This is a genomic window from Allosphingosinicella sp., assembly GCF_036403745.1.
Taxonomy (GTDB): domain Bacteria; phylum Pseudomonadota; class Alphaproteobacteria; order Sphingomonadales; family Sphingomonadaceae; genus Allosphingosinicella.
The window spans coordinates 1-43,265 of sequence record NZ_DASWQI010000001.1; the positions used below are offsets into that span (position 1 = coordinate 1).

At 68.6% G+C, this 43,265-nt stretch carries 41 protein-coding genes; 23 read left to right on the top strand and 18 right to left on the bottom strand.

All coding sequences use genetic code 11. The annotated features are described in order from the left end of the window. From carB to carA, 5 genes are all read right to left on the bottom strand, one after another. Positions 1-2,953, bottom strand: a 2,953-nt coding sequence (carB, locus tag VGC56_RS00005) for a carbamoyl-phosphate synthase large subunit (protein WP_464122311.1), incomplete at its 3' end; no start/stop codon positions are given. Then, positions 2,953-3,450 (bottom strand): hypothetical protein, encoded by a 498-nt coding sequence (locus VGC56_RS00010; RefSeq protein ID WP_464122313.1) that lies wholly within the window; start codon positions 3,448-3,450, stop codon positions 2,953-2,955. The genes VGC56_RS00010 and carB, both read right to left, overlap by 1 nt. Beyond that, entirely contained in the window at positions 3,451-3,726 is a 276-nt protein-coding gene (locus tag VGC56_RS00015) for a hypothetical protein (RefSeq protein WP_464122315.1), read from the bottom strand. Beyond that, complete coding sequence (locus tag VGC56_RS00020; RefSeq protein WP_464122317.1) at positions 3,723-4,241, bottom strand: hypothetical protein; 519 nt, start codon at positions 4,239-4,241, stop codon at positions 3,723-3,725. The genes VGC56_RS00015 and VGC56_RS00020 overlap by 4 nt, the downstream gene beginning before the upstream one ends. Next, entirely contained in the window at positions 4,238-5,410 is a 1,173-nt protein-coding gene (gene carA, locus VGC56_RS00025) for a glutamine-hydrolyzing carbamoyl-phosphate synthase small subunit (protein WP_464122319.1), read from the bottom strand. The genes VGC56_RS00020 and carA overlap by 4 nt, the downstream gene beginning before the upstream one ends. A gap of 205 nt (positions 5,411-5,615) precedes the next feature. Between carA and VGC56_RS00030 the strand changes: the two genes are divergently transcribed. After that, entirely contained in the window at positions 5,616-6,068 is a 453-nt protein-coding gene (locus VGC56_RS00030) for a GatB/YqeY domain-containing protein (RefSeq protein ID WP_464122321.1), read from the top strand. A 30-nt stretch (positions 6,069-6,098) separates the two neighbouring features. Here VGC56_RS00030 and VGC56_RS00035 read toward each other — a convergent pair whose 3' ends face one another. Then, positions 6,099-6,611 (bottom strand): septal ring lytic transglycosylase RlpA family protein, encoded by a 513-nt coding sequence (locus tag VGC56_RS00035; RefSeq protein ID WP_464122323.1) that lies wholly within the window; start codon positions 6,609-6,611, stop codon positions 6,099-6,101. A 324-nt stretch (positions 6,612-6,935) separates the two neighbouring features. On the opposite strand from VGC56_RS00035, the gene VGC56_RS00040 reads away from it, so the two are divergent. From VGC56_RS00040 to VGC56_RS00060, 5 genes are all read left to right on the top strand, one after another. Then, complete coding sequence (locus tag VGC56_RS00040) at positions 6,936-9,245, top strand: patatin-like protein (RefSeq protein ID WP_464122325.1); 2,310 nt, start codon at positions 6,936-6,938, stop codon at positions 9,243-9,245. Positions 9,246-9,266: 21 nt separating this feature from the next. After that, a complete protein-coding gene (locus VGC56_RS00045; protein WP_464122327.1) occupies positions 9,267-9,611 on the top strand; it encodes a hypothetical protein in 345 nt (114 codons plus the stop codon). After that, positions 9,608-10,282, top strand: a complete 675-nt coding sequence (gene pyrF / locus VGC56_RS00050; protein WP_464122329.1) for an orotidine-5'-phosphate decarboxylase — start codon at positions 9,608-9,610, stop codon at positions 10,280-10,282. The genes VGC56_RS00045 and pyrF overlap by 4 nt, the downstream gene beginning before the upstream one ends. Positions 10,283-10,474: 192 nt before the next feature. Beyond that, positions 10,475-11,329, top strand: coding sequence for an acetyl-CoA carboxylase, carboxyltransferase subunit beta (gene accD / locus VGC56_RS00055; protein WP_464122332.1), 855 nt, complete (start codon positions 10,475-10,477; stop codon positions 11,327-11,329). A gap of 146 nt (positions 11,330-11,475) precedes the next feature. Further along, on the top strand, positions 11,476-12,804 hold the full coding sequence (locus tag VGC56_RS00060; protein WP_464122334.1) for a bifunctional folylpolyglutamate synthase/dihydrofolate synthase: 1,329 nt from the start codon (positions 11,476-11,478) through the stop codon (positions 12,802-12,804). Here the strand turns inward: VGC56_RS00060 and VGC56_RS00065 are convergent. Both VGC56_RS00065 and VGC56_RS00070 read right to left on the bottom strand, forming a co-directional pair. Next, positions 12,801-13,553, bottom strand: coding sequence for a tetratricopeptide repeat protein (locus VGC56_RS00065; RefSeq protein ID WP_464122336.1), 753 nt, complete (start codon positions 13,551-13,553; stop codon positions 12,801-12,803). The two genes, VGC56_RS00060 and VGC56_RS00065, sit on opposite strands and share 4 nt — an antisense overlap. 3 nt (positions 13,554-13,556) lie before the next feature. Beyond that, positions 13,557-15,284, bottom strand: a complete 1,728-nt coding sequence (locus tag VGC56_RS00070; protein ID WP_464122340.1) for an AmpG family muropeptide MFS transporter — start codon at positions 15,282-15,284, stop codon at positions 13,557-13,559. 226 nt (positions 15,285-15,510) lie between these two features. Here VGC56_RS00070 and VGC56_RS00075 point away from each other — a divergent pair, with 226 nt between their 5' ends. Next, positions 15,511-16,647, top strand: a complete 1,137-nt coding sequence (locus VGC56_RS00075) for an aromatic ring-hydroxylating oxygenase subunit alpha (protein WP_464122342.1) — start codon at positions 15,511-15,513, stop codon at positions 16,645-16,647. 157 nt (positions 16,648-16,804) lie between these two features. Here VGC56_RS00075 and VGC56_RS00080 read toward each other — a convergent pair whose 3' ends face one another. Continuing rightward, a complete protein-coding gene (locus tag VGC56_RS00080) occupies positions 16,805-17,236 on the bottom strand; it encodes a response regulator (RefSeq protein ID WP_464122345.1) in 432 nt (143 codons plus the stop codon). A gap of 296 nt (positions 17,237-17,532) precedes the next feature. Between VGC56_RS00080 and VGC56_RS00085 the strand changes: the two genes are divergently transcribed. Together VGC56_RS00085 and rsmD are read left to right on the top strand one after the other, a co-directional pair. Continuing rightward, on the top strand, positions 17,533-18,708 hold the full coding sequence (locus VGC56_RS00085; RefSeq protein ID WP_464122348.1) for a pseudouridine synthase: 1,176 nt from the start codon (positions 17,533-17,535) through the stop codon (positions 18,706-18,708). After that, entirely contained in the window at positions 18,709-19,233 is a 525-nt protein-coding gene (gene rsmD, locus VGC56_RS00090) for a 16S rRNA (guanine(966)-N(2))-methyltransferase RsmD (protein WP_464122350.1), read from the top strand. A 6-nt stretch (positions 19,234-19,239) separates the two neighbouring features. Here the strand turns inward: rsmD and VGC56_RS00095 are convergent, their stop codons facing one another. Beyond that, positions 19,240-19,632, bottom strand: a complete 393-nt coding sequence (locus VGC56_RS00095; protein ID WP_464122353.1) for a GFA family protein — start codon at positions 19,630-19,632, stop codon at positions 19,240-19,242. Between the two features lie 107 nt (positions 19,633-19,739). Here VGC56_RS00095 and VGC56_RS00100 point away from each other — a divergent pair, with 107 nt between their 5' ends. Beyond that, a complete protein-coding gene (locus VGC56_RS00100) occupies positions 19,740-22,013 on the top strand; it encodes an ATP-dependent helicase (protein ID WP_464122355.1) in 2,274 nt (757 codons plus the stop codon). 131 nt (positions 22,014-22,144) lie between these two features. After that, positions 22,145-22,699, top strand: a complete 555-nt coding sequence (locus VGC56_RS00105; RefSeq protein ID WP_464122357.1) for a hypothetical protein — start codon at positions 22,145-22,147, stop codon at positions 22,697-22,699. A gap of 35 nt (positions 22,700-22,734) precedes the next feature. Here the strand turns inward: VGC56_RS00105 and VGC56_RS00110 are convergent, their stop codons facing one another. Together VGC56_RS00110 and VGC56_RS00115 are read right to left on the bottom strand one after the other, a co-directional pair. Continuing rightward, positions 22,735-23,013 (bottom strand): HigA family addiction module antitoxin, encoded by a 279-nt coding sequence (locus tag VGC56_RS00110; protein WP_464122359.1) that lies wholly within the window; start codon positions 23,011-23,013, stop codon positions 22,735-22,737. Continuing rightward, positions 23,013-23,300 (bottom strand): type II toxin-antitoxin system RelE/ParE family toxin, encoded by a 288-nt coding sequence (locus VGC56_RS00115; RefSeq protein ID WP_464122361.1) that lies wholly within the window; start codon positions 23,298-23,300, stop codon positions 23,013-23,015. The genes VGC56_RS00110 and VGC56_RS00115 overlap by 1 nt, the downstream gene beginning before the upstream one ends. Positions 23,301-23,401: 101 nt before the next feature. Between VGC56_RS00115 and VGC56_RS00120 the strand changes: the two genes are divergently transcribed. From VGC56_RS00120 to VGC56_RS00150, 7 genes are all read left to right on the top strand, one after another. Next, complete coding sequence (locus VGC56_RS00120; protein ID WP_464122363.1) at positions 23,402-23,557, top strand: type II toxin-antitoxin system Phd/YefM family antitoxin; 156 nt, start codon at positions 23,402-23,404, stop codon at positions 23,555-23,557. A gap of 69 nt (positions 23,558-23,626) precedes the next feature. Continuing rightward, the gene (locus tag VGC56_RS00125) at positions 23,627-25,021 is read left to right on the top strand and encodes an MFS transporter (protein WP_464122365.1); all 1,395 of its coding nucleotides are present in this window, start codon (positions 23,627-23,629) and stop codon (positions 25,019-25,021) included. A 417-nt stretch (positions 25,022-25,438) separates the two neighbouring features. Beyond that, a complete protein-coding gene (locus VGC56_RS00130) occupies positions 25,439-26,698 on the top strand; it encodes an MFS transporter (protein WP_464122367.1) in 1,260 nt (419 codons plus the stop codon). A gap of 59 nt (positions 26,699-26,757) precedes the next feature. Continuing rightward, complete coding sequence (gene cysK / locus VGC56_RS00135; protein ID WP_464122369.1) at positions 26,758-27,681, top strand: cysteine synthase A; 924 nt, start codon at positions 26,758-26,760, stop codon at positions 27,679-27,681. A gap of 79 nt (positions 27,682-27,760) precedes the next feature. Beyond that, positions 27,761-27,967, top strand: a complete 207-nt coding sequence (locus VGC56_RS00140) for a hypothetical protein (RefSeq protein WP_464122371.1) — start codon at positions 27,761-27,763, stop codon at positions 27,965-27,967. Positions 27,968-28,092: 125 nt separating this feature from the next. Beyond that, entirely contained in the window at positions 28,093-31,146 is a 3,054-nt protein-coding gene (locus tag VGC56_RS00145) for a PAS domain S-box protein (RefSeq protein WP_464122373.1), read from the top strand. A 2-nt stretch (positions 31,147-31,148) separates the two neighbouring features. Continuing rightward, on the top strand, positions 31,149-31,454 hold the full coding sequence (locus tag VGC56_RS00150) for a hypothetical protein (RefSeq protein WP_464122377.1): 306 nt from the start codon (positions 31,149-31,151) through the stop codon (positions 31,452-31,454). A gap of 327 nt (positions 31,455-31,781) precedes the next feature. Here the strand turns inward: VGC56_RS00150 and VGC56_RS00155 are convergent, their stop codons facing one another. Next, entirely contained in the window at positions 31,782-32,096 is a 315-nt protein-coding gene (locus VGC56_RS00155; protein WP_464122379.1) for a hypothetical protein, read from the bottom strand. A 67-nt stretch (positions 32,097-32,163) separates the two neighbouring features. Beyond that, complete coding sequence (locus VGC56_RS00160; RefSeq protein ID WP_464122383.1) at positions 32,164-33,678, bottom strand: replicative DNA helicase; 1,515 nt, start codon at positions 33,676-33,678, stop codon at positions 32,164-32,166. A gap of 95 nt (positions 33,679-33,773) precedes the next feature. Between VGC56_RS00160 and VGC56_RS00165 the strand changes: the two genes are divergently transcribed. Beyond that, a complete protein-coding gene (locus VGC56_RS00165) occupies positions 33,774-34,238 on the top strand; it encodes a UPF0262 family protein (protein ID WP_464122385.1) in 465 nt (154 codons plus the stop codon). Positions 34,239-34,311: 73 nt separating this feature from the next. Beyond that, positions 34,312-34,866, top strand: a complete 555-nt coding sequence (gene dcd / locus VGC56_RS00170; protein ID WP_464122387.1) for a dCTP deaminase — start codon at positions 34,312-34,314, stop codon at positions 34,864-34,866. A 3-nt stretch (positions 34,867-34,869) separates the two neighbouring features. On the opposite strand, the gene VGC56_RS00175 is transcribed toward dcd, so the two are convergent. Then, a complete protein-coding gene (locus VGC56_RS00175) occupies positions 34,870-35,430 on the bottom strand; it encodes an NADPH-dependent FMN reductase (RefSeq protein WP_464122390.1) in 561 nt (186 codons plus the stop codon). Between the two features lie 213 nt (positions 35,431-35,643). Here VGC56_RS00175 and VGC56_RS00180 point away from each other — a divergent pair, with 213 nt between their 5' ends. Together VGC56_RS00180 and VGC56_RS00185 are read left to right on the top strand one after the other, a co-directional pair. Beyond that, entirely contained in the window at positions 35,644-36,843 is a 1,200-nt protein-coding gene (locus VGC56_RS00180) for a glycosyltransferase family 4 protein (RefSeq protein ID WP_464122394.1), read from the top strand. Beyond that, positions 36,843-37,619 carry a hypothetical protein gene (locus VGC56_RS00185; protein ID WP_464122397.1) on the top strand — a complete coding sequence of 259 codons (777 nt, stop codon included), beginning with the start codon at positions 36,843-36,845 and terminating at the stop codon, positions 37,617-37,619. The genes VGC56_RS00180 and VGC56_RS00185 overlap by 1 nt, the downstream gene beginning before the upstream one ends. On the opposite strand, the gene VGC56_RS00190 is transcribed toward VGC56_RS00185, so the two are convergent. From VGC56_RS00190 to VGC56_RS00200, 3 genes are read right to left on the bottom strand one after another with little or no spacing between them, the layout of a single operon-like run. Then, complete coding sequence (locus VGC56_RS00190) at positions 37,616-39,952, bottom strand: ribonuclease R family protein (RefSeq protein ID WP_464122400.1); 2,337 nt, start codon at positions 39,950-39,952, stop codon at positions 37,616-37,618. The genes VGC56_RS00185 and VGC56_RS00190 overlap by 4 nt on opposite strands. Positions 39,953-39,983: 31 nt before the next feature. After that, positions 39,984-41,429 (bottom strand): M28 family peptidase, encoded by a 1,446-nt coding sequence (locus VGC56_RS00195; protein WP_464122402.1) that lies wholly within the window; start codon positions 41,427-41,429, stop codon positions 39,984-39,986. 37 nt (positions 41,430-41,466) lie between these two features. Next, a complete protein-coding gene (locus tag VGC56_RS00200) occupies positions 41,467-42,471 on the bottom strand; it encodes a fumarylacetoacetate hydrolase family protein (RefSeq protein WP_464122405.1) in 1,005 nt (334 codons plus the stop codon). Positions 42,472-42,560: 89 nt separating this feature from the next. Between VGC56_RS00200 and VGC56_RS00205 the strand changes: the two genes are divergently transcribed. After that, the coding region (locus VGC56_RS00205; protein ID WP_464122407.1) for an aldehyde dehydrogenase family protein at positions 42,561-43,265 on the top strand (705 nt) is incomplete at its 3' end.

The following is a 43,265-nucleotide window of genomic DNA, read 5'->3' on the forward strand; positions in this document are numbered from 1 at the left end:
GCTTGTCGCGGTCGTTGACGGTGATCGCAACGGCCGACTGCCGATCGGCACGCGTCCCCGGCAGCGGCTGGCCGGCGGCGCGGGAGGCCTTGGCGAAGGCCGTGGCGAAGTCGGGGCCGATGCCCATCACCTCGCCCGTCGCCCGCATCTCGGGGCCGAGGAGCGCGTCGGCGCCGGGGAACCGCGCGAACGGCAGCACGGCCTCCTTCACCGAGACCACCGTGGGCGTCGTCTCGCGCAGGCCGAGGTCGGCGATGCGGTCGCCGAGCGCGACGCGGCAGGCGGCCTCGACCAGCGGCATGCCGGTGGCCTTGGCAACGAATGGCACCGTGCGCGATGCCCGCGGGTTCGCCTCGATCACGAACACCTCGCCGTCGCGGACGGCGAACTGCACGTTGACGAGCCCGACCACGCCCAGCGCGCGCGCGAGCTCGCGCGTCTGCCGCCGCACCTCGGCCTCGACGTCGTCGCCGATGGCGAGCGCCGGGATCACGCAGGCCGAGTCGCCGCTGTGGATGCCGGCCTCCTCGACGTGCTCCATGACGGCGCCGATCAGCACGTCGTCGCCGTCGGACACCGCGTCGACGTCGATCTCGATGGCGTCCTCGACGAACGAGTCGACGAGCGTGCTCGAGGCGATCGGCCCCGAGCGCAGCATCTCCTCGTCGTAGCAGATGCGCATCGCCCGGCCACCGAGCACGTAGCTCGGCCGCACCAGCACCGGGTAGCCGATCTTCGCGGCCGCCTCGGCCGCCTCGTCGGGCGTGCTCGCGATCGCCCAGGCCGGCGCCTTCAGGCCGATCGAGTCGAGCAGCGAGCCGAACCGCTGCCGGTCCTCGGCCAGGTCGATCGCGTGAAACGGCGTGCCGAGGATCGGGACGCCCGCCTCGATCAGGCGCTTCGCGAGCCGCAGGGGCGTCTGGCCACCGAACTGGATCACGACGCCGGCCGGCTGCTCGACCTCGACGATCTCGAGCACGTCCTCGATCGTGAGCGGCTCGAAGTACAGCCGGTCGGACGTGTCGTAGTCGGTCGACACCGTCTCGGGGTTGCAGTTGATCATGATCGTCTCGAAGCCCGCGTCCGCCAAGGCGTAACAGGCGTGGCAGCAGCAATAATCGAACTCGATGCCCTGCCCGATCCGGTTCGGCCCGCCGCCGAGGATGACCACCTTGCGGCGGTCCGACGGCTGCGCCTCATTCTCCGGCTCGCCGAAGCTCGGCGCCTCGTAGGTGGAATACATGTAGGGCGTCTTCGCCTCGAACTCGGCGGCGCACGTGTCGATGCGCTTGAACACCGGCCGTACGCCGAGCTTGTGGCGCAGCGCCCGCACTTCGTCCTCGGTGGTCGCGCCGGCGAGCGCCTTCACCGCGTCATGGATGAGTCCGTGGCTGCGCGCCGCGACCTTGCCCAGCACCCGGTCCTTGAGATGCGCCGAGCGGATGGCGAGCTCCGCCAGCCTCTTGTCGCAAAACCCCATCGCCTTGAGGCGCCGCATGCCCACAGCGTCGGTGGGAAGCCCCTGCGCCTCCACCTCCCGCTCCGCCTCGACGATCTCGTGGAGCCGCTCGAGGAACCACGGATCGTAATGGGTGATGGCGTTGATCTCGGCGACGGTGAAGCCCTCGCGCAGCGCCTGCGCGGCGACGAGCAGCCGGTCCGGCGTCGGCCGCGCCAGCGCCGCCTCGATTTCGGCCCTGGGAGCGCCGTACAGCGCCTTGACGCCGTCGAGGCCGGTGAGGCCCGTCTCGAGGCTCCTGAGCGCTTTCTGGAGGCTCTCGTGGATCGAGCGGCCGATCGCCATCGCCTCGCCGACCGACTTCATCGCGGTGGAGAGCAAAGGCTCAGCCCCTTTGAACTTCTCGAACGCGAAGCGCGGGATTTTGGTGACCACATAGTCGATCGTCGGCTCGAACGAGGCCGGGGTGACGCCGGTAATGTCGTTCTGGATCTCGTCCAATGTGTACCCCACCGCCAACTTGGCGGCGACCTTGGCGATCGGGAAGCCTGTCGCCTTGGAGGCGAGCGCAGAGGAACGGCTGACCCGCGGGTTCATCTCGATGACGACGAGCCGGCCGTTCTTCGGATTGACCGCAAACTGGACGTTGGAACCGCCTGTTTCGACGCCGATTTCCCGCAGGCAGGCGATGCTGGCATTGCGCATCACCTGATATTCCTTGTCGGTGAGCGTCAGCGCCGGCGCGACGGTGATGGAATCGCCCGTATGGATGCCCATCGGGTCGACATTCTCAATGGAGCAGATGATGATGGCATTGTCCGCCCGGTCGCGGACCACCTCCATCTCATATTCCTTCCAGCCGAGCACCGATTCCTCGATCAGGACCTCGGTGGTCGGCGAAGCGTCCAGGCCGCCGGTGACGATCTCGACGAACTCCTCGCGGTTGTACGCCACCCCGCCCCCGGTACCGCCGAGCGTGAAGGACGGCCGGATGATCGCCGGCAGCCCGATCGTCTCCAGCGCCCGCATCGCCTCGTCGAGGCTGTGCGCGATCTCGGACGCGGGGCTTTCGAGCCCGATGCGGCTCATCGCATCGCGGAACTTGAGCCGGTCCTCGGCCTTCTCGATCGCCTCGGCGTCGGCGCCGATCATGGTGACGCCGTATTTCTCCAGCGTCCCGTCCTTGAACAAGGCCAGCGCCGTGTTGAGTGCCGTCTGCCCACCCATCGTCGGCAGCACCGCGTCCGGCCGCTCCTTCTCGATAATCGCGGCGACATATTCGGGCGTGATCGGCTCGACATAGGTGGCGTCCGCCAGCTCCGGATCGGTCATGATCGTCGCGGGGTTCGAATTGACGAGGACGATCCGATAGCCTTCCGCCTTCAGCGTCTTGGCCGCCTGCGTCCCCGAATAATCGAACTCCGCCGCCTGGCCGATGACGATCGGCCCCGCGCCGATGATGAGGATCGAGGAGATGTCGGTACGCTTGGGCATCAGGGGTGGGGTTTCCGGGTCCAATAGGAGAAGAAATAAGGGTCCGTTGCTCCGTCGGTATCGTAGGTCGCGCGGAACTCGATCCGCACGCTTGCGGCAGTGGAACGGGACCGCCGGGCCGCCGCGCAGAGGGCGGCAAAGCGGGTATCTTTAAGCCTCGTCAGATCTTCGAAGGAGATCGCTCCCCAGACGGGGATCGCACAACAGCCGAGCAATATTCCGCTTCCACGAGCCTCCTCGAAGCTCGGAAAGGCGGCCTTGAGGGTGCCGATTGCCTTCGGGTAACGCTCGTTACGTCCGTGGACGGGCACATTGATCAGCACGACGGGAAGATGAAGCGACGAATCGACGGCATGGACTGCAGTGTCTCGTCGCCAGTGATCGCTGAGAAACCGGCTGCATCGCTGGATGTAGCCGGAGGAAGCCGAGACCGGGGATGCGACGCCTGCGAGGAGCATCGGGACGGCGAGAGCCGGCAGAAAGGGATTGCGCCGCACCTATCTGTCCTTGAGCTCGATGCCCTCGACATAAGCGAGGTGGAGATGGTTGCGCTTCGCCCAGCGCATCGCGCAGCCCCGCTCGCGCGGGCTCGCCTTCGGGCGAACGAGGAACAAAATGCGCGGATCCTCCTCCTCCTGCACCAGCTCCCCGGCGGCGAGTCCGCAGACCCGGGTGACGTCGGCGAGTTCGGCGTCGGTGTGAAGGCGCGCGGTGGCGCAGGCGGAGAGGGTCAGTGCCGCAGCAATGAGAGAAAGGCACCTGATCCTAATCATTTGCTCAACCAAATGGTGATCGCAACGCCAGCTATGGCGACGGGGAGCGCCAACCAAGCGGCGACGGCCCCCCATTTCGTCCAATCGACGGATCGCTCGTGGCCCGGGGTGAAAGGAGCCGTCATCGTGACGTCAGGCTCGGCCTTTATGCTGGCGACAGGCGGCAGCTTCTTCAGGACAGCTTGTCTAGCTTCTTCGCTCTCCAGCCAATGGTCTCCATTTACGTGTAGCCTCGCGATGAATGACGCAGGCACCCGTAGCGCTCTATCGACCTTGGCGATTCCCTCTCTCGAGACCTGCCAGAGCCCTTCTTCAAGATAGTGAGGATGATATTCCTGCTCAACATCACCGATCTTGAGCAGTTCTCTCAGCGCGAGCTCAATCCGGCGGAGCGGCATCGCAGGCTCAAACAGGTACGTGATCTCACCGGGAGGAATCCCGCCGCCGCCTTGGTCAGCGTGTTGGTGCAGCTTGTAGAGAACCGCCAAATCGATCTTGCTCTGGCTCAGGCTCACCGAATGGCCCCAAGCTGGTCCACGAACTTCCCGAACAGATACGTGCTGTCCTGCGGCCCCGGGCTCGCCTCCGGGTGATATTGGACGCTGAACGCGGGCCGGTCGGTCAGCTCCAGCCCGGCGAGGCTGCCGTCGAACAGCGAGATGTGCGTCGCCCGCGCATTGTCGGGCAGCGTCTCCGTCTCCACCGCGAAGCCGTGGTTCATGCTGGTGATCTCGACCTTGCCGTCGGCGAGGCGCTTGACCGGGTGGTTGGCGCCGCGGTGGCCCTGGTGCATCTTTACCGTCTTCGCGCCGACCGCGAGCCCAAGCAGCTGGTGGCCGAGGCAGATGCCGAACAGGGGCTTTCCCGTGTCGAGGAGCTGACGGATCACCGGCACGGCATATGCGCCCGTCGCCGCGGGATCGCCGGGTCCGTTGGAGAGGAAGATGCCGTCGGGCTTGTGCGCCATCACCTCGTCGAAGCTCGCGGTAGCGGGGAGGACGGTGACGCGGGCGCCGGCGTCGGCGAGGTTGCGGAAGATGTTGCGCTTCGATCCGTAGTCGATGGCGACGACGTGGGGGCGGTCCTCGCTCCCCTCCCCTTCGCCGTAGCCCTCGCCCAGGTTCCAGCGGCCGCCGGACCAGCGGTACATCTGCCGGCACGACACCTCCTTCGCGAGGTCCATGCCCTCCAGCCCCGGCCACGCGCGGGCCTTTTCGAGCAAAGCGTCCAGGTCGAATGCTCCGTCCGCGCGGTGGGCGATGACCCCGTTGGGTGCGCCGTTGGTGCGGATCCTGCGGGTCAGCGCGCGCGTATCCACCCCCGACAGGCCGATGCGGCCGTTGGAGCGCATCCAGGCGTCGAAGCCCTGCAGCGCGCGGAAGTTGGACGGCTCCGTCACGTCCTGCCGCACGATAGCGCCCAGCGCCCAGGGATTGTCCGCCTCGACGTCCTCGAAATTGGCGCCGACATTGCCGATGTGGGGGAAGGTGAAGGTGAGGATCTGCGAGGCGTAGGAGGGATCGGTCATCACCTCCTGGTAGCCCGTCATCGCGGTGTTGAAGACGATTTCGCCGACCGCCTCGCCCTCGGCGCCGAAGCCCCTGCCCCACACGATCGTGCCGTCGGCCAGGACCAGGACGCCGGTCGCTCCGTTCGGATCGTAGGCGGAGCGTGACGCAGTCATGCTCCGACGGTCCGATCCGAACCGCCTGCAACTCGCGCAGGCGTGTGGCTGGCGTGGGCCATCGTGGCGGGCACTCCTTCTTGCGGATCGGCGATGTCGCTAAGCGCCGGTCGCTAGGGTGCGGGGGCGGCAGCGTCAATCTATTAAACGCGCGCGGGCGGCGCTATCCCTCGCCCTTTCCCGCACCAGCAGAGCCGGACATGCCATGATTCGCGACGACCTCAAGGCCGCCCTCGTCACCGCCATGAAGGGCGGCGACAAACCCAAGACGGCGACCATCCGCCTCATCCAGTCGGCCATCAAGAATCGCGACATCGAGCTGCGGACCGGCACCGCCCCCGCGGACGACGACGTCACTGTCACGGAAGTCCTCCAGAAGATGGTCAAGCAGCGCCGCGAGTCGATCCAGCTCTACGAGCAGGGCGGCCGCCAGGAGCTCGCCGACCAGGAGAAAGCGGAGGTCGCAATCATCGAAGGCTTCCTCCCCGCGCAGATGAGCGAGGACGAGGCGAAGGCGGCGATCGAGGCGATCGTCGCGGAGACGGGCGCGGCGTCCGTCAAGGACATGGGCCGGGTGATGGCGCTGGTGAAGGAGCGGCTTGCCGGGCAGGTCGACATGGCGCGGGCCAGTGCGCTGGTGAAGTCCCGGCTGAGCTGAGGTTGGCCGCCGCGGCGCAGGCCCCCAAGGTTAGGCTATTTCGCGCACCACTTCCAGACGGACGCGAGCGTGGCCCGGGCCGATCATGGCGATGTCGCGCGCCGCGGCGAGCGACATGTCGAGGATGCGGCCGCGCGTGAACGGCCCGCGGTCGTTGACCCGGACGATGACGCTGCGGCCGTTGGCGAGGTTGGTGACCCGGAGCTTCGTGCCCAGCGGCAGGCTGCGGTGCGCGCAGGTGTAAGCGTGCGGGTCGAAGCGCTCGCCGCTCGACGTGCGGTTGCCGGCAAGCTCGTTGCCATAATAGCTCGCATTGCCCTCGCCGACCTGCTCGAAGGCCTGGCGGACGATTGGAAGCTTGGTGGCGACCGCCTCGTCGAGCGCCGGGTCGCCGACGGACGCGACCGCCTGCTCGAGGCTCTGCAGGCGCGGGGTCGGGGCCGGGGCCGAAAAAGCGGTCTGGGCAGGAGCGGCGCTGGTGAGCACGGCAAGTCCCAGCGCGAGGACGCGCGGCAGGCCGATCCTGCGAAGACGTTTTACCATGTGCGAAGCCCCTCAGCGTTCGTTTCGAGGGTGGGGCTAATCGGGAAATCCTCACGAGTCCCGTTCGTTACGGCGACGTGTGGGGTCAGCGGGACGAGTCGAAGGATGCGATGGAACTTCCCTCTGCCTCCCTGCGAGCGGTAGCTCGTGGGGAGGGGGACCACCGAAGGTGGTGGAGGGGTTTGGCGTAGAGCCCCAACGCCGTTCGCCCTCGCCCCTTCAAATACCCCTCCACCAGCTTCGCTGGTCCCCCTCCCCATCCTCTGGATGGGGAGGCAGAAGGGCCGCTCGACATCGCGCTTTTCGCCTGCCACCAAGGCCGCAATGCGCGAGAAAGAGCTCCGGCTGGCCCTCATCTGCTATGGCGGCATCAGCCTTGCCGTCTACATGCACGGCATCACCAAGGAGGTATGGCGCCTCGCCCGCGCCAGCCGCGCCTATCACGCCAAGGCACCGCGCGAGAACGGCTCCGAGGGCGTCTACCGCAAGCTTCTCGAAGCGCTGGCGACTCATGCCGATCTCGAGTTGCGCGTGCTCGTCGACATCCTCACCGGCGCCAGCGCGGGCGGGATAAACGCCGTCTTCCTCGGCCAGGCGATTGCCAGCGGCCAGTCCCTCGACCCGCTGACCGATCTATGGCTCGACAATGCCGATGTCGACCGGCTGCTCGATCCGGCGGTGAACCGCGTCTCCCGCTTCGCCAAGCGGGCGGCGGTGCCGATCGCCTGGGCGCTTTCCGCGCGGCGCGGCAGTTCGGTCGAGCAGACGGTCGAGCCGGCGCACCGCGAGGAAGTGCGCGCCAAGCTCGCCAATTTCGTCCGCGCCCGCTGGTTCGCGCCGCCGTTCAGCGGCCCCGGCTTCAGCGAATTGCTGCTCGGCGCCTTCGACGCGATGGCGGCGGGAAAGGCGGGGCCGGCGCTGCTCCCGGAACACCAGCCGCTCGACCTGTTCGTCACCGTCACCGATTTCCACGGCCATCCGGAGCGCCTGCGCCTCCACTCACCATCGGAAGTTACGGAGATCGAGCACCGCCTCATCCTTTCCTTCCGCCGCGAGGCCGGGCCCGCCGCCCCGCTCGCCGAAGCGCCCGCCCTGGTCTTCGCGGCGCGGGCGACGGCGAGCTTCCCAGGCGCCTTCCCACCGTTCCAGGTGGGCGAGCTCGACGCCGTGCTGGCCGCCCGCGGGCAGCCCTGGCCAGGGCGCGCACCGTTCCTCACCGCCGCCCTCCCCCGCCACAGCGCCATCGGCGACGCCGAATCGGCGGTGCTGATCGACGGGTCGGTCCTCGCCAACGCGCCGTTCCGCCCCGCCATGGGGGCGCTGAAGAGCCGCCCCGCCCGCCGCGAGGTCGACCGCCGCTTCGTCTATATCGACCCCAAGCCCGGGCGCCATTCGGTCCGCTTGGGCGACACCGGCCCAGCCGAGGCGCCGAGCTTCTTCGCGACCATCTTCGGCGCCCTCTCCGACATCCCGCGCGAGCAGCCGATCAGGGACAATCTCGAGGCGATCGACGGCCGCTCGCGGCGGGTCCGACGGATGACCAAGATCGTCGAGGCGATGCAGCCCCAGGTCGAGCGCGCCATCGAGCGGGCGTTCGGCGCCACGCTGCTGCTCCTCCGCCCCACCCCTGCGCGCCTCGCCGGCTGGCGGGCCAAGGCGCAGGCGGTCGCCGCGCGCGAATCGGGCTTCGCCTATGCCGCCTACGGCCAGCTCAAGCTCGCCGCCGTCGTCGAGGAAGTCGCCCTCGCCCTCACCCGCGACACGCGCCGCGACGGTACCCGCGGTGCGCTGTGGGCGCATGTCCGCGCCCGCGGGCTGCTGGGGCCGGACGCGATCGGCGAAGCGGGCGGCACGGATGAGGTCGTCGCGTTCCTGCGCAATTTCGACCTCGGCTTCCGCATGCGGCGCCTGCGCTTCCTGTCCCGCCGCCTCGCCGAGATGGAGCAGCAGCCCGGCTGCCCGCGCGACGCGGTGCGGCGGGCGCAGGCGGCGGTCTACGGCCTCGTCGAGCGCTATGAGGAGGCCGCCGGCCACCCCTGGCCGGAGGAAGGCGAGATTTCCGAGCGGCTCGATGCCCTCGCCGCCGCCTTCGGCCTTAAGGCGGTCGATGACGAGGCGGACGCGCGGCTGACCGAGGCGCTCGCCCTCTTCCCCAAGCCGGAACGGCGGACCCTGATCCTCGCCTATCTCGGCTTCGCCTTTTACGACGTCGCCACCCTCCCCCTCCTCCAGGGCGAGGGGCTCGACGAATTCCACCCGGTGAAGGTCGACCGCATCTCGCCCGAGGACGCCACCTCGATCCGCGCGGGCGGTGCGGCGGCGACGCTCAAGGGGACCCAGCTCAACAGCTTCGGCGCCTTCTTCAGCCGCGCCTACCGGGAGAACGATTATCTGTGGGGCCGCCTCCACGGCGCCGACCGCTTGATCGAGATTACCGTCTCGGCCCTGCCGAAGGGCACGCACCTGCCGCCCGGCCTCGTCGCGGAGCTGAAGCGCGAGGCGTTTCGCGCCGTCCTCGCCGAGGAGCGCCCCCGCCTGCAGGCCATCCAGCCCCTGTTCGACGCGCTCGACGCCGAGATCGGCCCGTCCCCAAACCCGCCCTCCCCGGTTGCACCGCCCGCCGCCGCGCCATAGACAGGAGGCTGGGAGGCGCGGATGCAGTTTCTGAAGACCCTCTTCTGGATCGTGCTGACGGTGATCCTCGTCCTCTGGGCGAAGGCGAACTGGGCCGTGGTGCCGCTCAAGCTCTGGGGCGGGCTGATCGCCGACGTGCGCCTGCCGCTGCTCATCGTCTTCGGCTTCCTCATCGGCTGGCTGCCGACGCTGATCATCTACCGCGCGAAATTGTGGTCGCTGCGCCGCCGCTTCGAGCCGATCGAGCGCAACGCCGCGCCTTCCGTTCCGGCCATGGCCGTTGCGCCGGCGCCGACCACGGTCAGCAATGCCGCCGACGAGCGGGTGGCGCGGGACAGCGAAGCCTGGCCGACCGCCACTCCATGAGCAGCCCGATCTTCGTCGCCATCGACACGCCCGATCTCGAGCGGGCGAAGACGATCGCGACCAAGGTCCGCCGCCATGTCGGCGGCCTGAAGCTCGGCCTCGAATTCTTCTGCGCCAACGGCCGCCACGGCGTCCACGAAATGGCCGACCTCGGCCTGCCTTTGTTCCTCGATCTGAAGCTCCACGACATCCCCAATACGGTCGGCAAGGCGGTGCAGGCGCTGCGCCCGCTCGAGCCCGCCATCCTCACCGTCCACGCCGCGGGCGGCCGCGCGATGATGGAGGATGCCAAGGCCGCCGCCCCCGCGGGCACCAAGGTGATCGCCGTCACCGTCCTCACCAGCCTCGATGCCGACGATTTGAACGCCATCGGCGTCGCTGCCGATCCCCACGCCCAGGTCGAGCGCCTCGCCGCTTTGGCCCGCGATGCCGGCCTCGACGGCCTGGTCTGCTCCGGGAACGAAGTCGCCGCCGCCCGCCGCCTCTGGCACGACGGCTTCTTCGTCGTCCCCGGCGTCCGCCCCGCCGGCGGCGCCAGCGCCGACCAGAAACGGGTCATGACTCCCCGCGCCGCCCTCGACGCCGGCGCCAGCATCCTCGTCGTCGGCCGCCCCATCACCCAGGCGGCGGACCCCGACGAAGCGGCGCGCGCAATAGAGGCCACGCTCTAGCTCTACCTCCCCATCGTGAGATGGGGAGGGGGATCACCCGCAGGGTGGTGGAGGGGTAACTGGAGCAGGTCTCGGCGATTACCCCTCCACCAAGCATAGCTTGGTCCCCCTCCCCACCGCTTCGCGCCAGGGAGGCAAAAGGTTGCCCCGTCGCCCCTCCCGTCCTATCCGCCGCCGCCAAGGAGACACCGCATGAGCTGGTTGGACCGCGTCCGCAACAGCATCCCATTCCTGCCCAAGCGCGAGACGCCGGAGAACCTCTGGCACAAGTGCCGGACCTGCGGCGCGATGATCTTCACGCGCGAATGGGAAGAGAATCTCTTCGTCTGCCCGCGCTGCGATCATCACGACCGCATCGGCCCCCGCCCCCGGTTCAGCATGCTGCTCGACCCCGGCTACACCATCCTGCCGCCGCCGCAGGTGCGCGAGGATCCATTGAAGTTCCGCGATTCCAAGCGCTACGCCGATCGCCTCAAGGCCGCCCGCGCCGCCACCGGCGAGACCGATGCGCTGATGACGGCGCGCGGCACAGTGGAGGGCCGCAAGGCGATCGTCGCGGTCCAGGATTTCGCCTTCATGGGCGGCTCGATGGGCATGGCGGTCGGCGCCGCCTTCGTCGACGGCGCCCGCGCCGCGATCGCCGACCATTGCCCCTACATCATCTTCACCGCCGCCGGCGGCGCGCGCATGCAGGAGGGCATCCTCTCGCTCATGCAGATGCCGCGCACCACGGTCGCCATCTCAGAACTGAAAGAGGCCGGCCTCCCCTACATCGTCGTCCTCACCGATCCGACCACCGGCGGCGTCACCGCGTCCTACGCGATGCTCGGCGACGTCCAGATCGCCGAGCCCGGCGCGCTCATCGGCTTCGCCGGCCAGCGGGTCATCGAATCGACCATCCGCGAGAAGCTCCCCGAAGGCTTCCAGCGCGCCGAATATCTCCTCGCCCACGGCATGATCGACATGGTCGTGCACCGGAAGGAGCTAAAGGCGATTCTCGCCCAGCTGATCGGCTACCTCGCCCCGGAGGAAAGGGCCGCGGCGTGAACCTTCAGTGCCTCCCCATCGCCAGATGGGGAGGGGGACCAGCGAAGCTGGTGGAGGGGTATTCGCACGCACCGATGGTGCCAATACCCCTCCACCACCCCGCGGGTGGTCCCCCTCCCCGCCGCTTCGCGGCAGGGAGAGACTAGGTGGCTGACCGCGCCACTTCCGACGACCCCGCCGTCCAGCGCCAGCTCGACCGGCTCGGCACCCTCTCGCCCGGCGTCGACACGCTCGGCCTCGAGCGTATCACCGCCCTCCTCGCCCGCCTCGGCAACCCGGAGCGGGGCCTCCCCCCGGTCCTCCACGTCGCCGGGACCAACGGCAAGGGCTCGACCTGCGCCTATCTCCGCGCCGCCATCGAGGCCGCCGGGCTCGAGGCGCACGTCTACACCAGCCCCCACCTCGTCCGCTTCAACGAGCGCATCCGGCTCGCGGGCACGCTGATCGAGGATGCCGCCCTCGCCGCCTTGCTGGAGGAAGTGCTCGACGCCGCCGACGGCATCGCCCCCAGCTTCTTCGAGGCGACGACGGCGGCTGCCTTCCTCGCCTTCGCGCGCACCCCCGCCGATGCGGCGATCGTCGAAGTCGGCCTCGGCGGGCGGCTCGACGCTACAAACGTCATCCCCACCCCCGCGGCCTGCGGCATCGCCCAGCTCGGCCTCGACCATCAGCAGTTCCTCGGCGACCGCATCGAAGGTATCGCCGCCGAAAAAGCCGGCATCGCCAAGGCGGGCGTACCCCTCCTCACCCAGCATTATCCCGACGCCCTCGCCAACCGCGTCGGCGAGGTGGCTGCCGCCGCGGGCGCCCGCTGGATACCGCGGGGCCGCGGCTGGGATGCGACGGTGGCGAAGCAGAAGCTCGAATATTCCGACTCTAGGGGGGCGCTCCAGCTCCCCCTCCCCCGCCTGGCCGGCGCCCACCAGGCGTCGAACGCCGCGCTCGCGGTGGCGATGCTGCGCCACCAGGTCGCGGTGCGGGTCCCGGACTCGGCGCTCAAGGCGGCGATGGGCTGGGCGGAATGGCCGGGGCGGCTGCAACGCCTCGGCGCCGGGCCGCTCTCCGCGCTGCTGCCCGCGGGCGCGGAGCTATGGCTCGACGGCGGCCACAATCCCGCCGCCGCCCGCGCTATCGCCGACCATTTCCGCGCCCACGTGCCGGCCGGGCGCCCCTTCCACCTCGTCTTCGGCTTGCTCGCCAACAAGGACGCGCAGGGGGTGCTGAAGGCCTTTGCCGGCCGCCAGCTGACCCTCCACGCCGTCCCGGTGCCGAACCACGCCTGCCACGCCCCCGCAAACCTCGCCGCCGTCGCCAAGGCGAACGGCCTTTCCGCCATGGCCGACGAAAGCGTACCCTCCGCCCTCGCCTGGATCGCCCGCCACGCCGACCGCGCCGCACCGCCCGTCGTGCTGATCATGGGATCCCTGTACCTCGCCGGCGAGGTGCTCAGGGCGAACAATCAGGTGCCGACCTAGCCGGCGCGCAGCTCCGCGAGCGTCCGCACCGCCCAATCGTACATCTGCGCGTCCTTCGTTCGCTCCATTCGGTCGAGTCGCTTCAGCCGCCGTTCGACCTCGGTGAGCGGCTCCAGCGCTTCGCCGCGCCGGCCTTCTGACATCAGCAGCCCCGCCCGCCGGCAAAGCGCCTCGCCGCCGGCCATCCGCCGCCCGAGGTCCTCGTACAGCGCCAATGCCTGTGCCGTTTCGCCGCAGCCTTCCAGCGCCCGCGCCAGCAGCAAAGCGGCGCGATCCGTCTCCGCACCGGAGGCCGACGGCGGCAGCGCCTCGAGCAGCGCCCGCGCCGCTTTGTCGTTGCCGCTCTCGAGCTCGGCGCGGGCGATCCGCAGCTGGGCCGCGCGGTCCCCTCCGCCCGGCACCCGCGCGATCGCAGCGCGATACTGCACCGCCGCCTCGCCCCATTCGCCCTGCTCGGCGAGCGCGTCGCCAAGCGCCGTGCGGTTCGCCGCGGTATCCGCCACTTCCAGCGCCTCGCGGGCCCGGCGCACCTCGCCATCCGGATTGAGCCGGCGAACCGCCGTCGCCCGCGCCATCCGCACCTCGCGCCGCCCCGCAAGACCCGGCAGGATTTCGAAGATCGCATAGGCGAGGCAGCCCGGCAGCGACAGGAAGATGATCACCATCAGCCACATCGAATTGCGATGCCCCCGCACGCAATGCACCGCGCAGGCGATCTGGACGAGGATCGAGAGGCCGAGAATCGGCATGGCTTAGCGCGCCGGGCCTCCTTCGACCATGCCGAGCTCCGAACCGCCGGCGGCGGGCGCGAGGCGCGCTTCGCGGCGCCGCTCGGCTCCGACGCGGAAGCCTTCGAGCACCACGAACAGCACGGCGAAGACTCCGGCCGCCGCCGTCCAGCGGAACACCGTCGCATAACCGTAGGTGTCGAACGCCTCGCCGGCGATGCCGCGGCCGAGGGTACCGATGAGGAAGGTCAGAGACGACAGCAAAGCATATTGGATGGCGGTGAATTTCTTGCTGACGATGCCCGACACGTAGGCGACGAACGCCGCGCCGGCGATGCCGGTCGAGACGTTCTCATAGGAAATAGTGAGGAGCAGCCGCACCATCCTCTCGTCGGAACCGATCGACGTCGCCAGCCTGTCGAGGAACAGCAAATGCGAGACCCAGTCGATATGCGCTCCGCCCTCGGCCAAATCGGCATAGACGAAATTGCCGAGCACCGGGAGGACGGCGCCGATGAAGATGGTCGGGATCCGCCCTAGCCGCAGGAACATGTAGCCCCCAAGGCTGATGCCGACGATGGTCATGAAGATGCCGAACACCTTGGAGGCGAATGCCACCTCGTCCTTCGAATAATGAAGCGCGTCGAGGTAGAAGGGGAATGCGAAGGACGACCAGATATTGTAGCAGAGCGTGTAGGTGAGGATGAAGCCGATCACGATTAGCACCGCCCATCCCAGCCGTCCGGTGAGCTCGGCCAATGGGGCGACCAGCGCCGAATAAAGGTGGTTCATCGCCGTCCGGCCGGCGGAGCGGCGGGTCTGCTGCTCCGTCTGCACGCCGCGGCCATGCGCCTTCAGCCAATTGACCGTTGCCGCGACGACCAGCGGCACCAGCACCGTCGCGACGATGATCCACGGCCCCGTGCCCTTGGTGAAATCGGTCACCGACGGCCGCTTCGTACCCGGCGGTGCGTCGCCGAGCATGCTGACCATGAAGTGGCCGATCGAGAAGATCGCCCAAGCCCAGCCGAGGCCGACGATGCCGAGCGCCACAGCCCGCAGCCGGCCGTCGACCGCGCCGGCATGGCCGAGCGCCGCTTCCATCTCGGTGACGTCGGGCCGCTCCGTATCTGGCGCCGTCAGGGTGAAGAGGAGGACGAGGACGATCACCCCCGCCATCAGCAGGAACACCGCCGGCCACGACATCCGCGCCGCCAGCACCAGCGCCAGCGCGCCGCCGACGATGCTCGCGATGCGGTAGCCGAACTGGTAGATTGCGGAGAGCAGTTCCACCGGCGTTTTCTCGTCCGCGACGTCGATCCGCCAGGCGTCGACGGCGATGTCCTGCGTGGCGGAGGCGAGCGCACCCATCACCGCGAACAGGGCGAAGGTGCCGATCGCCGTGCGCGGATCGGTGGCCGCGAGGCCGGCGAAGCTCGCCGCGAGCAGCGCCTGGCACAGGATGATCCAGCTCTTGCGACGGCCCAACCGGTCGAGCAGCGGCAGCCGCACCCGATCGACCAAGGGTGACCACAGGAACTTGAACGCGTAGCCGAGGCCGATCCAGGACAGCACCCCGATCGTCGCGAGGTTGATCTTGGCCTCGCCGAGCCAGGCGTTGAGAGTACCGATCAGCAGCGCGAACGGTATGCCCGAGGAGAAACCGAAGGCGAGCATGGTCCCCGACTTGCGGGTGGCGAGTGCAGCCCTGAGCAGGCGCCAGCCCTTCGGCCGTGGTGCTGCGGATGCCATTCGACTGCGTCTCCTAGAGGGTCGGGCCGCCACCTTAGCCACGCGTGCGCGAATGGCTAGGGGCGCAAGAAGGCCCACCCCCTACCCCCCAGGAATTCCGGGAGGGGGCGTCCCGGTCATGGAAGCTCCTCTCCCCTCCCGGATTTCCGGGAGGGGCCGGGCTGGGCTCGTACCCCCATCCGCCTCCGCTTGCCTTCGCGAGCGCTTCGCCGCACTCTGCGACGCCATGGACATGCCCGCCCGCCAGCGCCCTACCGAGGGCCAGCTCGCGCTCGCGCGGTTGATCGCGTCGGGCCAGCCCAGCCTCGGCGAAGGCATCGAGACGGTGCCCGCCTCCGTCTACACGAGCCCCGAGCGCTTCGCCGCCGAGCAGGCGCGGATCTTCGCGAAGCGGCCGATGGTGATCGCCCCCTCGGCCCTGCTGCCGCGCCCCAACATGGCGGTGCCGCACGACGGCTTCGGCCTCCCCCTCCTCCTCGCCCGAGACAAGGCCGGCAAGGCGCACGTCTTCTGGAACGTCTGCCGCCACCGCGGCACGCGCCTCCTCGAAGGCGCCGAGCCGCTCTGCGCGCCGCGCATCGTCTGTCCCTATCACGCCTGGTCTTACGCGCTCGACGGCAGCCTCGCCGGCCTGCCGCGTCCCGACACCTTCCCCGGCCTCGACAGGGCGGCCCACGGCCTCGCCGAGATACCCTGCATCGAAGCCGGCGGCCTCCTCTGGTTTGCCCGCGACGAAGCCGCCGATTTCACCGACGCCGCCGCGCTCGCCCCCGAGTTCGACGCCTTCGGCCTCGCCGGCCACCACCTCTACCGCCGCCGCGTCCACGACGTCCCCGCCAACTGGAAGCTGATCATGGACGCCTTCCAGGAGAGCTACCACGTCCAGCGGCTCCATTCGCCGACCATCGCCCGCTTCTTCGCCGACGGCGTCACCGCGATGGACGTTATCGGCATCCACCAGCGCTCCGCCGTCGGGCGCACCGACCACCTTTCAAACATCGATCATATGGACTGGCCGGCGCTGCGGGCCGTCATCACCTTCGCCTACCAGCTCTTCCCCGGCACGATCATGATCATGAGCCCCGATTATGTGAACATCATGGTGCTGATGCCGCAGTCCGCCGGCCGCACCCTGGTCGAGGATTTCATGCTGATCCCCGAGACGCCCGCCTCACCCGGGGAGGAGGACCATTGGGCCCGCAGCTGGACCCTCCTCGACGAAGGCGTCTTTGCCGGAGAGGACTTCCGCGCCGCTGCCTTGGGGCAGGAGGGGCTGGCGACCGGCGTGGTTAGGGAACTGACGCTGGGCACGCTGGAGACGGGCATCAAATTCTTCCACGACCAGGTCGAAGCCGCCCTCTAGTTCCTCCCCATCCGCAGGATGGGGAGGGGGACCAGGTGAAACCTGGTGGAGGGGTATTCACCCGGCGCTGAGCTAATCAAACGGACGCCCTTCTGCCCCGGCAATTACCCCTCCACCACCTTCGGTGGTCCCCCTCCCCATCTCCGATGGGGAGGCACTAGACCGCCTCGTAAATACTCAAGCCCGCTGGCACCCTTTTCACCGGCTCGCCGCGCAACTTCCGGTCCAGCGCCGCCAGCGCATTCCTCAGCATGCGGTCCGAATAGGGCTTGGAGAGGCAGCCGATCGCCAGCGCCCGGGCCGCGTCCGGGCAGGTGCCGGTCACGAACAGCACCGGCACCCCCTTCGCCGCGGCAGCGCGCGCAACGTCCGTGCCGTCGCCGTCGCCCGACAAGGTGATGTCGCTCAGCACCAGGTGGATATCGTCATCCTCCCCCAGCACCCGCACCGCGTCCGCCAGGTTATCGACGGTCGCAACCACCTCATAGCCGGCCTCGCGGAGCAGATGCTCGTTGTCGAACGCGACGAGCGGCTCGTCCTCGACGATGACGATGCGCCTGATCGCCCTTTCGCGCTTTCCAAACAGCATTATAGGACGTGTTGCCCCCTCTTCGTCAGTTATGCCTGCGTAACGAGCGAGATGGGGATGCGTGTCCCGCCGCGCCAGCGGCTGGGCGCAAAATTCCGCCGCTCTGGCGGTGAAGGAGGATCGCCCTGCCCCCGCCCCCCAAAGGCCCCCGCCGCCCCGCACGCCCGACTCGCCCCGGCCAGCGGACGGACTCGCGCCGGCCGCCGCAGCCCTCTGCATCCGATGGCGCAGGCCGCAGGGCCGAGCGTGCCCGCGGCCACTCCCGCGACGACGAACCCCGCCGCGCCGAGGGGCCGTTGAAGCAAAGGCGCGGCGGCAGCGAAGATCGGTCCTCCGGCACCGGTGCTAAAAGCGGCTTCCGCAGCGCCCGGCAGGACGATCCCCGGCGCGCTGGAGCCGGCCCGAAGCCGCCACGCGCGCGCGGCACCCGCGACGCGGACGAGCCGCGCCGGGGCCCCGGACAGCCGGAGCGGCAGCGCAACGCCCGGCAGGAGCGGCCCGCCGGCGCCGCTGCCAAACCCGGGCGCCCGCGGCGCGAGAATGAACCGCGCCGTGCATCCGGCGCCTCGAAGCCGCCGAGCCGCCCGGCTGAGGCTCCCCGCGCCGAAGCGGAGCCGCCGCGCGCCCACGTCAAGGGCGAGCCCCAGCGCATCGCCAAGCTCCTCGCCCGCGCCGGCATCGCGTCGCGCCGGGAGATCGAGCGGATGATCGAGGAGCGGCGGATCGCCATCGACGGCACGCCGATCGAGACCCCGGCAACCCTCCTCACCTCGCTCCAGGGAGTCAGCGTCGACGGCAAGCCGGTCCAGGCGGCGGCCCCGGCGCGCCTCTTCCTCTACCACAAGCCGCCCGGGCTCCTCACCGCGGAGCGCGATCCGGCGGGACGGCCGACCATCTACGACCGGCTGCCGGCCGAGCTGCCGCGCGTCGTCCCGGTCGGGCGGCTCGATCTCAACACCGAGGGCCTGCTCCTCCTCACCACCGACGGCGGCCTGAAGCGCCAGCTCGAGCTGCCCTCCTCGAAGATCGAGCGCATCTACCGCGCCCGCGCCTTCGGCGACGTGACGCAGGACCAGCTCGAGGCGCTGATCGAAGGCATCGAGGTCGACGGCATGCGCTACGGCCCCATCGACGCCAACATGGAGCGGCGCACCGGCCGCAACGTTTGGATCGAGATGCGCCTTACCGAAGGCAAGAATCGCGAGGTCCGCAACGTCCTCGAGCATCTCGGCCTCCAGGTCTCCCGCCTGATCCGCGTCGCCTACGGCCCCTTCGTGCTCGGCGACCTCCCCGCCGGCGCCGTCGTCGAGGTGCGCCAGCACGAGCTCGTCGAATTCAGGAAGGGGCTCAAAAGCCCCTCCCCTTCAGGGGAGGGGTTGGGGGTGGGGGATGTCGGTGACCAGCGCCGACCACGACAGCGCCGCACCGGCACAGGCCCCACCCCAACCCCTCCCCTGAAGGGGAGGGGCTAGATGAGGATCATCGCCGGCCGCTGGCGCGGGCGGCCGATCCTTGCGCCGCAGGGCCAGGCCACCCGCCCCACCTCGGACCGCACGCGCGAGGCCTTGTTCTCGATGCTCGCCAGCCGCCTCGGCACGTTCGAACGCCTCAAGGTCGCCGACCTCTTCGCCGGCTCGGGCGCCCTCGGCCTCGAAGCCCTCTCGCGCGGCGCGGCCCACTGCACCTTCGTCGAGACCGACCGCCACGCCCTCGAGACCATCCGCCGCAACCTCGCCGCGCTGGGCGCAGACGGCGACATCCTCGCGCTCTCCGCCGAGCACGCCCGCCTCCCAGCCGAGATCGACCTCGCCTTCCTCGATCCGCCCTATAGAAGCGGCCTCGCCGCGCCGGCCCTCGCCCGCCTGCCCCTCGCCCCCGGCGGCTATGCCAGCGTCGAGACCGCCCGTGACGAAGAAGTCGCCGCGGAAGGTTTCGAGGAGGACGCGGTGCGCACCTACGGCAAGGCGAAGATCACCCTGCTCCGCCGCCTCGGCTGAAGCCGCTCAGCCCGGATAGCGCTCGAACGCCGGCAGATCGCCGAGCCGCGCCATCCAGCCGACCCGCTCCGCCACCTGGATCTGCGCCGCCGGCGGCACCGCGTCGGGCTCGTCGAGCGTGCAGGTCTGGACGTCGATCGCATCGGGAAAGACGACATCGTTCGTGTAGAACAGGCTCGTCCCGCAGCCCGGGCAGAAATGCCGCCGGCCGTGCTCGGACGAGGCATATTCCTTCGTCTCTCCCTCCACGCTCAGCGCATCCTTCTTGACCAGCGCCCACGCCACCGCCGGCGCGCCGGAGTGGCGCCGGCAGTCGCTGCAATGGCACAAAGCCTGGTGAATCGCCTCGGCAGGCATCTCGTAGCGCACCGCTCCGCAATGGCATCGACCCGTCGGCATTTCTCGTCCTCTCTTTGTTCTGGAACCCTCCTGCCATATCCGCAGTATCCGCGACAAGCACCAACTGCCGCTTGCCCCCGCCGCCGCCGTTCCCTAGCTGTTCAGACGTGACCCAACCTCTGACCGCCGCCCCCGAACCCGGATACCTCCGCGGCCTCAATCCGCCGCAGCGCGAGGCGGTGCTGACCGTCGATGGCCCGGTCCTCGTCCTCGCCGGCGCCGGCACCGGCAAGACCGCCGCGCTCACCGCCCGCCTGGCCCACCTCATCGCCACCCGCCGCGCCTGGCCGAGCGAGATCCTCGCCGTCACCTTCACCAACAAGGCGGCGCGCGAGATGAAGGAGCGGGTCGGCCGCATCGTCGGCGAGGCGGTGGAGGGCATGCCGTGGCTCGGCACCTTCCACTCGGTCGCCGCCCGCATGCTGCGCCGCCACGCCGAGCTGGTCGGCCTCCAGTCGAACTTCACCATCCTCGACACCGACGATCAGCTGCGGCTCTTGAAGCAGCTGATCAGCGCTAACGACATCGACGAGAAACGCTGGCCGGCGCGGATGCTCGGCGGCCTCATCGACCGCTGGAAGAACCGCGGCTGGACCCCCAACCAGATCGACGCCGGGGAGGCCGAGGCCTATGCCGGCGGCAAGGGCGCCCTCCTCTACCGCCAGTATCAGGACCGGCTGAAGGCGCTGAACGCCTGCGACTTCGGCGACCTCCTCCTCCACATGCTGGTCATCCTGCGCACCCGCCGCGACGTGTTGGAGCTCTACCAGCAGCGATTCAAATATGTCCTCGTCGACGAATATCAGGACACCAACCAGAGCCAATATCTCTGGCTCCGCCTCCTGGCCCAGGAGAGGAAGAACATTTGCTGCGTCGGCGACGACGACCAGTCCATCTATTCCTGGCGCGGCGCGGAGGTCGCGAACATCCTCAAGTTCGAAAAGGATTTTCCCGGCGCCAAGGTGATCCGGCTCGAGCAGAATTATCGTTCCACCCCCCACATCCTCGCCGCCGCCTCCGGCCTCATCGCCCATAATGGCGGCAGGCTCGGCAAGACGCTTTGGACCGAGGCAAGCGAGGGCGAGAAGGTCCAGGTCGTCGGCGTCTGGGACGGGCCCGAGGAAGCGCGCCGCGTCGGCGACGAGATCGAGGCCGCCGGCCGCCGCGGCACCCGCGCGAGTCAGGTCGCCATCCTCGTCCGCGCCCAGTTCCAGACCCGCGAGTTCGAGGACCGGTTCATCGCCATCGGCCTCCCCTACCGCATCGTCGGCGGCTTCCGCTTCTACGAGCGCGCCGAGATCCGCGACGCCCTCGCTTACCTGCGCGCCATAGCCCAGCCCGCCGACGACCTTGCCTTCGAACGCATCGTGAACACCCCCAAGCGCGGCCTCGGCGACAAGGCGGTGGCGCGCATCCACGATCTCGCCCGCCGCGCCGGCGTGCCGCTGATGCAGGCCGCCGCGCAGATCCTCGACACGGACGAACTCACCCCACAGGCCCGCCGCGCATTGGGCAACCTCGTCGGCGACATCGCCCGCTGGCGCTCGCGGCTCGCCGAGCTGCCCCACCCGGAGCTCGCCCGCCTCGTGCTGGACGAGAGCGGCTACACGGCGATGCTCCAGGCCGACCGCTCCGCCGAAAGCGCCGGCCGCCTCGAAAACCTCACCGAGCTGACCCGCGCGATGGAGGAATATGAAAATCTCGGCGCCTTCCTCGAGCACGTCAGCCTCGTGATGGAGAATGACGAGGCGCGCGAGGCGGAGAAGGTCACGATCATGACCATCCACGCCGCCAAGGGCCTGGAATTCGACACGATCTTCCTCGCCGGCTGGGAGGAAGGCGTCTTCCCCTCGCAGCGCGCATTGGACGAAGGCGGCAATGCGAGCCTCGAAGAAGAGCGCCGGCTGGCTTACGTCGCGATCACAAGAGCGCGCCGCAAGTGCTTCATATTTCACGCCGCCAACCGCCGCATCTACGGCCAGTGGACGAGCAGCATCCCGAGCCGCTTCGTCACGGAACTCCCCGAAGCCCACATCCAGAGCGAGCAGACGATGTCGGGCGGCGAGTCCCTCTGGCGCGCCAACTGGACCGAACGCGCCGATCCCTTCGCCGACGTCTCCCGCGGCACCACCCGCGGCCCCGGCTGGCGCCGCGCTGTGACCGGCGGCTTCGAACGCACCCCCTCCCGCGTGATGGAGGTGAAGGCCTCCGCCGTAAGCCTAGGCAACCCAGGGCGGACCGACATCGCCTTGGGGCAGAGGGTGTTCCACTCCAAGTTCGGCTACGGAATCGTGGCGGAAATCGAAGGCAACAAGCTCGAGATCGACTTCGAGCACGCGGGGCGGAAACGGGTGTTGGATAGTTTTGTGAGCCTAGGATGAATGTACTTAGGCGCGTGGCGGCCAACCAAGTTAACACCGGCCAAATGACTAACGCTCACTCATGAACCGGCAGGCAAGCCATGTCTCATCCTACATCTGAGCATCACTCGCTCATGGCGAAGTTTGGACATATGATCTCCGTCTGGAATGACGTGGAGTACCAGTGGAAAGCGTGCTTGCCGGGCCTTGAACGTCCTGAAGAGCCAGCAAGTCGCGCGGTGACCATCATGACGGCTCATCTAGGGAGCTTGCAGTTTCTCGATGTCGCCCGCACCATCGCCCATGAACTGGTAGAAGGGGATGCGCGAGAGACTCTGCTGGAAGCGATCGATCAGCTGAATATCATCCGGGAGTATCGGAACTACTATGTCCACGGCTTCCAATCAGTGGGATGGCGTGCATCGGGGGAGCCTGTCGGATTTCTGGTCACGTTCGCAGCGCGGGGGCGCTTCACGCAGCATGATCTCGCGTTCAACGAGGCGGATTTAGACCAGTTGATTATCCGATTGGACGCGCTGCGTACTGTGTTTGGCCAAGTGCAGAACGTGCTTTCAGGACGAGTAGATCCACTGGCAGGTGAAGCCTACAAGCTGCCGGCACTGCCGCCTCGCCTAGAACGATTGTCCAAGCCGAAAAGGCTGTTGTTCGACCCGCCTAGTCCGCGTGACTTCGGCAATCGCGGATGACAGCGTACTGCCAGGCCCGCGATCTCACAGCGGGCTCAGGCCGCCTCGCCGTCCCTCGCCCAAGCGTTTGCCAGCTCATGCGCGGCCTGCATGCGCATCAGCGTGTCGGCCCTGACGCCGAACGCCTTTTCCCACCTAATCGCCATCTCCGCCGATAGGCCGGCATTGCCGTTGAGCAGGTTGCTCGCCGCTTGGCGGGTCACGTGAAGGCGCTCAGCCAAGCCAGTCACGCTGAGCCCCGCGGGCTCCACAATCTCAGCGCGCAGCCACACACCCGGATGCACCGCAAAGCTCGAATGAAGCTTGATCGCCATCAGTGACAATCCTCCAGGTCCATGTCCTCGATCGCAGGAGCTGTGTTGACCGAAAACGTCATCCGCCAGTTGCGCGTCACGGTAAGCGCCCACGTGCCCTTGCGATCGCCAGTCAAGGGATGCGCGCCAAAATTGGGCGGCACGTGCAGTTCGTCCTCGCTTTCGACCGCAGCCAAGTACGCCAGCATATTCCGCAACCGGTCGATGCTTCCGGGTGGGAGCCCTTTCGACACTCCTGTCTCGGCAAAGCGGCGGAGCGCCTTATGCCGAATGCTCTCGATCTGCACCGACACCGCCTAGTCCCGGTCATAGCCTTTGTCAAGTGTCGCTTGACGGGTGTCAGCTGGTGAAGGCATAAACGATGCGTACGTCAGCGTGGGTGAATTGCATGGAAGTGCCCCTCAGCATCGCCAAGGCCAAACTGTGTGAGTTGGTTCATCGCGCAGAAGCCGGTGAGGACATTATCATCACGGAGTGGGGCCGCCGGGTTGCTCGCTTGGAACCGGTCAAACCGGCCGCCGTCGCCGTTCTTAAAAAGCCTTAGTCTGGAGCAGAGGCCGGGCAACAAGAGCCGGAGCGGGAACCCCTCCGCCCCTCGCGCCTTCACGCATCAATGAGCGAAGGCCTCCCCACCCCCCGCCGCTACCTGGCGATCGGCGCGGTGTCGTTCGGCACCGCGCTGGTCGTCATCGACGGCGCCATTCCCTCGGTCGCCCTCCCCACCCTCGCGCGCGACCTCAACGTCTCCGGCTCCGAGGCGGTGCTCGTCGTCACGATCTACCAGCTCGTGCTGGTCATGACCCTCCTCCCCTTCTCCGCGCTGGGCGACAGGCTCGGCCACCGGCGGCTCTACCAGATCGGGCAGATCGTCTTCACGGTGGCGTCGCTTCTCTGCTTCTTCGCCCGCTCGCTTCCCTTCCTGCTCGTCGTCCGCGCGGCGCAGGCGCTGGGCGCAGGCGCGGCGCTCAGCGTCTCCACCGCGCTCGTCCGCGCCATCTACCCGCAGCGCCAGCTCGGCCGCGGGCTCGGCGTCAACAGCGTCGTGGTGTCGAGCGCGGCGGCACTCGCGCCCACGTTGGGCGGTGCGATCCTCGCCTTTGGGTCCTGGCCCTGGGTATTCGCCTCCGCCGTCCCCTTTGCGATCCTGTCGCTGCTGCTCGGCCGCCATCTGCCGGAGATCCAGCAGCGGGCGGAGGATTTCGACATGCTCGGCGCGGTGCTGTGCGCCGCCACCTTCGGCCTCGTCATCTCCGGGCTCGAGGCTTTGGTCCACGGTAGCTCCCCCGTCGTCTCGTCGGCGATCGTCGCCAGCGGGCTGCTAATCGGCTTCTTCTTCGTCCGCCGCGAACTCGGCGAGCCGCGGCCGATCATGCCGGTCGACCTCCTCGCCCGCCCGGTCTTCGCCCTCTCGACCCTCGGCGCCTTCACCGCCTTCATCGCCTCCATGGCGCTGATCCTCTCGCTGCCCTTCCGGCTCGAACATGCCTACGGCTTCAGCCCGGGCGCGGTCGGCGCGATCATCGCCCCGTGGCCGCTCACCACCATGTTCGTCGCCCCCGCCGCCGGCGCGCTGTCGGACCGGGTGCCGGCGGGCCTGCTCGGCGGCATCGGCATGGGGATCGCCACCGCCGCCCTGCTCCTCCTCGCCTGGCTCCCCGCCCACCCTGCTTATTGGGACATCGCCTGGCGCATGGCTTTGTGCGGCGCCGGCTTCGGCCTGTTCCTCTCGCCCAATGCCCGGGTCATCATCGGCTCGGCGCCGCGCGAGCGCGCCGCCTCCGCCGGCGGCCTCATCTCGACCACCCGCCTCACCGGGCAGACGCTTGGCGCCACCCTCATCGCCGCCCTCCTCGCGCTCGGCGACGGCTCCGGCCCAATGCCCGCCTTGGTCTCCGCCGGGCTCGCGGTGGTCGCTGGCCTGTGCAGCGTCGCCCGCCTCAACCCCGCCCTGCGGCGGCCCGCGAAAGATGAAGTCGGCCACCACCAGCCCGCCGTGCAGCTGCGTTGAAGTCCGCGAACATAAAAAGAACTTTCCTACACCCCGCCCGCTGCGTCATAAGCTTGGGATGCACGATTCCGCCCTTCCGTCTCGTCCCCCCGTAGCGCCTCCGGCCGCGCCGGAATCGCGGGCGGCGACCGCTTTGATCGGCTCAGTCGATCAAACTCGTGTTTTCGATCGACTGAATTTTTTGATTCCACGAAAGTTCGAAACTTTCGCGATCCCCAAACTTCCGTGTCGCCCGCCCTGCCCGCTCGGCAAGGAGCGGCTTCGTACTGGCGCGCGTCCGGTAACCACCCGGCAGCGACCCGGCAAGCGCACGGCAGCGACCCGGCAGGCGCACGGCAGCGATCCGACAAGCGCACGGCAGCGACCCGCTTCACCGCCATTGCCGCCGCGCCGCACCTTTCCTAAGGCCGCTTGCGAATGAGTGACGCCGCCCCCCACCCGCTCGCGATCCGGGACTTCCGCTTCTACTGGGTCGCCCGGCTCGCCTCGACGATCGCGCAGATGTCGATGGTCATCGTCATCGGCTGGCAGGTCTACGACATCGCCCGTCGCACCATGGACCTCCACCACGCTGCGCTGCAGCTCGGTCTGATCGGCGTCGTCCAGTTCGTGCCGCTCTTCGTCCTCACCCTCGTCACCGGCTGGACCGCGGACCGCATCGACCGCCGCTGGATCGCGCGCGCGACCATCGCGCTCGAGACCTTCTGCGCCGCGACCCTGGGCTGGCTCAGCTGGCACGGCGCCACCACGCTGCCGAGCCTGTTCGCCATCGCCGCCTTGCTCGGCGTCGCCCGCGCCTTCGCAGGCCCTGCGCTGGGCGCGCTCGCGCCGAACCTGGTGCCGCGCGAGATTTTGCCCCGAGCCATCGCCTTGAGCTCGATGAGCTGGCAGGCGGGCGCCATCGCCGGTCCGGCGCTCGGCGGCTACCTCTACGCCATCTCCGCCGCCACGCCCTATCTCGTCAGCTGCGCCCTCTTCGCCTTGTCGCTCACCTGCATGCTGCTGATCCGCCCGGTGCCGCGCACCGACATGGGCCGCGGCCGCAATCCGTGGAAGCAGATGGTCGACGGCCTCCATTATGTCCGCCGCAACAAGCTGGTGCTCGGCGCCATCTCGCTCGATCTCTTCGCGGTGCTCCTCGGCGGGGCGACGGCGATGCTGCCGGTCTATGCCCGCGACATCCTCCACGCCGGCCCCGCGGGCCTCGGCAATCTCCGCGCGGCCCCCGCCCTCGGCGCGACGCTGACGGCTGCCTGGTTCGCCTGGCGGCCCCTGAAGCACGACGTCGGGGTCAAGATGCTCGCGGCGGTCGGCGTGTTCGGAGTCGCGACGATCGGCTTCGGCCTGTCGCGCTTCATGCCGCTGTCGCTCCTGTGCCTCGCCTTGCTGGGCGCCGCCGACATGCTCTCGGTGTTCGTGCGCCAGTCGCTCATCCAGCTCTACACGCCGGACGAGATGCGCGGCCGCGTCGGCGCCGTCTCCTCGCTCTTCATCTCCGCTTCGAACGAACTTGGCGAGGCGGAATCGGGGTTCCTCGCCTCCGCCGTGGGGCCGGTGGTGGCGGTGGTCGGCGGCGGCATCGGCGCGATCGGAGTCACACTCTTATGGGCCTGGATCTTTCCCGAGCTTCGGCGGGCGCGAACATTTGACCCACCGGCCGAGCCGATCTCGGTTTAGGTTGAAACCACGCAACCACCCACCCCATCTGCAAGCGAGCTTAGGCAGGAGACAAGATCATGAGAGCGGGCAGCATCCTCGAGACGATCGGCAAGACCCCTCACATCCGCATCAACCGCCTGTTCGGCGACAATGAGGTGTGGGTGAAGTCGGAGCGCGCCAATCCCGGCGGCTCGATCAAGGACCGCATCGCCCTCGCCATGGTCGAGGATGCCGAGCGCAGCGGCGCTCTCAAGCCCGGCGGCACGATCATCGAGCCGACCTCCGGCAATACCGGCGTCGGCCTCGCGATGGTCGCAGCGGTGAAGGGCTACAAGCTCATCCTCGTTATGCCCGAGAGCATGTCGCTCGAGCGCCGCCGGCTGATGCTCGCCTACGGCGCCAGCTTCGACCTGACCCCCAAGGAAGGCGGCATGAAGGCGGCCATCGCCCGCGCGCAGGAGCTCGCCTCCGGCATCGAGGGGTCGTGGATCCCGCAGCAGTTCGAGAACCCCGCCAATCTCGACGTCCACCACCGCACCACCGCCCAAGAGATCCTCGAGGATTTCCGCGACAGCCCCATCGACATCCTCATCACCGGCGTCGGCACCGGCGGCCACATCACTGCCTGCGCCGAGGTGCTGAAGAAGGAATGGCCGGGGCTTCAGGTATTCGCCGTCGAGCCGACCCTGTCCCCTGTCATTTCGGGCGGCCAGCCCGGCCCGCACCCGATCCAGGGCATCGGTGCCGGCTTCATTCCCGCAAACCTCCACACCGACGTCCTGGACGGCACCATCCTCGTCGATCCCGCCGACGCCAAGGAGATGGCCCGCCGCGCCGCCCGCGAGGAGGGCACCCTGGTGGGCATCAGCTCCGGCGCCAGCCTCGCCGCCGTCGCCCAGAAGCTCGCCGAAATCGGCCCCGGCAAGCGCATCCTCACCTTCAATTACGACACTGGCGAACGCTACCTCTCGGTCCCGGACTTCCTGCCGGAGCAAGGCTGAGGCCGGCGCCTAACCCGGATCAGGAACCGGCCCGGCACGGCAGCGTTGAGGCTCCGAAACGACAGGGAGTTCCGACGACATGACCGATCCCGACCGGCCGGTAGAGCGCGAGACGACGATCATTCACACCGACAGCGGTCGTGGTGGGGGTGGCGGCGTGCTCGTCGGCGTGATCCTCGTCATCGCCATCCTCGCCTTGCTCTTCTACCTGTTCGGCGGCCAGCTGCTCGGCGGCAAGAAGACCGACGTCAACGTCAAGGTCGACACCCCGGCCGCAACCCATTGATAAGAAGCGCCCGCCGCTTGCCTTTGCGGGTGGCGGCGGGCATGCTTTGGGCGACGGTGCGAAGGGGGAGCGGCGACACGCCTGCGTCCGACGGGGCGCCACTCTTCGCGGGTGAAAGACGGCGTTTGAAGCGGCCCCTCCTACACTTCCTCCTCCTGCTGCTCGTCTATTGGGCGCTCGCCGTCCTCGGCCTCCACTGGGCGCGCCTGGGCGGCGCCGGCTCGGCGGTGTGGCCCGCATTCGGCGTGTCGCTCGCCGCGCTCTCGCTGGGCGGCCTCAGGCTGTGGCCCGCAATCTTCCTCGGCCGCCTCGCCGCCAGCTTCACCATCGGCAGCCAGCAGCCTCTCTGGGCCGAGCTCGCGATCGCCGCCGACAATGCGCTGGCCGATGCGTTCGGCGCCTGGCTCCTCATCAACATCGGCCAGATCGGCACGGCGCTCCGGACCCGGCGCGACGTCGTCTGGCTCGCCATCGCCGTCGCGGCCGCCGCCGCCGTGTCCGCCGCGTTCGGCGCGCTCATCTTCACCTTCTCGTGGCACCTCCTGCCGGCGCAGACCGCCCATGCCGGGAGCAACTGGTTCCTCGGCAACGCCGTATCAGGGCTCACCATCACGCCGTTGCTGCTCAGCTGGGCGGCGCGCGAGCCGTTCACCGCGACGGCCCGCGAGCGCGCCCATTTCGCCCTGTGCATGGCGAGCGTCGTCGGCCTCGCCTGGGTGGTCTTCGATCCCAACACCTTCCCGTGGCTTCGCGGCTGGCACCTCTTCCCTGTGCTGATCTGGGTGGCGATCGCCTTCTACGTTCGGGGCGCCGCCATCGCCCTCGTCCTCACCTCCGCCTTTGCCATCTGGGGCATCGCGTTGGGCCGCGGGCCGCTCTTCTACCCGATGGTCGACCCGGTGCTGAGCACCCAGCAATTCATCGCCGTCGTCTCCCTCACCGTCCTCATCCTCGCCGCGACCTCCGACGAGCGCCGCCGGGTGGAAGCCGCCTCGCGCCTCGCCGCCATCGCCTCTTCGTCTCCCGATGCGATGGTGAGCTGCGACCTCGAGGGCCGCATCACCGGCTGGAATGCCGGCGCCGAGCAGCTGTTCGGCTGGACGGCCGACGAAGCGATCGGGCGTCCATTCACGTTCATGGCCCCGCCCGACCTCGCCCCCGAAGCGGCGCCCGCGCACATCTTCGCGGCGATAGGCGGCGGCGGCAGGGTCGATCTGGAGACGGTGCGCCGCGGCAAGGACGGCAGCCTCGTCGACGTCCACGTCGTCGGCACCCAGCTCAGGAGCGCGGCCGGCGAGACGATCGGCCAGGTCGTCGTCATGCGCGACATCGGCGCCAGGAAGCGCACCGAGGCGGCGCTGCGCGAGGAGCAGGAGACGCTGGAGATCCTCAACCGCACCGGCGCCGCCCTGGCCGCCGAACTGGATCTCGACCGCATCGTCCAGATGGTCACCGACGCCGGCCGCGAAGTGACCGGCGCGCAGTTCGGCGCCTTCTTCTACAACGTCTACGACGCCGAGGGCGGCGCCTACATGCTTTACACCCTGTCGGGCGCGGATCGCTCGCAGTTCGAGGCTTTCGGCATGCCGCGGGCCACCAAGGTGTTCGCGCCGACCTTCCTTGGCGAAGGCGTCATCCGTTCGCCGGACATCACCAAGGATGCCCGTTACGGGAAGAACCCACCGCACAAGGGCATGCCGGAAGGGCACCTTCCGGTACGTTCCTATCTCGCCGTTCCGGTTTCCTCGCGCACGGGGGAAGTGATCGGCGGCCTGTTCTTCGGCCATTCCGAAACCGACATGTTCAGCGCGCGGTCGGAGCGGGTGATGGAGGGGCTCGCGGCCCAGGCGTCCATCGCCATCGACAATAGCCGCCTGTTCCGCGCCGCCGAGGCCGAGATCGCCGAGCGCAAGCGGGCCGAGGAGGCGCTGCGCGAGCTCAACGAGACGCTCGAGACCCGCGTCGAGGAGCGCACCGGGGAGCTGGTCGCCGCGCAGGACCAGCTTCGCCAGGCCCAGAAGATGGAGGCGATCGGCCAGCTGACCGGCGGCGTCGCGCACGATTTCAACAACCTCCTCACCATCATCCGCTCCTCCGTCGACCTCCTGCGCCGCCGCGAAGTCGCCGAGGATCGCAAGCGGCGCTACATCGACGCCATCTCCGACACGGCCGACCGGGCCGCGAAGCTCACCGCGCAGCTCCTCGCCTTTGCGCGGCGGCAGGCGTTGAAACCGGAGGCGTTCGACGCGCCGGAGCGGGTACGGATCGTCTGCGACATGATCCGTACCGTGGTCGGCTCGCGAATCCGCATCGACCTCGACATCGAGTGCGAGGATTGCTTCATCGAAGCGGATATCGGCCAGTTCGAGACCGCGCTCATCAACATCGCCGTCAACGCCCGTGACGCGATGGACGGCGAAGGGACCCTCACCATCTCCGCCCGGCCGGTGCCCGAAGTGCCGGCGGACGCATGGCACGAGCGGCTGGAGGGCGATCATGTCGCGGTCGCGATCGGCGACAGCGGCCGGGGCATCCCGCCCGAACTCATGGCGCAGATATTCGAGCCCTTCTTCACCACCAAGGAAATCGGCAAGGGCACCGGCCTCGGCCTCAGCCAGGTCTACGGCTTCGTCAAGCAATCCGGCGGCGACGTCCGCGTGGCCAGCGCTCCGGGCGAGGGTACGACCTTCACCCTCTACCTCCCGCGGGTCTCAGCGCACGCTCCGGTGAGCGACGATGTACAGCGCCGCCGCGCCGAGGCGCCGCTGAAGCGCAGCCGGATCCTTGTCGTTGAGGACAATGCCGATGTCGGCGCCTTCGCGACCCAGCTCCTCGCCGAGCTCGGCCACCAGACGCAGCTCGCCGCCAACGGGCTTGAGGCGCTGGAGGTCATCGAGGCGCAGGCGGACGATTTCGATCTCGTCTTTTCCGACGTCGTCATGCCGGGGATGACGGGGATCGAGCTGGCCCAGGAATTGCGGCGGCGGCGGCCCCAGCTGCGGGTGGTCCTCACCAGCGGCTACAGCCATGTCCTCGCGCAGGAGGGGCGGCACGGCTTCGAGCTGCTGCACAAACCCTATTCGGTCGAGAGCCTGACCCGCATCCTGCGCAGCCCGCCGGCCGAGGCGGAGGAACCGGCAGCGCAAGCGGCGGTTCCGGACGGCGACAGGGAGAGCTGAGCATGACCGATTCTGACCGCGACCAGCCCCCGCGGCGCGAGAGGCGCCGCACGACCATCATCGAAACTGGCGATAGCGATCGCGGCGGCGGCTATGGCGGCGCGATCGCCCTCATCCTGCTGCTGATCCTCATCGGCGGCATCGCCTGGTTCCTCATGCATGGCGGTTCGACGCGCTCCGCCAGCGAGGTCGGCGTCAACGTCAGCCTGCCAAAGGCGGTAAACGTGAAGGTGCCGGACAAGATCGACGTCAAGGTTCCCGACGTCTCCGTCAGGACCGAAAAATCGGGATCGAACACGAGCCGCTGAAGGCGGTGGACGTGAATGGCCGCTGACGGCTCCATTCAGCCTTTCCTCAACCGAATCAGCACATAAGCGTCCGGTCACTCCCCGGGGTGGCCCCTCGTGTCGCGTATTGAGGGAGGGGCCGGTTCTCCTCGGAGGGCCGGCCCCTAATGCGTTGTGGGCACCCTTGCCTCCCCATCGCAGATGGGGAGGGGGACCACCGGAGGTGGTGGAGGGGTAGCACGCGCCGAACGCGCCCAATCGTCACTCGAGCCTCTGATTCTGAGCCAATCTACCCCTCCACCACCTCCGGTGGTCCCCCTCCCCACGCCTCCGGCGCGGGGAGGCAAATCAATCGTCGTCCTTCGCCCCTTCCGCCGGCGCGTTGGCGTTGCCGCCGACATCCTTCCCGCCGAGCCGGCCCGTGCCGAAATAGTTGATGTCGCTCTCGCCGCCATGGCCCATCCAGCCTTCGTTGCCGCCCTTCCCTTCCTTGCCCGTATGCGGGTTGGGATAGGCGCCGCCGCCGGAATCGCCGCCGCCCTCGCGGCCTTGCAGGTTCGCCTCGGTGTCGGGGTCGCGCCGGTCGAGGTCGCCGCCCTCGCCCCATGAGCGCGGATTGTCCGGAGTGCCGGTCTTGGCGTTGGGTGTCTCGGGGTTGTTCATGACGCGCGTCCTCTCGAGCCGTTCAAAAGCTCAATGGACGGCGCTCCGAGCGGGTTCCCCCAGACCCTCAGCCCCGCGCTTCAGGAAGATACTGGTCGTCGATCCAGTCGGAGAAGCGGGTGATCTTCGCTTCGAACTTCATCTTGACCTTGCCGGTGGCGCCATGGCGCTGCTTCGCGATGATCAGCTCGGCCGTGCCGTAGACCCGCTCCATGTCGCGCATCCACTCGGCATGGGCGTCGTGGACCTTGGAATCGTCGCCTTCGATCGGCCGCTTGGGCTCGCGCGCGGCGGTGTAATATTCCTCGCGGTAGATGAACATGACGATGTCGGCGTCCTGCTCGATCGAGCCGGATTCGCGAAGGTCGGAAAGCTGCGGCCTCTTATCCTCGCGCTGCTCGACGGCACGGCTCAGCTGCGAGAGCGCCAGCACCGGCACGTTCAGTTCCTTGGCGAGGGTCTTCAAGCCCCGGCTGATCTCGGAAATCTCGTTCACGCGATTCTCGTTGCCGCCTTTGCCGGTGCCCTGGAGCAGCTGGAGATAGTCGACGACGATAAGGCCGACGCCGCGCTGGCGCTTCAATCGCCGGGCGCGGGTGCGCAGAGCCGCGATGGTCAGGCCCGCCGTGTCATCGATGTAGAGCGGCAGGCTCTCGAGCTCGGCCGCGGCGCGGGCGAGGTTGCGGAAATCCTGCTGGCTGATCTTGCCCATGCGCAGATTCTCGGAGCTGATCCCCGACTGCTCGGCAAGGATACGCGTGGCGAGCTGGTCGGCGGACATTTCGAGGCTGAACAAGGCGACCGCGGCGCCGGCCGATTTCTCCGGCGCGATCCCGTCCTCCATGTCCTGCACGTAGCGGCGGGCGGTGTTGTAGGCGAAGTTGGTGGCGAGGGCGGACTTGCCCATGCCGGGGCGTCCGGCGAGGATGATCAAGTCCGAATGGTGGAGGCCGCCGGTCTTGGCGTTCACCGTCTCAAGGCCTGTGGTGATGCCGGAAAGGCCGCCGCCCGTGTTCAACGCCTTTTCGGCCATCTGCACGGCGAGGCGCGTCGCTTCGGCGAAGGTCTTGACCGTCCCCTCGCTGCCGCCTTCCTCGGCCACCCGGTAGAGCGCGCTTTCGGCCGCTTCGATCTGGCCCTTGGGGTCGACCTGCTCGGAGGTGTCGAGCGCATTCTCGACCATCTCCCGGCCGACGCCGATCAGCGCGCGCAGCAAAGCGAGCTCATAGACCTGCTCGGCAAAGTCGCGCGCGCCGATGATAGCGGCGCCGGAGCCGGTGAGCTGGGCGAGATAGGACGGCCCGCCGAGCTCCTTCATCTCCTCGTCCGCCTCGAACATCGGGCGGAGGGTCACCGGGGAGGCGATCATGTTCCGGTCGACCATCTTCAAAATCTGCTCGTAGACCCGGCCGTGGAGCGGTTCGAAGAAATGGTCGGGCCGCAGCTTCAGCTGGACGTCCTCCGCCAGCCGGTTGTCGATCATCAGCGCGCCGAGCAGCGCCGCCTCCGCCTCGATATTGTGCGGAACGGAAGCGGTCTCGGGCGCCGGCGCGTCGGCGAGGCGAATGATGTTGTCGGCCATGCCCGCAGTCTTCCACCTTTCCCGGCCCCGGCTCAAGCCAGCAACCCTGTGGAAGTGCTGTGGATAATGCCGGTTCGTCTCGCTAACAGCTCTTCATGGCCGAGCCGAAGATCATCGACATCGAGCTCGACGAGCGGACCATCATCCGCCGCTCCGAGGAGATCGAGCAGGAGCGCCGCGTCGCGATCTTCGACCTGCTCGAAGCCAATTTCTTCCACCCCGACGGCCTCGACGGCCCGTTCCGCATCCTCCTCCGGATCGAGGACAACCGTCTCGCCATCGAAGTGAAGGACGAAGCCGGCGAGCGGCTCGAGACGATCCGCCTCGGCCTCGCGCGCTTCAAGCGGCCCGTGCGCGACTATTTCGCGATCTGCGACAGCTATTTCAAAGCCGTCCGCGCCGATTCGCCGCACGGCCTCGAAGCGATCGACATGGCCCGCCGCGCCGTCCACAACGAAGCCGCCGAGCTCCTCCAGGAATGCCTGGCCGGCAAGGTCGAGACGGATTTCGACACCGCGCGGCGGCTGTTCACCTTGATCTGCGTGCTCCACATTCGGTGACGGTGGGTCTTGTCCCCACACGTCATTCCGGCGAAACCGGGGACGCCATCCCTGATCATCGGAACACGCACAGATGAGTATCATGTCCGACCGCTGGATTCGCGAGCAGGCGCTGGCGCACGGCATGATCGAGCCCTTCGAGGATGGGCAGCGCCGCGCCGGGACGATCAGCTACGGCCTATCGAGCTACGGCTACGACGCCCGCGTTTCCGACGAGTTCAAGCTGTTCACCAACGTCGACAACGCCATTGTCGATCCCAAGGACTTCAAGTCCAACAGCTTCGTCGACCGGCAGACCGACGTGTGCATCATCCCGCCGAACAGCTTCGCGCTCGCCCGCACCGTCGAATATTTCAGGGTGCCGCGCGACGTGCTCGTCATCTGCCTCGGCAAATCGACCTATGCCCGCTGCGGAATCATCGTCAACGTGACGCCGCTGGAGCCCGGCTGGGAGGGCCACGTGACGCTGGAATTCTCGAACACGACGCCGCTCCCCGCCAAGGTCTACGCCAACGAAGGCGCGTTCCAGTTCCTGTTCCTGCAGGGCAACGAACCGTGCGAGACCAGCTATGCCGACCGCGCCGGCAAATATATGGGACAGCGCGGCGTCACCCTGCCCAAGCTCTGACCGTCAGCCGGCGATCTTCTCGATCCAGCCGGCGAAGGCGTGGATGAACGTTCGCATGAACTTCGCGGTCCCTTCGTTCGCCAGCTTGCCGTCCGCGTCGAAATAGCTACCGGCGCCGCCGAGATAGGCCTCGGGCTGCTGCATTACCGGCATGTCGAGGAAGACCAGCGACTGGCGCAGGTGATGATTGGCACCGAATCCGCCGAGGCCGCCGGGCGAGACGCTCGCCACCGCCGCCGGCTTGCCCGCCCAGACGCTGGCGCCGTAGGGCCGCGAGCCGACGTCGATGGCGTTCTTGAGCAGGCCCGGCACCGAGCGATTATATTCCGGAGTCACGAACAGTACCGCGTCGGCGGGGCGGACTTCGTCGCGGAAGCGGCGCCATTGCGCCGGCGGATCGCCTTTGTCCAAGTCCTCATTGTAGAGCGGCAGGTCGCCGATCTCGACGAACTCGAACCTCAGATTTTCCGGCGCGAGGCCGGCCATGGCTTGGGCGGCACGGCGGTTTAGGGAGCCTTCGCGAAGGCTGCCGACCAGGGTGGCGACGCGATAGGGCTGAGGCATCGGGCGCTCCTCGCAAATCCGGGAGCCGCGCCATGCGCCGGATGCCAAGGCGCCGCAAGCCCGTGGCGTCCGCCACACCGGATGCAGGAGCGCTTTGCGATATCGCTCCCGTCCGTTACTGTGGCAGGCAAGGAAGGGGGGCCTTCCCATCTGTATTTTCGTTCAGTTGAACGGCTTGGCCCGGCCGTTCATGCTGGAGCCGGACGAACCGACATGGCCCATGCGCGCCTTGCCATTGCTGATCCGCCTGCGCCCGCGCCCGCCACGCGGGTCAGCGCCGAGGGGCTGCGCATTGCCCTGTTCTCCGGCAATTACAATTGCGTGCGCGACGGCGCGAACCGCGCGCTGAACCGCCTAGTGGCGCATCTCCTCGACAGGGGGGCGGCCGTTCGGGTCTATTCTCCGACCAGCGCCAATCCGGCTTTCCCGCCCGCGGGGGACCTGATCTCCGTTCCCTCCATCGGCATACCCGGCCGCTCCGAATACCGGCTGGCGACGGGCCTCCCCGCCCGGCTGCGGGCGGATCTCGACGCCTTCGCGCCGACCCATGTCCACCTCTCCTGCCCGGACATTCTCGGCGGCCGCGCCCAGGCTTATGCCCGTGCTCGGGGCATTCCGGCGGTCGCCAGCCTTCACACCCGCTTCGAGACCTACCCCGCTTATTACGGCCTCCCCTTCCTCGCGCCGCCGATCCGCGCGCGGCTGCGCTATTTCTATTCGCGCTGCGACCGGGTGATGGCCCCCAACCCGGCGATGGCCGCAACCCTCGCCGCCTTCGGCGTAGCGCCCGACCGGGTGCGGTTGTGGGGCCGCGGCGTCGACCACCGCCTGTTCAGTCCCACGCTGCGCAGCAGCGAGCGGCGGCGCGCTCAAGGATATGCCGAAGACGAGCCGGTGCTCCTCTTTTTCGGCCGCCTGGTGCACGAAAAGGGTCTGGAAACCTTCCTCGCGACCGTCGAGGAACTGCGCAGCCGCGGCCACGGCGTCCGCCCGCTTGTCGTCGGCGAGGGCCCGGCACGATCCTGGCTGGCGGATAGGCTTCCGGACGCTGTCTATACCGGCCACCTCGACGGCGAGGCGCTCGGCCGCGCGGTCGCGAGCGCCGACATCCTCATAAATCCCAGCGTCACCGAGGCGTTCGGCAACGTCAACCTCGAGGCGATGGCGTCGGGCCTTGCCATCGTCAGCGCCGATGTCGGGAGCGCACAAGCGCTGATCGAGCACGGCCGCACGGGTCTCCTCGTCGCCCCGGCAGACCCTATGGCCTATGCCGACGCGACCGAAGCGCTCATGGCCGATCCGTCCCGCCGCCTCCGTCTCGGGCGCGCCGCTGCCGAGGCGAGCCGCGCCTACCATTGGCCCGACATTCTCGACGCCGTCGTCCACGTCTACCGGGGGGCGGCGGGAGAGTGATGCGACACCTCAGCCTTGTGGTAGCGGCGTTGCTCAGCCTGTTCCTGTGCGCTTGCAGCCGCGAGGCCGCGCTTCAGAAGATCGCGTCGCCCGAGGATCAGGCAATCGCGCGGTCCGCGGTTGCCGACATCGCCTCCGGACGCGCGGGCGCCCTCTCGGCCAAGCTGGTTCCGCCGCTCGTCCCGACGATCGGCGCGGCGCTGCCGCAGATGCGGGCGATGCTGCCCGTCGGGAAGCTCCGCCTCGTCGATGCGCGCTTCTTCACCAACGTGACCGCCGGCACGCGCTTCACCAACATGCTCTGGGAAGCGAGCGACGGCCGTCGATTTGCGCTGGTTTCGACCACAATCTACCGCCGCGGCGCGGAAGCGAGAGTGTCGGAACTCTACGTCGTCCCTATGAAGGCGTCGGCGGACACTCTTTCCCGCTTCGACTTGGTGGGCAAGTCGTTCGTCCAATACCTGTTCCTGGTCCTCGCCATCGCCGCCCTTCTCCTGTGCCTGACAGGGATATTCGTCGCGCTGCGCCTGCCGGGGCTGCGGCACCGGTGGCTCTGGGCGATCGGCTCGCTGGTCGGAATCTGCCAATTCTCGGTGCGGTGGAGCGACGGCAACATCTTCTTCCAGCCGATCAACATCCAGCTGTTCGGCGCGTTCGCCGTGAAGCCCGCGCTGCTCGTTCCGTGGCAGGTCGGCTTCGGCATCCCGGTCGTTGCGATCATCCTGCTGGTGAAGCGGTTCCGCTACCGCCGCACGCTCAAGGAGGCGTTCGCCTAGCGCCGCCCCTGATGGCGGACGTTGCCGGGACGCCCGCGGCGGCCCTGACGGTGTCCGCCCTCCCCGCGCCGACCATCACCCTTAGGGCCATCGGGTTTCGAGCCGCCCCGCCTGGGACCGGAGCCCTGCCCGCCGCTGTCGGGCAGCTCGAACCTCAGTCCGCCGGAGACGGGGTTCGCCTCGGCCAGCCGCAGCTTGAGGCGCTGGCCGGGCACGAAACGCTCGCCGCTCTGCTCGCCGACGAGGTTCTGGCTCGCTTCCTCGTAGCGGAAATATTCCGCGCCGAGGGTGGAGACCGGCACCAGGCCGTCTCCGCCTAGCCCCTCGACGGTAGCGAAGAATCCGAACGGCTGGACCCCGGTGATGCGGCAGTCGACGAGGTCGCCGACCCGCTCGGAGAGATAGGCGGCGACGTAGCGGTCGAGCGTCTCGCGCTCCGCCTCCATGGCGCGGCGCTCGAGCTGCGAGATGAGCTCGCCCGTCACCTCCATCGACTCCGCTTCCTGATCGCTGAGGCCGCCTTCGCCGAGGCCATAAGCCCGCACCAGGGCGCGGTGGACGATGAGGTCGGCATAGCGCCGGATCGGGCTGGTGAAATGGGCATAGGAGCCGAGCGCCAGCCCGAAATGCCCGGCATTTTGCGGCCCGTAATAGGCCTGGGTCTGGGTGCGCAGGATCTGCTCCATCACCTGCGGCCTGAAATCCGCCTCGCCGACCCGCTCGATGATATGGTTGAAAGTCGCCGGCCGCACCACCTGGCCGAGCGCGAACTCGACGCCGAACGTCGCGAGATAGTCCTTCAGCGCGACCAGCTTCTCGCGCCCCGGCGGCTCGTGGTCGCGGTACATGACCGGCGCCTTCTTCGCTTCCAGCGCCTTGGCCGCCGCGACGTTCGCCGCGATCATATAATCCTCGATCAGCTTGTGGGCGTCGAGCCGCTCGCGCGGCGCCACCGAGGTGATGCGCCCCTTCTCGTCCAGCACCACCCGCCGCTCCGGCAGGTCGAGCTCGAGCGGCCCGCGTTTCTCCCGCGCCTTGTAGAGGGCGGTCCAGCAAGCCCAGAGCGGCTTCAGCGTCGATTCGACGAGCGCCGGCGCAACCGCCGGCTCGGCGGTCTCGATCTCCGGCATCGCGCAGACGGGCGACGAAACCTCGATTCGCTCCTGCCCACGCGATTGATCGATCGCCGCCTGCGCGTCCTCGTAGGCGATATTGGCGGCGATACGCACCCGCGCGCGCGTGAACCGCCAGGACTTGAGTTGGCCGTCCTTGGAGACCTGGAGGTGGCAGGCGAGCGCGGCGCGGTCCTCGCCCTCCTTTAAGGAGCAGACGTCTGCACTCAAGGTCTCGGGCAGCATCGGCACCACCCGGTCGGGGAAATAGACGCTGTTGCCGCGCTTCCTCGCCTCCTTGTCGAGCGCCGAGCCGGGGCGGACGTAGAAGCTGACGTCGGCGATGGCGACGATCGCCTTCCAGCCGCCGGCATTGGCGGGATCCTCGTCCTCGGCCGCCCAGACGGCGTCGTCATGGTCGCGCGCGTCCGCTGGATCGATGGCGACGATGGGGATGTGGGTGAGGTCTTCGCGGGCGCCGAGGTCCTGGCGTGCGATCCGCTCCGCTTCCTCGATCACATGCTCCGGGAATTCGTGCGGGATGCCGTGCTTGTGGATCGCGATGAGGCTGAAGCTGCGCGGCGCGAATGGATCGCCGAGCACTTCGGAGACGCGGGCGGTGAGCCGCGGCGGGCGCCCGACCTTCTCGGCAAGGACGAGGTCGCCGGCCTGCGCGGGGCCGAGATCGGAGATGGCAAGCTCGCGCCGCTCCTTCTTCTCGACGGGCTTGAGCCAATAGCCCTTCTCCCCTTCCCGGTGGACGACGCCGAGCACCAGTTCGCTGCCCTTGAGCAGCTTCTTCATCGGGTGCGCAGCATAGCCGTTGCCGCGCTGCTCGGTGCGGGCGAGAATTCGGTCGCCGACGCCAAGGGCTGAGCCCCGGCCCCGCCGCTCCAGCACCCGCACGCGCGGCTCCGGCGCAGCGGATTCCCACCGCTCCGGCACCGCCCAAGCCTGCCCGCTGTCGTCGACGTCGGTGACGCGCAGCACCGTCACCTTCGGCACGCCGCCGGCTTGGTGGAAGGCGCGGCCGGGCGAGGAATCGATCAGCCCCTCGTCGGCCATGTCGCGCAGCAGCGCCTTGAGGACGATCTTGTCCTGCGCCGAGAGGCCGAAGGCGCGCGCGATCTCGCGCTTTCCCGCCGGCTCGTCGGACGACGCGATGAAGTCGAGGATCTGCTGCCGGGTCGGCAGACCGGCGCGGGGAGGTCGTTTGGCCATCAGCGCTTAAATCTCCGCGCGCGTCACGAGTTCATCGCCGCGCCGGAGGAGGCGCCGGCGGCGTGTAGGGGCGGAAGCCCCCGCCCGGCACGGCCGAAGCGACCGGCGATTCGGAGCCGTCGGCGCCGACCGACGAGACGCCGAACACCCAGTCGTCCACGCGCACGTGGGAGAGCGTGCAGGTGTTGCGCGGCACGCTGCCATTCGGGGGTCCCGGCCTGTCGCCGTAGACGGTGATTTGCGCCGGGCAGTCCGCAGCGCTGACGGGCCGCGCCTCCCCCCACTGATTGGCGTCGGTTCGGCGCCAGCGGATGACGTAGCGGGCCGCGCCGCTCACCGCGGGCCAGCTGATCCTGGTGTCGGTGCTGACCGCACCTTCCACCACGGGCTCCGGCGGCATCGGCGCGGCGGCCAGCGCCGCGAGGGCCGCCACGTTGAGCTGGGTCACCTTGCGGAGGTACGGGAAATCCATCTTGTCGATCGTGTCGCCATATTGGACGCCGTGCTCGACCCTCAGATCCTGGTGCTGCTGATCGTAATTCTCCATCGCCACGGTGAAACGCACCGCGGGGAAGCCGAGATTGAGGAACTCGCTATGGTCCCCGCCACGGCCGAAGCGGTCGTTGCGCCACACCTGGCGGACGTCGAGACCGATGTTGAGCCGGTCGGCGAGCCCATCGATCCAGCGCGAGATGTTGCGTCCCGGCGCATCATTCTCGCCGCCGAGGCTGCGCTGGCGGGCGGCGAGCTCCTCATGGCCCTGCCAGCGCGGCCCTTCCGAGAAGATGCGCACATGCGTGTTGTCGCGGATCCCGTCGGAGCCCAGCGAATTGCCGACGATGTCGTTGTTGAGGTCGGCCTCGACCTGCCACCCCTGTGCCTTGGCATAGTCGGCGAGGGTCTTGCCGCCGTAGAGGCCCTGCTCTTCGCCCATCAGCACGCCGTAGACGATGGTGCCGGCGAACTTGTGCTTCGAGAGCACCCGCGCCGCCTCGATCACCGCCGCCGTGCCGGAGCCGTCGTCGTTGGCGCCCGGCTCCTCGGCATTCACGTTCATGACGTCGGTGACGCGGCTGTCGATATGCCCGGTGATGATGACGACGCGGTTGGGATCGCCGGTGCCGCGCTGGATCGCCACCACGTCGCGGATGCGGACGCCGTTCGGTGCGCGGGGACCTTTGAAGTCCTCCTCCGGCGTCACGATCTGCAGGCACCCACCGCACGCTGCCGAATAGCGGCCAAACTCCTCGGCGACCCAGCGCTCCGCCGCCCCGATGCCGCGATTGGGGTCAGTCATCGACGATAGCGTGTGGCGGGTCCCGAAGCCGACCAGCTTGGCGACCGTCGCGTGCAGGCGCGCCTCGCTGACGTCGGCCGCGGCGGCCCGCGGGACCCGTAGAATGGCCTCGGGACCCGGAGGGGGCGGCGGGGCGGCTGCGGTGAGGAGAGCGGCGGCGGCGAGAACGGTCTTTTTCATATGTCGCCCTCTGCGCGTGGACGCCGCGAGTCGCAAGTCAGGCGACGCTCTGCTCGATGACGCCGAAGATCGGGTGGCCCTTGTCGTCGTCCATCCAGATGCGGACGGTGTCGCCGCGCTTCAGGAACGGAGTCTTCGGCTTGCCCGAGAGGATCGTCTCGACGGTGCGAACCTCGGCGACGCAGGAATAGCCGAGGCCGCCATCGGCGATCGGCTTGCCCGGGCCGCCGTCCGGGTCCCGGTTGGAGACCGTGCCGGAGCCTATGATGGCGCCGGCGCCGATGTTGCGGGTCTTCGCAAGGTGGGCAACGAGCGTACCGAAGTCGAAGGTCATGTCGACGCCGGCATCGGCGCGGCCGAAGGGCTGGCCGTTCAAGTCGACCTTCACAGCCCCGTGCAGCTTGCCGTCTTTCCAGCGGTCGCCGAGCTCGTCCGGCGTCACGAACACCGGCGACAGCGCCGACGCGGGCTTGGACTGGAGGAAGCCGAAGCCCTTGCCGAGCTCAGCGGGGATGAGGTTGCGCAGCGAGACGTCGTTGACGAGGCCCACGAGGCGGATCGCCTCCAGCGCCTGCTCCCGGGAGGTGCCCTGCGGGAGGTCGCCGGTGACGACCACGATTTCCGCCTCAAGGTCGCAGCCCCAAGCCTCGTCGGCGAGCGGGATCGCCCCGCGCGGCGGGAGCATTTCGTCGCTCGCGCCCTGGTACATGAGCGGGTCGCTCCAGAAGCTCTCCGGCATCTCCGCCCCCCGCGCCTTCCGGACCAGCTCGACATGGTTCACGTAGGCCGACCCGTCGGCCCATTGATAGGCCCGCGGCAAAGGCGCCAGCGCCTCGCGCTCGTGGAAGCGCTCGCGGGGCACAACCTCATGCTCGAGGTCGGTGGCGAGGAGCTGGAGCTGCGGCGCCGCCTGCTCCCAGCGGTCGAGCGCCGCCTGCAGGGTCGGGGCGATGTGGCGGGCGTCGGTGCACCAGGCGAGGTCGCGGCTCACCACCACCAGCCGTCCGTCGCGGCCATGTCCGGGAAGGGTTCCGAGCTTCATCTTGTCTCCTTGCCGGGGTCCACTGGCATTTGCCGCGGGGCTTGGCTAGGGGCAGGCCGTTCCTTTCAGACTCATTCGAGAAGCCATCCATGCGGAATATCGACCATTATATCGGCGGCGATGCGTTCGTCTCCGGCACGCGCCACGGCGACGTTTTCGACCCCAACAATGGCGGCGTCCAGGCGCAGGTCCGCCTCGGCACCGCGGCCGATCTGGAGCGCGCCGTCGCGGCCGCGCGCGAGGCGCAGCCGGCCTGGGCGGCGACCAATCCGCAGCGCCGGGCGCGGGTCATGTTCAACTTCAAGGCGCTGGTCGAGAAGAACATGGACGACCTCGCCCTCCTCCTCTCCTCGGAGCACGGCAAGGTCATCGCCGACGCCAAGGGCGACGTGCAGCGCGGGCTCGAAGTTATCGAATATGCCTGCGGCATCCCTCATGCCCTGAAGGGCGAATACACCCATGGCGCCGGCCCCGGCATCGACGTCTATTCGATGCGCCAGCCGCTCGGCATCGTCGCCGGCATCACCCCGTTCAACTTCCCGGCGATGATCCCGATGTGGATGTTCGGCGTCGCCATCGCCTGCGGCAATTGCTTCATCAACAAGCCAAGCGAGAAGGACCCGAGCGTTCCGCTGCGCCTCGCCGAGTTGTTCATGGAGGCCGGTGGTCCGCCAGGCGTCCTTCAGGTCGTGAACGGCGACAAGGAAGCGGTGGACACATTGCTGAAGGATGATCGCGTGAAGGCGATCGGGTTCGTCGGCTCGTCGTCGATCGCCGAATACATCTACGCGACC

Coding starts and splice junctions, on each gene's coding strand:
- VGC56_RS00015 (WP_464122315.1), bottom strand. CDS start 3,726: ATGATTAGGATCAGGTGCCTTTCTCTCATTGCTGCGGCACTGACCCTC.
- carA (WP_464122319.1), bottom strand. CDS start 5,410: ATGACTGCGTCACGCTCCGCCTACGATCCGAACGGAGCGACCGGCGTC.
- VGC56_RS00030 (WP_464122321.1), top strand. CDS start 5,616: ATGATTCGCGACGACCTCAAGGCCGCCCTCGTCACCGCCATGAAGGGC.
- VGC56_RS00035 (WP_464122323.1), bottom strand. CDS start 6,611: ATGGTAAAACGTCTTCGCAGGATCGGCCTGCCGCGCGTCCTCGCGCTG.
- VGC56_RS00040 (WP_464122325.1), top strand. CDS start 6,936: ATGCGCGAGAAAGAGCTCCGGCTGGCCCTCATCTGCTATGGCGGCATC.
- VGC56_RS00045 (WP_464122327.1), top strand. CDS start 9,267: ATGCAGTTTCTGAAGACCCTCTTCTGGATCGTGCTGACGGTGATCCTC.
- pyrF (WP_464122329.1), top strand. CDS start 9,608: ATGAGCAGCCCGATCTTCGTCGCCATCGACACGCCCGATCTCGAGCGG.
- accD (WP_464122332.1), top strand. CDS start 10,475: ATGAGCTGGTTGGACCGCGTCCGCAACAGCATCCCATTCCTGCCCAAG.
- VGC56_RS00065 (WP_464122336.1), bottom strand. CDS start 13,553: ATGCCGATTCTCGGCCTCTCGATCCTCGTCCAGATCGCCTGCGCGGTG.
- VGC56_RS00070 (WP_464122340.1), bottom strand. CDS start 15,284: ATGGCATCCGCAGCACCACGGCCGAAGGGCTGGCGCCTGCTCAGGGCT.
- VGC56_RS00075 (WP_464122342.1), top strand. CDS start 15,511: ATGGACATGCCCGCCCGCCAGCGCCCTACCGAGGGCCAGCTCGCGCTC.
- VGC56_RS00080 (WP_464122345.1), bottom strand. CDS start 17,236: ATGCTGTTTGGAAAGCGCGAAAGGGCGATCAGGCGCATCGTCATCGTC.
- rsmD (WP_464122350.1), top strand. CDS start 18,709: ATGAGGATCATCGCCGGCCGCTGGCGCGGGCGGCCGATCCTTGCGCCG.
- VGC56_RS00095 (WP_464122353.1), bottom strand. CDS start 19,632: ATGCCGACGGGTCGATGCCATTGCGGAGCGGTGCGCTACGAGATGCCT.
- VGC56_RS00105 (WP_464122357.1), top strand. CDS start 22,145: ATGATCTCCGTCTGGAATGACGTGGAGTACCAGTGGAAAGCGTGCTTG.
- VGC56_RS00110 (WP_464122359.1), bottom strand. CDS start 23,013: ATGGCGATCAAGCTTCATTCGAGCTTTGCGGTGCATCCGGGTGTGTGG.
- VGC56_RS00120 (WP_464122363.1), top strand. CDS start 23,402: ATGGAAGTGCCCCTCAGCATCGCCAAGGCCAAACTGTGTGAGTTGGTT.
- VGC56_RS00125 (WP_464122365.1), top strand. CDS start 23,627: ATGAGCGAAGGCCTCCCCACCCCCCGCCGCTACCTGGCGATCGGCGCG.
- VGC56_RS00130 (WP_464122367.1), top strand. CDS start 25,439: ATGAGTGACGCCGCCCCCCACCCGCTCGCGATCCGGGACTTCCGCTTC.
- cysK (WP_464122369.1), top strand. CDS start 26,758: ATGAGAGCGGGCAGCATCCTCGAGACGATCGGCAAGACCCCTCACATC.
- VGC56_RS00140 (WP_464122371.1), top strand. CDS start 27,761: ATGACCGATCCCGACCGGCCGGTAGAGCGCGAGACGACGATCATTCAC.
- VGC56_RS00150 (WP_464122377.1), top strand. CDS start 31,149: ATGACCGATTCTGACCGCGACCAGCCCCCGCGGCGCGAGAGGCGCCGC.
- VGC56_RS00155 (WP_464122379.1), bottom strand. CDS start 32,096: ATGAACAACCCCGAGACACCCAACGCCAAGACCGGCACTCCGGACAAT.
- VGC56_RS00160 (WP_464122383.1), bottom strand. CDS start 33,678: ATGGCCGACAACATCATTCGCCTCGCCGACGCGCCGGCGCCCGAGACC.
- VGC56_RS00165 (WP_464122385.1), top strand. CDS start 33,774: ATGGCCGAGCCGAAGATCATCGACATCGAGCTCGACGAGCGGACCATC.
- dcd (WP_464122387.1), top strand. CDS start 34,312: ATGAGTATCATGTCCGACCGCTGGATTCGCGAGCAGGCGCTGGCGCAC.
- VGC56_RS00175 (WP_464122390.1), bottom strand. CDS start 35,430: ATGCCTCAGCCCTATCGCGTCGCCACCCTGGTCGGCAGCCTTCGCGAA.
- VGC56_RS00180 (WP_464122394.1), top strand. CDS start 35,644: ATGGCCCATGCGCGCCTTGCCATTGCTGATCCGCCTGCGCCCGCGCCC.
- VGC56_RS00185 (WP_464122397.1), top strand. CDS start 36,843: ATGCGACACCTCAGCCTTGTGGTAGCGGCGTTGCTCAGCCTGTTCCTG.
- VGC56_RS00190 (WP_464122400.1), bottom strand. CDS start 39,952: ATGGCCAAACGACCTCCCCGCGCCGGTCTGCCGACCCGGCAGCAGATC.
- VGC56_RS00195 (WP_464122402.1), bottom strand. CDS start 41,429: ATGAAAAAGACCGTTCTCGCCGCCGCCGCTCTCCTCACCGCAGCCGCC.
- VGC56_RS00200 (WP_464122405.1), bottom strand. CDS start 42,471: ATGAAGCTCGGAACCCTTCCCGGACATGGCCGCGACGGACGGCTGGTG.